Source organism: Acetobacter suratthaniensis (assembly GCF_017377745.1).
In the GTDB taxonomy this organism is placed as follows: Bacteria; Pseudomonadota; Alphaproteobacteria; order Acetobacterales; family Acetobacteraceae; genus Acetobacter; species Acetobacter suratthaniensis.
The window spans coordinates 1-57,671 of the sequence record NZ_JAFVMG010000008.1; the positions used below are offsets into that span (position 1 = coordinate 1).

General features: G+C 57.0%; 49 protein-coding genes and 1 pseudogene (1 of these 50 running past the window's edge). 28 read left to right on the forward strand and 22 right to left on the reverse strand.

Annotated features, from left to right (window positions below; genetic code table 11):
* The coding region (locus J2D75_RS08625) for a DUF4070 domain-containing protein (RefSeq protein WP_207854382.1) at positions 1-320 on the forward strand (320 nt) is incomplete at its 5' end.
* Between the two features lie 137 nt (positions 321-457).
* Here J2D75_RS08625 and J2D75_RS08630 read toward each other — a convergent pair.
* Both J2D75_RS08630 and J2D75_RS08635 read right to left on the reverse strand, forming a co-directional pair.
* Positions 458-1,561 carry a linear amide C-N hydrolase gene (locus J2D75_RS08630; RefSeq protein WP_243428625.1) on the reverse strand — a complete coding sequence of 368 codons (1,104 nt, stop codon included), beginning with the start codon at positions 1,559-1,561 and terminating at the stop codon, positions 458-460.
* A 403-nt stretch (positions 1,562-1,964) separates the two neighbouring features.
* On the reverse strand, positions 1,965-3,479 hold the full coding sequence (locus tag J2D75_RS08635) for an FAD-dependent monooxygenase (protein WP_207854383.1): 1,515 nt from the start codon (positions 3,477-3,479) through the stop codon (positions 1,965-1,967).
* Positions 3,480-3,546: 67 nt separating this feature from the next.
* Between J2D75_RS08635 and J2D75_RS08640 the strand changes: the two genes are divergently transcribed.
* A complete protein-coding gene (locus J2D75_RS08640; RefSeq protein ID WP_265782997.1) occupies positions 3,547-3,999 on the forward strand; it encodes a MarR family winged helix-turn-helix transcriptional regulator in 453 nt (150 codons plus the stop codon).
* A gap of 161 nt (positions 4,000-4,160) precedes the next feature.
* Here J2D75_RS08640 and J2D75_RS08645 read toward each other — a convergent pair.
* A pseudogene (locus J2D75_RS08645) lies at positions 4,161-4,632 on the reverse strand (transposase); the annotation flags it as partial.
* 40 nt (positions 4,633-4,672) lie between these two features.
* On the opposite strand from J2D75_RS08645, the gene J2D75_RS08650 reads away from it, so the two are divergent.
* Genes J2D75_RS08650 through J2D75_RS08665 form a run of 4 tightly spaced genes read left to right on the forward strand, consistent with a single transcriptional unit; the run spans position 4,673 to position 8,934 of the window.
* Positions 4,673-5,161, forward strand: a complete 489-nt coding sequence (locus tag J2D75_RS08650; RefSeq protein WP_243428626.1) for a sulfatase-like hydrolase/transferase — start codon at positions 4,673-4,675, stop codon at positions 5,159-5,161.
* 58 nt (positions 5,162-5,219) lie between these two features.
* Positions 5,220-7,055: a CHASE2 domain-containing protein gene (locus J2D75_RS08655; protein WP_207854386.1), complete on the forward strand. Its 1,836-nt coding sequence runs from the start codon at positions 5,220-5,222 to the stop codon at positions 7,053-7,055.
* A gap of 54 nt (positions 7,056-7,109) precedes the next feature.
* Entirely contained in the window at positions 7,110-7,466 is a 357-nt protein-coding gene (locus J2D75_RS08660) for a hypothetical protein (protein ID WP_207854387.1), read from the forward strand.
* 4 nt (positions 7,467-7,470) lie between these two features.
* On the forward strand, positions 7,471-8,934 hold the full coding sequence (locus tag J2D75_RS08665) for a M48 family metalloprotease (RefSeq protein ID WP_207854388.1): 1,464 nt from the start codon (positions 7,471-7,473) through the stop codon (positions 8,932-8,934).
* A gap of 417 nt (positions 8,935-9,351) precedes the next feature.
* Here the strand turns inward: J2D75_RS08665 and J2D75_RS08670 are convergent, their stop codons facing one another.
* Together J2D75_RS08670 and J2D75_RS08675 are read right to left on the reverse strand one after the other, a co-directional pair.
* Complete coding sequence (locus tag J2D75_RS08670) at positions 9,352-10,119, reverse strand: SDR family NAD(P)-dependent oxidoreductase (protein ID WP_207854389.1); 768 nt, start codon at positions 10,117-10,119, stop codon at positions 9,352-9,354.
* Positions 10,116-11,567 carry an amino acid permease gene (locus J2D75_RS08675; RefSeq protein ID WP_207854390.1) on the reverse strand — a complete coding sequence of 484 codons (1,452 nt, stop codon included), beginning with the start codon at positions 11,565-11,567 and terminating at the stop codon, positions 10,116-10,118. Before J2D75_RS08675 ends, J2D75_RS08670 begins: the two co-directional genes overlap by 4 nt.
* Before the next feature lie 146 nt (positions 11,568-11,713).
* Here J2D75_RS08675 and J2D75_RS14650 point away from each other — a divergent pair, with 146 nt between their 5' ends.
* Entirely contained in the window at positions 11,714-12,526 is an 813-nt protein-coding gene (locus J2D75_RS14650; RefSeq protein ID WP_207854391.1) for a LuxR C-terminal-related transcriptional regulator, read from the forward strand.
* A gap of 18 nt (positions 12,527-12,544) precedes the next feature.
* Here the strand turns inward: J2D75_RS14650 and J2D75_RS08685 are convergent, their stop codons facing one another.
* Both J2D75_RS08685 and hmpA read right to left on the reverse strand, forming a co-directional pair.
* Positions 12,545-12,925, reverse strand: coding sequence for a DUF488 domain-containing protein (locus J2D75_RS08685; protein ID WP_207854392.1), 381 nt, complete (start codon positions 12,923-12,925; stop codon positions 12,545-12,547).
* Between the two features lie 92 nt (positions 12,926-13,017).
* On the reverse strand, positions 13,018-14,229 hold the full coding sequence (gene hmpA, locus J2D75_RS08690; protein WP_207854393.1) for an NO-inducible flavohemoprotein: 1,212 nt from the start codon (positions 14,227-14,229) through the stop codon (positions 13,018-13,020).
* 83 nt (positions 14,230-14,312) lie between these two features.
* On the opposite strand from hmpA, the gene J2D75_RS08695 reads away from it, so the two are divergent.
* The 6 genes from J2D75_RS08695 to J2D75_RS08720 all read left to right on the forward strand — a co-directional run bounded on the left by J2D75_RS08695 (position 14,313) and on the right by J2D75_RS08720 (position 19,258).
* Positions 14,313-14,759, forward strand: a complete 447-nt coding sequence (locus J2D75_RS08695) for an Rrf2 family transcriptional regulator (protein WP_207854394.1) — start codon at positions 14,313-14,315, stop codon at positions 14,757-14,759.
* A gap of 43 nt (positions 14,760-14,802) precedes the next feature.
* Positions 14,803-15,708 carry a LysR family transcriptional regulator gene (locus J2D75_RS08700; RefSeq protein WP_207854395.1) on the forward strand — a complete coding sequence of 302 codons (906 nt, stop codon included), beginning with the start codon at positions 14,803-14,805 and terminating at the stop codon, positions 15,706-15,708.
* Positions 15,709-15,821: 113 nt separating this feature from the next.
* On the forward strand, positions 15,822-17,477 hold the full coding sequence (locus J2D75_RS08705) for an FUSC family protein (protein ID WP_265782995.1): 1,656 nt from the start codon (positions 15,822-15,824) through the stop codon (positions 17,475-17,477).
* A 106-nt stretch (positions 17,478-17,583) separates the two neighbouring features.
* Positions 17,584-18,225, forward strand: coding sequence for a DNA oxidative demethylase AlkB (gene alkB, locus J2D75_RS08710; protein ID WP_207854397.1), 642 nt, complete (start codon positions 17,584-17,586; stop codon positions 18,223-18,225).
* The gene (locus J2D75_RS08715; protein WP_207854398.1) at positions 18,222-18,797 is read left to right on the forward strand and encodes a DNA-3-methyladenine glycosylase I; all 576 of its coding nucleotides are present in this window, start codon (positions 18,222-18,224) and stop codon (positions 18,795-18,797) included. Before alkB ends, J2D75_RS08715 begins: the two co-directional genes overlap by 4 nt.
* Positions 18,794-19,258 (forward strand): hypothetical protein, encoded by a 465-nt coding sequence (locus J2D75_RS08720; RefSeq protein WP_207854399.1) that lies wholly within the window; start codon positions 18,794-18,796, stop codon positions 19,256-19,258. The genes J2D75_RS08715 and J2D75_RS08720 overlap by 4 nt, the downstream gene beginning before the upstream one ends.
* A 6-nt stretch (positions 19,259-19,264) precedes the next feature.
* On the opposite strand, the gene J2D75_RS08725 is transcribed toward J2D75_RS08720, so the two are convergent.
* The gene (locus tag J2D75_RS08725) at positions 19,265-19,756 is read right to left on the reverse strand and encodes a hypothetical protein (protein WP_207854531.1); all 492 of its coding nucleotides are present in this window, start codon (positions 19,754-19,756) and stop codon (positions 19,265-19,267) included.
* 407 nt (positions 19,757-20,163) lie between these two features.
* Between J2D75_RS08725 and J2D75_RS08730 the strand changes: the two genes are divergently transcribed.
* Both J2D75_RS08730 and mobB read left to right on the forward strand, forming a co-directional pair.
* Complete coding sequence (locus J2D75_RS08730; RefSeq protein WP_207854400.1) at positions 20,164-20,709, forward strand: DUF4142 domain-containing protein; 546 nt, start codon at positions 20,164-20,166, stop codon at positions 20,707-20,709.
* Positions 20,710-20,742: 33 nt separating this feature from the next.
* Positions 20,743-21,297, forward strand: coding sequence for a molybdopterin-guanine dinucleotide biosynthesis protein B (mobB, locus tag J2D75_RS08735; RefSeq protein WP_207854401.1), 555 nt, complete (start codon positions 20,743-20,745; stop codon positions 21,295-21,297).
* Here mobB and J2D75_RS08740 read toward each other — a convergent pair.
* The 7 genes from J2D75_RS08740 to J2D75_RS08770 all read right to left on the reverse strand — a co-directional run bounded on the left by J2D75_RS08740 (position 21,278) and on the right by J2D75_RS08770 (position 29,839).
* Positions 21,278-22,513, reverse strand: coding sequence for a molybdopterin molybdotransferase MoeA (locus J2D75_RS08740; protein ID WP_243428628.1), 1,236 nt, complete (start codon positions 22,511-22,513; stop codon positions 21,278-21,280). The genes mobB and J2D75_RS08740 overlap by 20 nt on opposite strands.
* 45 nt (positions 22,514-22,558) lie before the next feature.
* Positions 22,559-23,479, reverse strand: a complete 921-nt coding sequence (gene fdhE / locus J2D75_RS08745) for a formate dehydrogenase accessory protein FdhE (protein WP_207854402.1) — start codon at positions 23,477-23,479, stop codon at positions 22,559-22,561.
* Positions 23,479-24,132, reverse strand: a complete 654-nt coding sequence (locus tag J2D75_RS08750) for a formate dehydrogenase subunit gamma (RefSeq protein WP_207854403.1) — start codon at positions 24,130-24,132, stop codon at positions 23,479-23,481. Before J2D75_RS08750 ends, fdhE begins: the two co-directional genes overlap by 1 nt.
* Positions 24,132-25,073 carry a formate dehydrogenase subunit beta gene (gene fdxH, locus J2D75_RS08755; RefSeq protein WP_207854404.1) on the reverse strand — a complete coding sequence of 314 codons (942 nt, stop codon included), beginning with the start codon at positions 25,071-25,073 and terminating at the stop codon, positions 24,132-24,134. The genes J2D75_RS08750 and fdxH overlap by 1 nt, the downstream gene beginning before the upstream one ends.
* A 13-nt stretch (positions 25,074-25,086) precedes the next feature.
* The gene (fdnG, locus tag J2D75_RS08760) at positions 25,087-28,140 is read right to left on the reverse strand and encodes a formate dehydrogenase-N subunit alpha (protein WP_207854405.1); all 3,054 of its coding nucleotides are present in this window, start codon (positions 28,138-28,140) and stop codon (positions 25,087-25,089) included.
* Positions 28,141-28,353: 213 nt separating this feature from the next.
* The gene (gene fdhD / locus J2D75_RS08765) at positions 28,354-29,205 is read right to left on the reverse strand and encodes a formate dehydrogenase accessory sulfurtransferase FdhD (RefSeq protein ID WP_243428629.1); all 852 of its coding nucleotides are present in this window, start codon (positions 29,203-29,205) and stop codon (positions 28,354-28,356) included.
* Positions 29,198-29,839 carry an NTP transferase domain-containing protein gene (locus J2D75_RS08770; RefSeq protein WP_207854406.1) on the reverse strand — a complete coding sequence of 214 codons (642 nt, stop codon included), beginning with the start codon at positions 29,837-29,839 and terminating at the stop codon, positions 29,198-29,200. The genes fdhD and J2D75_RS08770 overlap by 8 nt, the downstream gene beginning before the upstream one ends.
* 182 nt (positions 29,840-30,021) lie before the next feature.
* On the opposite strand from J2D75_RS08770, the gene J2D75_RS08775 reads away from it, so the two are divergent.
* Genes J2D75_RS08775 through J2D75_RS08785 form a run of 3 tightly spaced genes read left to right on the forward strand, consistent with a single transcriptional unit; the run spans position 30,022 to position 32,642 of the window.
* Positions 30,022-31,089 (forward strand): glutathione S-transferase family protein, encoded by a 1,068-nt coding sequence (locus J2D75_RS08775; RefSeq protein ID WP_243428630.1) that lies wholly within the window; start codon positions 30,022-30,024, stop codon positions 31,087-31,089.
* Positions 31,086-31,715 (forward strand): alpha/beta hydrolase, encoded by a 630-nt coding sequence (locus tag J2D75_RS08780; protein WP_207854407.1) that lies wholly within the window; start codon positions 31,086-31,088, stop codon positions 31,713-31,715. The genes J2D75_RS08775 and J2D75_RS08780 overlap by 4 nt, the downstream gene beginning before the upstream one ends.
* A gap of 9 nt (positions 31,716-31,724) precedes the next feature.
* On the forward strand, positions 31,725-32,642 hold the full coding sequence (locus J2D75_RS08785) for a LysR family transcriptional regulator (protein WP_207854408.1): 918 nt from the start codon (positions 31,725-31,727) through the stop codon (positions 32,640-32,642).
* 19 nt (positions 32,643-32,661) lie between these two features.
* On the opposite strand, the gene J2D75_RS08790 is transcribed toward J2D75_RS08785, so the two are convergent.
* Positions 32,662-32,871, reverse strand: coding sequence for a TOBE domain-containing protein (locus J2D75_RS08790; protein WP_207854409.1), 210 nt, complete (start codon positions 32,869-32,871; stop codon positions 32,662-32,664).
* Between the two features lie 282 nt (positions 32,872-33,153).
* Between J2D75_RS08790 and J2D75_RS08795 the strand changes: the two genes are divergently transcribed.
* Together J2D75_RS08795 and pbpC are read left to right on the forward strand one after the other, a co-directional pair.
* Positions 33,154-38,136, forward strand: a complete 4,983-nt coding sequence (locus J2D75_RS08795; RefSeq protein ID WP_207854410.1) for an alpha-2-macroglobulin family protein — start codon at positions 33,154-33,156, stop codon at positions 38,134-38,136.
* Complete coding sequence (gene pbpC / locus J2D75_RS08800; protein ID WP_207854411.1) at positions 38,133-40,139, forward strand: penicillin-binding protein 1C; 2,007 nt, start codon at positions 38,133-38,135, stop codon at positions 40,137-40,139. The genes J2D75_RS08795 and pbpC overlap by 4 nt, the downstream gene beginning before the upstream one ends.
* A gap of 68 nt (positions 40,140-40,207) precedes the next feature.
* Here the strand turns inward: pbpC and J2D75_RS08805 are convergent, their stop codons facing one another.
* From J2D75_RS08805 to J2D75_RS08815, 3 genes are all read right to left on the reverse strand, one after another.
* Positions 40,208-41,371: a glycerate kinase gene (locus J2D75_RS08805; protein ID WP_207854412.1), complete on the reverse strand. Its 1,164-nt coding sequence runs from the start codon at positions 41,369-41,371 to the stop codon at positions 40,208-40,210.
* A 50-nt stretch (positions 41,372-41,421) separates the two neighbouring features.
* Positions 41,422-42,864, reverse strand: coding sequence for a mannose-1-phosphate guanylyltransferase/mannose-6-phosphate isomerase (locus tag J2D75_RS08810; protein ID WP_207854413.1), 1,443 nt, complete (start codon positions 42,862-42,864; stop codon positions 41,422-41,424).
* Positions 42,865-42,950: 86 nt separating this feature from the next.
* Positions 42,951-43,877, reverse strand: a complete 927-nt coding sequence (locus J2D75_RS08815; protein WP_207854414.1) for a LysR family transcriptional regulator — start codon at positions 43,875-43,877, stop codon at positions 42,951-42,953.
* A 119-nt stretch (positions 43,878-43,996) separates the two neighbouring features.
* On the opposite strand from J2D75_RS08815, the gene J2D75_RS08820 reads away from it, so the two are divergent.
* From J2D75_RS08820 to J2D75_RS08840, 5 genes are all read left to right on the forward strand, one after another.
* Complete coding sequence (locus J2D75_RS08820) at positions 43,997-45,658, forward strand: MFS transporter (protein WP_207854415.1); 1,662 nt, start codon at positions 43,997-43,999, stop codon at positions 45,656-45,658.
* Positions 45,659-45,678: 20 nt separating this feature from the next.
* Positions 45,679-46,755, forward strand: a complete 1,077-nt coding sequence (locus J2D75_RS08825; protein WP_207854416.1) for an HlyD family secretion protein — start codon at positions 45,679-45,681, stop codon at positions 46,753-46,755.
* A complete protein-coding gene (locus J2D75_RS08830; RefSeq protein ID WP_408736753.1) occupies positions 46,742-48,346 on the forward strand; it encodes an efflux transporter outer membrane subunit in 1,605 nt (534 codons plus the stop codon). Before J2D75_RS08825 ends, J2D75_RS08830 begins: the two co-directional genes overlap by 14 nt.
* A 6-nt stretch (positions 48,347-48,352) precedes the next feature.
* Positions 48,353-49,093: a pirin family protein gene (locus J2D75_RS08835; RefSeq protein ID WP_207854417.1), complete on the forward strand. Its 741-nt coding sequence runs from the start codon at positions 48,353-48,355 to the stop codon at positions 49,091-49,093.
* Positions 49,094-49,541: 448 nt separating this feature from the next.
* On the forward strand, positions 49,542-50,771 hold the full coding sequence (locus J2D75_RS08840; RefSeq protein ID WP_207854418.1) for a cation:proton antiporter: 1,230 nt from the start codon (positions 49,542-49,544) through the stop codon (positions 50,769-50,771).
* On the opposite strand, the gene pdxR is transcribed toward J2D75_RS08840, so the two are convergent.
* A complete protein-coding gene (gene pdxR, locus J2D75_RS08845; RefSeq protein ID WP_207854419.1) occupies positions 50,722-52,278 on the reverse strand; it encodes a MocR-like pyridoxine biosynthesis transcription factor PdxR in 1,557 nt (518 codons plus the stop codon). The two genes, J2D75_RS08840 and pdxR, sit on opposite strands and share 50 nt — an antisense overlap.
* A 181-nt stretch (positions 52,279-52,459) precedes the next feature.
* Between pdxR and J2D75_RS08850 the strand changes: the two genes are divergently transcribed.
* From J2D75_RS08850 to J2D75_RS08860, 3 genes are all read left to right on the forward strand, one after another.
* Positions 52,460-53,182: a type 1 glutamine amidotransferase gene (locus J2D75_RS08850; RefSeq protein WP_243428631.1), complete on the forward strand. Its 723-nt coding sequence runs from the start codon at positions 52,460-52,462 to the stop codon at positions 53,180-53,182.
* 10 nt (positions 53,183-53,192) lie between these two features.
* Positions 53,193-53,852 (forward strand): pyridoxamine 5'-phosphate oxidase family protein, encoded by a 660-nt coding sequence (locus J2D75_RS08855; RefSeq protein ID WP_207854421.1) that lies wholly within the window; start codon positions 53,193-53,195, stop codon positions 53,850-53,852.
* A 156-nt stretch (positions 53,853-54,008) separates the two neighbouring features.
* Positions 54,009-55,346, forward strand: coding sequence for an NAD(P)/FAD-dependent oxidoreductase (locus J2D75_RS08860; RefSeq protein WP_243428632.1), 1,338 nt, complete (start codon positions 54,009-54,011; stop codon positions 55,344-55,346).
* A gap of 97 nt (positions 55,347-55,443) precedes the next feature.
* Here the strand turns inward: J2D75_RS08860 and J2D75_RS08865 are convergent, their stop codons facing one another.
* Together J2D75_RS08865 and glnT are read right to left on the reverse strand one after the other, a co-directional pair.
* Positions 55,444-56,796: an ammonium transporter gene (locus J2D75_RS08865; RefSeq protein ID WP_207854422.1), complete on the reverse strand. Its 1,353-nt coding sequence runs from the start codon at positions 56,794-56,796 to the stop codon at positions 55,444-55,446.
* Positions 56,797-57,112: 316 nt separating this feature from the next.
* On the reverse strand, positions 57,113-57,671 hold the 3' portion of the coding sequence (glnT, locus tag J2D75_RS08870; protein WP_207854423.1) for a type III glutamate--ammonia ligase. Its footprint extends 761 nt past the window's final position; the window shows 559 of its 1,320 coding nt (coding positions 762-1,320); its start codon lies off the right edge, out of view — the gene reads right to left on this strand; its stop codon occupies positions 57,113-57,115.

Here is a 57,671-nt window from a genome sequence, read left to right on the forward strand (position 1 = left end):
GCCGAATGCTCAAGCGCCCGCGCGCGCATCGGATGATCAAGGGAGATCTCCGTAGTTTCTTCCGGCTGCTCTTCCGTATCCATCGGGCCGGGCCGGGCTCAGCGGGGCAATTCTGGCGGATGCTGGCAGACTGTGTCCTGCATAATCCAAAAGCATTGCCGTATGTGGTTATGACCAGCGCGCTGTATTTGCACCTCGGTCCTTTTGCTCGGCAGGTTGTTGAAGAAATCGATCGGGAAATCATCAACCTCGATCAAGATCGCTGGGAGAAGCCCCGTCTCCAGCAGAATTCTGCCAAGGAACTACTTCAACCAGTCTGATCGGAAATTTTTGTCAACCAAGTCGATATCTAAACGCAGATGCTGGTTCTGAAGTGACATTAGGAAAAAATTTTCCGATGAGACTTCAGAATAGCGTCAAGATTTCGCGTTTACGATCCGTAAAGCTGATTGGCGGCTCAGTAAGGTGATTCCATCTCCCGATTATTAATTCTTTCAAAGATGGGTTTTGTAGTATTATGGAAATATTGGAGGGAAAATTTCTTATAACTGATATCTTTATACCCTCGGAAAAATATAACTCCATTATTAAGATCTGATAATGCTGTCCAGACAGTATATTCAGTAACGGTTTTTCCTGATTCTTTCTGTGTCTCGCCCCCTAACGTATCGGTGGTAATATTCTTCATACGATCAAAACGATTCATTATGTGTGCAAGAATATTGATCGCATCTCCTGTCGACTGAGCCAGTGGGGCGTAACTGGTGTAGTAAACGCCACGAATAAAGCGTCCGACAGACGTGTCTGACGATGGCAAGTCTGAAGCCGCAATCCCACTATCCGGCTGCACCACTTTTATGCCACCCAGAACAGCTGAAGATCTGTCTTTATTGGTCAATTGCGTGTAATTATTCAAATTCTGGAGGTGCCACTGAAAATCAGGGCCGTTGGTCATGACCTTTGTGGGGTTGTCATAAACATGAAATTTCCCATTAAGTGCTTCTACGACAATACTTCCTCCTTTTTTGTCGTAAAATGCAAAATGGAAGGGTGATTTTACGCCCCCTAATTTGGCCAGGACTGGAGACCAGAAATGCCCTTTATTCACAGCTTCTTTGACATCATCTACCGTTGCAAAACTGGCGAGCGCCCACTCTCCTAGCGATGTAACTGGGATAGAATCATGGTAATCTGATGTTGTGAGCGGAGTGAGTGTAGCTTCAGGCACCATATTAGCGCTGAAAGACAGACCAGCACCGTTCATGCCCTCAAGCATGTTGTGATCGTCTCCATCCTGATAAACTGACGTTGTAATCGCCAAAATAGGATACAGAGCCTGATAATGTGCTCCAGCACCACCGTCAGGTGATTTTTTTTGGAATGCTGTCTCAGCTGGATAGAAGGTCAACCATGACGGCAAGTCTTCTGGGAGCTCCAATGTACGGCCATGGAAAACGTGACCGTTCTTATCTGTGATCGCCAAGCTTGAACACGCCTGTACGATTGAAGGAAAAAGAAAAACAGTAGGAAATACCATATTAAGAAGAGACCTGATTTTCATGATTTTCTTCCTGGAGTTAATTTTAATAATTAAGCAAACAAGATTATTTTCTCTATAGAGAGCTTTTTACACGACAGTAAAAATCATCTCCAACTCAAGATGCGAAACCTCTAGAACAATATATTGTGCATAGAGTTCCCGAAATGGTCGATTTTATGACCTAATTTTTTAAGCGGCCGACCTAAGCTATACTGGCTGGTTATGTGGCCCCCATAGCATCGCGTTTTTTCTCGAGCTTACGATGCCGACTGTTTTCACAACCCTCTACATACAAAAAGGATCAAGCCTTGCACTCCAGGACGGAAATTCTTCGCTCAGTCCATGAAATAAAACAAACGACGCTCTAAATGCCCAAACAGAGCATTGAGATCATGTTAAAGTCGTCATTCCGCTTTCCACCCTATCATGACCCTTCAAACATATCGTCCGGAGGTAACGGCAGCATTTGCGCGAGATATTGCGAAAGCCGCGGTTCAAGCCCATCGGAGGAAAAAATCCCGGCGATGTAACCATCCGGACGCACGAGCACCCACTGACCAGGGTCGATCCCGTACGCCTCGGCGATATGGCCATTATCGTCGATGAGTTCCTGCCCCGCGCCGACAGTGACGATACGGACGCCAGCAATGGCCGGCGGTCGGTCACGCGGCTGGTAGCCCAGCAATATCCAGTCAGACCCTTTAAAAACCGTGAACAGCCGTGTCTGCTGCCCGGCCTGTCCGCGACAGGGCGCATCGGGTGCGCGATCGCCCGCCTGCACTTTTCCGCTCACCGAACCGGTTACGTTCAACGCTGAACTGCGGTAGCCGAGGTCGAGCTGACGCGCCTCGCGATCGCGCCGCATGGTGCCCTGCTTTGCTTCACCGAGCAGTCGCATCGAGAGACGTAGCATGTTCGACGCGATCGGTCGGCGCTCCGCCTCGTAGCTGTCGAGCAGCGCTTCTGGTGCGCCCGCAAGCACGGAGGCCAGCTTCCAGCCGAGATTATAGGCGTCCTGCACGCTGGTATTGAGACCCTGACCACCGGTTGGCGGATGAACATGCGCGGCGTCCCCCGCGATAAAGACCCGCCCAACCCTGTAGCGATCGGCCAAACGGGCACTCATTACATAGGCCGAGGACCAGGACACGGAGCGGACGATAATATCCCTTCTGCCAGTCCGGACCCCAATGAGCGTGGTCAGCCCGGCCGGAGATAAATCGATCTCTCCCTCCATGGCTACGGGAGCCTGAAGCTGGAACAGGTCCGTTCCCGCCAGAGGGCAGATCATCACCTGTGTCTCGGGTGAACCGAGCTGAAAGCGGTGCCAAGCGGACCGATCAAGACCTTCCAGCCGCACATCGGCAACGATCGCACGAACCCCCAGTGCTTCTCCCGGAAAATCGATCGCCAATGCATGACGCACAAAACTGCGGCCACCATCGGTTCCGACAAGGAAGCGGGCACGGATCACTTGCTCGCCAGTCTCCTGTTCCATCCTCGCCGTAACGCCATAGGCGTCCTGTTCAAATCCGGTCAGTCGTGTCCCAAAGTGTGGATGATGGCCAAGCTCAGCAAGCCGCTCCCGCATGACGGCCTCGGTTGCAAACTGCGGCAGCATCAGCGGCGCGGCATAGGGCTCGGCTGCGGTCGGGAAGACTTCCGCCTCTGTCAGAAGCGACACCGTATGGGTACCATCAGGGCGATACTGACACAGTGGTGGATAGGGCCCGCCTGCCGCGGCCATACGATCAACGAAGCCAAGATCCTCAAAAATCTCCATCGTCCGGGGCTGGATGCCCTTGCCACGCGATCCGTTGAACGGCTGCGCGTTCTGCTCGATCAATTGGAACGAAACCCCGCGTCGGGCGAGATCGATGGCAAGTGTCAGGCCTGCGGCCCCCGCACCCGAGATCAGGACGTCTGTATCGAAAGACACTGGCAGCTCCGCGAATCAATGTGTATTATTCACGTATATGAGAGTGACGCCAAAGGCAACGAGAAACGTGAATAATGCACACGATCCTGAAATCCTGCGCGGACTGCATACCGCAATCATTGATCTTGTCGATGAAATCAACCGCCCCCGCCGTGACGATCGCCTGATCGAAGAAGCCGGGATTCCACTGGATCGAGCCCTTTTCCCGCTTCTGGCACGGGTGTGGCGTTACGGCCCTATCGGCGTTGTCGAACTCGCAGACCGGACGGGGCGCGATCATACGACGATCAGCCGACAAATGAGTAAGCTGGAAGACCTGGAGCTTATTGAGCGCAAGCCGTCCATAACGGATAGGCGTGTTCGCGAAGCGACAGTGACTGAAAAGGGACAGGAAATGATCGACCTGCTGAACGCGGCCCGTGAGAGGCTGGCGAACCGCATTCTCGTCGACTGGACCGATGAAGACCTCGATCAGTTGAGAACGCTTTTGCGGCGCTTTGCTGACGATTTGATGCGATGATAAATCCAATGCAAATCTGTCATCAGAACCAAAGTCGTCTGCTTCTCTCGTAAGGCTGTATGTCGTCTTCAATGACGAAACAGACAGGCGATAAACGTTTTCTAAATGGACATCAGACGATCAGAAGGGCTTTTCTGAAAACTATGTGTTAGGATCAGGACTCATAGCCAGAACAAGACGGTTACAGCGAGGCAGATTGCCGAGAAGAAGACGGTCGGGCATCTGTCATAGCGTGTTGCGACCCGTCTCCAGTCTTTGAGCCTGCCGAACATGATTTCGATACGGTTGCGTCTTTTGTATTTCCGTTTGTCGTATTTGACCGGTTTTCCACGAGATTTTCGGCCAGGAATACAGGGTTTGATCCCTTTTTCCTCCAGGGCAGCCGCCCCGGTGTAATCACTGACCTGCCCTGCTGTCATGAAGAAGTCGAGCGGACGTCCGTTCCGGTCGGTGACGGCATGCAGCTTCGTATTCATCCCGCCTTTGGTCCGCCCGATCAGACGGCCTGAGCCCCTTTTTTAACCGCAGGCTTGACGCCGTGCGATGGGCCTTGAGATAGGTCGCATCAATCATGACCGTCTGAGGCTCAGCCTTGCCGGTAGCCAGTCCCTCCATCATGCGGATGAATATCCCCATAGGGTCAGAAACATTCCCGCATATAGCCACCCCAGACATGCCTTATGTGTCGGACAAAACTCTTGCCGGAAAAATCATTTTTTTATGTTCGGAAACACCAGACCCGCTTTTTCTCTACGCCGTAACCATTGAAAATCACGGTCCATGGAAAGAAAAAGGAACACCACTAACATCGTATCTCGATCATCTTAAAAAGAGCGATACAATGATCGGCGATATCATGAAAGCCTTAGCCATTCATGATCGCTCTGCATTATTTGTTTTTTTTGGAGATCATAGGCCCTCTATTCCACCACGACAGAACGCAGCACCCCTTATTTTGCAATTCCATTCTCAAAAGAAAACGCAAACATACAAGAGGCCACAAAAAGCACGATCACACCGGCTCAGTTACACGAACTTATTGAAGGAAAAAATAAACTATATAGAAATAACAAATATAATGTGTAGCTTCAGCGCAACATTCATACAGGCCAATTCATCACCCACCATCCATAAAGGGTATCCTGACTGCTCAAAGCATTGACAAAAAATGAGCAATTCCATAAAAAATTACTATTTATAATACACAGATTGTAAAACACTTGACCGAAAAAACAAAAAAAAATCCCACCAAAGCAGAACTGCAACGGCAGCCCATAAGCTATCCTATTTATTGTCTGCTTATGATTCTGTTCTGGGTTCTGTTCAAACTCTTTGACCCCCTGGCAATGGAAAGCGCTACCAAAGCATCATCTGCCCGCTTTCTCTCAGGTCTTTCAGATGCTTTTTATGGCATGCAGGAAAATCCAGCACGCGATCGCATTGCCGTTGTAGAAATAACCGATACCGATTTAAGTTCTAAATATTTCGATTCAACATGGCCTCTTACCTATGCCCGCCATGCTGAACTGATTGACCGCATGCTGGATGCAAAACCGGCAGCAATCATGATTGATGTTCGGTTTAATGCCGAACGATCAGGTGAAAGCCTTCATGAGGCTTTTGATCCCATCATTGCCAGAGCACGGACAATGGGTATTCCTCTTTTGTTTGCTCGCGGAAAACTCGATCCAGAATACAGTGACCTTCCCGCCCCCTTAACTGACCTGCAAGTTATCAATGGCTGGGATATGCGCACAGGCTTCTACCCGCTTCTGCTCGCTCCACCAGCCCCCCAGACAGAAGAACACTCCACATCGCAGAAAAGCGAAGAAGCTGAGGAAGAAGCACCCAAGACTATACCTGTGGCAGCTTTCGCCATGTACAGAGCACTCTGCGCCAATGGTTGGCAGAAATCATGCCCTGCGGACCTATCAGAGCATACCTTCGGCCAACCACTTGTCGAACGATGGGGACTTCGCGCCCCCCTCAGTCAAACCCTTTATGCGAAAACCGATGGCTGCGCTTTCGATGCTCGTGACAAACCCTTTGCCCGCATATCCGATGCACTCACAATCGCTGCTCGCGCATTATTCGGTTATTTTAGCGAGGATATCCGTCAAAACTGTCAGTATCATCTAACATTACCGGCCCGCTATCTGGATCGTAATCTGGAGCCGAATATCAAAAACATTGAACCTGCCTTAAAAAATCGGGCAGTCTTCTATGGCACACAGATTAATGGTGATCATGATATAGTCGATGTTCCCATGATTGGCGCAGTCCCCGGCGTGCAGGAACATGCCATGGCTCTGGATAATCTTCTGACTTACAATGAGGACTATTTCCGAGAACCTGGTGAATGGTTAAGCTGGAAATTTGTAAAAATTGATTCCGCAGAACTGCTTGAGTTTTTTGTATGGATGCTATTTATCACGTATAGTTACACTAAAATTTCATCCCCCACTCAATACACTCCTCGAAAATGGAAAATTATATTCTCCATAACAGCACTGGTTCTTATGAGCGGCATCGGATGCTTATATGGCATGAATAAATTCCATCAATATGACCTGCTGCTCGCTTTTGGTCTATTTTGTATCATGCTCAACTGGTACGCCTGTTCCCAGAACATGACGGGCCGCATAGCAGAAACCATCAGCGCTTATCCCTTGCTTACAGGTCTTTCCATCATTCTGCTTTCCATAGGATTGCTTGGCGTGGACATAAGCCTGCTTCGTCATAGCACTTACGGCATTGCCCCTCTGTGCATTGCATATGCAGCGCTGGCTATCCTCCTGTGCATTTCCATTGTCTTACTAAAAGTGAGAGAGCATCTTTATTTTGGAAAACTCTTGCTCTGTGTGACGATGGTTGCTGTTATGTTTGTGCTGAACGAAGATTTTCTATTGTGGCCAATGGAAGACTGGGTCGGTTTTGTACTGCTCTGGCTTGCTTTGGACGAAACAAAAGAAAAACCCGGTTTTGTTAGCACGCTACTGGAATACCTGCCGAAAAAACACGTCCTCTCCACCCAGAGCGATATGAAAAAGGAATAACATCACAGACAAACCGCACCCTCGTAACGACATAAACCAAAACAGGATATTAAAATGAAAAAATATTTTATTGCACTGGCACTTTCCATAATGCCATCCATCAGCTCAGCCGCAACGGTTCTGAGCACATTTGACCTGCCCACCATCACAAGCTTTACGGAAAACGGCCAGGCTGGAGAAAAAATTCCTGCCTCAGCCGTGATCGGTAAGGAGGTTATTGGTGTCGTGCCCGGTGCTTACAAACTTCTTAAAATCCAGACAGATCAGGGCGTTATTTTTGTACGCCCGGCCGCAGTCAAGGTCGATGTCCCCCCGAGCAGCCTACCAATGCTCACGTGCAAGCAAGGCGTCGCCCCCGGTATGACCACAAGCCAGATACGCGGCAGCAACGGCCTGACAGATGGGTGCTAACACCATGAAAAATAATATTTTCTCTCGCTTTATGCTCATGGTGTGTGCCGCTACGTTCCTAACGGGTGCCGCCAGCAGCCGCGTAGCACAGGCACATGACAAGTTTATAGACGATGTTTCAATTCCAGCAGAATACCCACCCCTGCCACCTGAAACGCAGTCACTCTCACCATTTAACCTACAGGAAGTGGGCACATTCAGTGACCCTTCAACCGAAGCTTACCTGAGAGATATTGTAGACCGCCTGCTTGCAGGGTGGAAAGGCCCTCGGCCTGAAATCCCCATCCTGCTGGTACCAAGTATGTCTTTCGCGAGTGAAGTATCAGCCGGAGGCGTAATGTTTATCTACGCTGGAACGCTCGATTACATGCGAAAAACACCAGATGTACAAACAGAGGACATGATTGCCTTTATACTGGCACATGAACTCTCTCACATCTTGCTCGGTCACACCCGTAACAGAACCGATGTGCAGAATACAACACAACGAGTCATGGGAGGAGTAGACATCGCGGCTTCCCTTGTCTCCCGTTTCAATATCGGGGGCGGGGGCGATATCGCAAAAACCGTCCTTCTTTCAGATTTCGGCAGTAACCTGATATCGGCTCAGACAGCTTTTCCTGCTTGGTCGCGGAAACAGGAAAAAGCCGCCGACCTCATGGCTGTCGATCTGATGGCACAGGCTGGATATTCTCTTGATGCTGCTCCCAGTATGCTGGGCCTGATTGCTCAGGCTGAAGACCGGGACAATGCAGAAAAAGAAAAGACCCAAAAAGACCTTATTGAAGCTGGACCGGCTCAGTCAGCTAATGGTCAAAAAGGCTTTGGGGTACAAGTCAATGCTGGTTCATGGCTTATGCGGAAATGGGATACATTGGGCGGCTCCCATCCCTCTGCTTCAGCCAGACAGGAACGCGTTGCACAATATATCGCCCACACATATGGCGATACCATGAACCCGGAACACCGCGCGCCTTTTCAAAAATTCATTAATTCCGCACATATGCGTACCATGCTTCAGGATGTTGAGATCCTGAGCGAAATGACCGATCAGATAAAAGCAAACAATTTCAAGGCGGTTCAGTCCGAGCAAAGTCATTTACATGAACCGCTCGCGAACAGTCAGATCTCGCTTTTTTACGGCGCCATAGCGAATAGTGCCCTGCACCATCCCTCCACAGTCGCAACCAATATGATTGAGCGCGCCGCCAGCCGACCGGATGTAACACGACAGATTGCCTGGCTTGAGGCCGCGAGCTTGGAAAATCAGGGAAAAAATGATCAGGCTCTGGCCTATATGGCCAAAATGCAGGATGATTTTCAGGATAACTCATTCTATATTAAGCGTATTAATCTATTACGCAAAATGAACCGCATGAATGACGCCAGCCTGCTTGCCATGGAATGTGTAAGCCATGGCGATACATCCATTCGTGATGCCTGCGTCGCTGCTGGTAAGGGCGAATAAACAACCCGACTATTTTTCCTGTTTTATATGACCCCGTTACACAATTCATTGAGTGAGTGGGTCAGTATTCTGGTGAACGGAGCCTCAAGCGTCTGAAACCAATTAAGGATGGCGCTACGAACATGAACTTCGGTGATCTGACGGTCGGAATCCCGTGCCGTCAGATACTGCCCAGACGCTTGGTACCGTGCATTTCCGTCTCGACGCCACTTCGACGCGGGTATTGCTCCATCATCTCCAGATCGACCGCTGCAAACACTCTAAAATATGCAGAGCTTCATTTCGGGCGATGGCTCCCGGTAAGATGCGGCTGGTTTAGCGTTCTTCCGAGGGAAATGACGGTCTCAACACCGCGTTTCCCCCTATCTATTATGATTGAGGGTCTACCCCCGGTTTTCTATCGAGGGCTTATAAAAATTACCACGCGGTAAAACCATTATCTACAAACAGATGCGTTCCGTTAACAAATCTGGCATCATCACTGGCGAGGAAAAGAACTGCATCGGCTATCTCCGCAGGCGTGGCCGCGCGCCCCTGCCGGGCCGTCAACTCCGCCTCCGAAGCTCCCACGCCATAAGCCTGTAATTCGGCCAGCTCCCTTTGCCCATGAGGGGTATCAATAAAGCCCGGACAAACCGCATTGCACCGGATATTGCGATCACGAAATTCGGTGGCAATCGCGCGGGCAAACATATGACAGGCTCCCTTGGTGGCATTATAGGCCACTTCTGTCGGTGTTGCTGCCACAGCAGAGATGGAAGATGTGCAGACAATCGCTCCGCCACCGCCAGCAATCATATGCGGCAAGACAGCTCGCGTAACCAGAAACATGCTTTTGACGTTGATAGAAAACAGCGCATCCCACTCGTTTTCTTCAATCTCCAGGAAAGGCTTGATCAGTATGGTGCCAGCATGATTGAAAAGAACATCAATTTTACCAAAGGTCTGCATACAGGCACGCACACCTTCGCTCACCTTCTGCGCATCTGAAACATCCACGTTAAAAAATGCACTTTTATGCCCTGCCTGTGCAAGCTGTTGAGCCAGAGCCTCACCCGCCTCAACATTGCGGTCAAAAATGGCAACCTGCGCCCCTTCCTCCGCAAAGCGTGTGACACTGGCCGCCCCAACACCCGTAGCCCCACCTGAGACAAGAACCGTTTTACCTTTGAATTTCTGTGTCATTTCTCAATTCCCTTCTCAATGGTTGCCGGGCGCCGAACCGCCAAAACAACACCAATACAGAACACGCAAAGCAGGACGATGGGAATAAGCATGACCGAAACAAGGTTCTGGTCAACCGAGGCTGGACGCGGCCATACAAGATTGATCAGTGCGCCCACCTCAAAACAGAGTGCTACGACCGTCAACGGCCACCCAAAGCCCCCCAGACGAAACGGCCCGGCTGGAATCCAGCCACCTAAACGGGCCAATGCACCCGCAATCAGCACCATAGTGAAGGTGGTATAAATACCTGCTGTGGCAAAGTTTATAACAGCTTCTGCAATATGGGGGGCAAAACCTCCAACCAGCAGAACAACACAGGGCAGCACGGTAGCAGCCAGCACGGCCGCCATAGGCAGACCCGTGCGGGGGTTGACGCGCGACATGGCTACGGAAAACGGGATAACCCGATCCCGCCCCATGGAAAACAGTAGCCTGCTGGTAGACGCAATAACCGAAATGGTCGCGCTAAAGGCCACCAGCATAAGACAGCCAAGCATAGCCGTTGCCCCTACCGGGCCAATGGCAGCGCGCAAGGCAGCATCGGCCGGGTTGGACACCGCCCCCGAGACGGCCCCAGCCATATCCGGCACAGCCAAAATCATACCAAGGGCGATCAGCAGAGCCGAGCCACCCCCAGCCAGCATGGTTGTGAGCATGGCACGCGGCACCTCGCGCGAGGCGTCATGCACCTCCTCTGCCAGATCTCCGCAGGCTTCATGTCCGAAAAAGATCCAGATCCCCAACAGACTGGCCGCCATCATAGCACCGGTACGATGCCCTGCTCCCGCGCCAAAGCTTTCAAACAACACACTAAAAGGCTGATGGCGTGCAAAGCAGAGCATATAGCCACCGCAGACAACCAACCCCACAAGACCCGCCCACACGCCCAGTTCGGTCATTTTTCCCAGCACTTTTGTACCGATTAGATTGAGCGAAGCCGACAGGACAATAATGCTCAACGCCACACAGGTATCAAATGTATTGGTAGCCTCTATGCCTATCAGCGCGGCCAGATACGGTGCCACACCAGCAGCAAGACCCGCAGCCACACCGACCAGCGCCAGAAAATACATCCATCCTGTCAGAAAGCCCCACCGCTCTCCCACGAGGCGTCTACTCCACTGGTACACGCTGCCTGCAATTGGATATTCGGAAGATATTTCTGCAAAAATCAGGGCATTGATCGTATGGCCAAGAAGAACCAGAGGCATTGTCCAAAAAAACGATGGCCCTGCAGTCGCCAGTGCATAGGAAAACAGGGCATAGAAACCCGCAAGCGGGCTCATATAAGAGTAACCTATTGAGAAATCAGCAAAAAAACCAAGAACTCTATGAAATTGGGGCTTGTAGCCAAACTGCTCAAGGTTTCTGTCATCAGACTGGATGACCCGATCATTGCCTTGCATCTTCACCTCCGTTCCCGGCGGACATTCTCCCTCAACCTTTACGGTTGCTATATCGTAATAATATAATGACCAGAGCAGACGGACCTATATCCCCAAAGGGATAGTGTGCGCACACAAGCCCAAAAGCCGCAGGCAAGGAGGCCAGAGTGGTTGAGCAGATCGATGCCATGGCCGAGGTGGCAACCCTTGCTATCAGGCAAATCAATGACAGCCGAGTTTTTGCTGCAATTGAGTCCGTACTCCGCCGCGTCGCATTTTTCGATATTGCTGCACTGTTTGCCTACCCCCCGGCTGAACGTCCTGAAATCCTGCACGATGGGCTGAAAAACATATCGCTGCCCAATGCCATGGAGGATTATCTGGCAGGTGGCTATCTGTTGGATGCAGTTTATGTCGCGTGCATGCAAGGCCTGACCGATGGGCTTTACCGCCTGTCCACTCTGGCGCCAGATGCTTTTTTTGAAAGCGATTATTTTCTATCGCCCCTTGTACATCCCTGTATTTCTATGGAAAGCGGCAGTCTGGTAGAGGAAATTGCATTTTGCACCCGCGCCCCTGATGGTACGGCGCTGGTTTTTTCTCTCATGCGCTCCACAGGCCGAAAGGTCTTTTCAGAAGAAGATTTTACAGCCCTTGGACTGTTTGCACCGGTTATCAACGCCGCCATGATTCAGCATTGGGTCAACCGGTGCGAAAAAAAATCACACGATACCGTAGAACTAAATACCGAAAATCTGAACAAGTCTTTTCGTGATTTCGAACGCGACAGACTCTCCCCCCGCGAGCAGGACGTAGTCGCGCTGATGCTGCGCGGCCATAGTTCACTCTCGGCCGCAAAAAACCTTGGCATTACGGAAGGAACGGTAAAAATACACCGTAAGAATATTTATGCGAAACTAGGCATATCAAGCCAGAGCATGCTGTTTTCGCACTTTATTGCGTCCATCATAAAAAACTGAAACAACAGACCTTATCTGTCATGCCTGTGCAGGCAGGTGTTTCAAATAATCCATTAAAACCCGTGCGTGATTATGCTCGGTATCATGGGCTGCATAAAGGAGCGTCAGGGTGTTGTTTTTCATGAGCGTAATCATACGCTCCAGCTCCGCATTTGGCTGCGAGAGTTCCTGCTGGTAACGGGCCTGAAACACATCCCAATGCGCGGGATCATGCCCAAACCAGTGCCGAAGCTCTGGGCTAGGGGCTACGTCTTTCAGCCAAAGATCCATTTTGACATCGGACTTGTGCAGCCCTCGCGGCCATAACCTGTCCACAAGAATGCGTATGCCGTCATCAGGTTCCTGTTCCGCATAAACCCGTTTAATTCTGATGTCAGGCACATGGTGGTTTACGGTCATGCAGAGTGTCCTTTTCCTGTCACGCTGGGCTGCAGCCTTACATGCCCCTTTGTGGATTCCATTATGGAAACCACAAAGGGGGGCGCATGGTTTCAGAGCACCAGATCAGGGTTGGAAGCTGAACCGAAAATTTCATACCGAATCTGTGCAGCAGGCAGGCCTGCATCGTGCAGGGTGCCAATCATATCCTGCATGAAGCTTTCCGGCCCACAGATGTAATACGTAGCCGCAGGGTCAGCCACTTCGCGCAGCCACTCTGTGCTGACACGCCCGGCATGCCGGGTTACGCCTGCTCCCACCACCTCATCCAACGCTTTGTCTTTCGCGTAGAAGAAATCAGCCTTCAGGGCGTTATCCGCTGCCAGAGCGGTAATTTCTGGTACAAATGCCGCCAGTTCACGGCTATCCGCACCGTGGACATAGCGTATCGCACGCCCGGCTTTTGCACCACACAACGCGCCCAGCATGGACACGATGGGGGTCAGCCCCACGCCAGCCGTCAGGAACACAACGGGGCTGGACGCCGTTTCATCAAGGAAGAAATCACCCGCCGGATTAGCGGCCAGCAGGGTATCGCCTACGCGAACACTCTCATGCAGCCACGGGGAGACCAGCCCAAGCTCGTGCCGCCGTACGGTAATACGGTAGTGATCCGCACCGGGCGCGGAAGAAATACTGTAGTTGCGGCGCTGTGAACCATGGTCGGGAATATCCAGCTTAAAGCTGAGATACTGCCCTGCCTTGTGCCGGAACAGGCGACCACCATCTGCAGGCACCAGTTCGAAAGAGACAATTTCGGGTGTTTCCTGATGCCGGGCACGCACGGTGAAAGCACGCCAGCCTTTCCAGCCGCCCGGTGCCTGCTCGTGCTCGTCGTAAATCTGTTTTTCGCGCCCGATCAGAACATCGGCCAGGAACCAGTAAGCCTTGCCCCACGCCTCTACGATTTCCGGTGTTGCGGCACTGCCAAGCACATGCCCGATGGCGCCCAGCAGCGCATCCGCCACAAACGGATAGTGTTCGGGCAGAATGTTGAGGCCGACATGTTTTTCGGCAATGCGCTCAACCATGCCCCCCAGCCGCCCGAGGTCATTGATATGCTGGGCATAGGCGAGAACCGCCAGCGCCAGAGCCTTGGGCTGCTCCAGATCGCGCTGATGAGACTGGTTGAACAGATCACGAATTTCAGGGCGTGCGAGAAGGCGCTTGTACATTTCCTCGGTAATGGCCAGACCATGCGCCTTCAGGGCTGGCACGGTGGCAAGGATTATGGAGCGGGTTTTCTCATCAAGCGGTGTGGGCATGGGGTTTGCGTCCTAAAAGGTATACAATACATATACCTTTTAATATCTTGGAAAACCTGTCAAGAGCGTGCATCTTCCGTCTCATGAAATTAACATTGCAGACTGACTATGCCCTGCGCGCCCTGATTTACCTTGGCGTCCGTACCGAAGGGTTGTGCTCGATCCGCCAGATCGCACAGACCTACCGTGTCTCTGAAGGACATATGATCAAGGTCATTCACCGGCTGGGCATGGGCGGATTTATCGAGACAATCCGCGGCCGCAATGGTGGTGTCCGACTTGGCAGGGCGCCTGAAACCATCATGATTGGCGCTGTCGTGCGCTACATGGAAGAAGACCTCTCCCTACTGGCCTGCATGGAGCCGGGAGGAGAAAACAGGCCAGATCTGTGCGCACTCATGCCCGGTTGCCGCCTGCGGGGGGTGCTGTCACAGGCCATGGGAGCTATGCTGGGCGTGCTGGACCAGTACACTCTGGCCGATGTCATCACCCCGCATGAGCGCCAGCGTCTGGCAGAAAAAGCGGAGTGATGCACCCATTGCACCCCCTTGATGCCCCACGCCAGAGGCTGTCATGTTTCTTCGTCAACTGACCTATCTGATCGCGCTGGATCGTTTTCGTCATTTTTCGCGTGCGGCGGATTACTGCGGCGTGTCGCAACCTGCGCTGTCAGCAGCGATTCGGCAGCTTGAGCACGAGCTGGGCGTAACCATTGTCATGCGCAACCGCCGGGTTTTTGGCCTGACGGCAGAAGGTGAGCGGGTACTGGAATGGGCACGCCAGAGTGTTGCCGCACTGGATAACCTGCGGCAGGAAGCCCGCTTCGCGCAGGACGTGGCGGGGGGCAGCCTCTCTATCAGTGTAGTGCCCCCTGCCATACAGCTTGTTCCTCTCCTTATGGAAAACCTGCGTGCGGTGGTACCCGCCTTGCAGGTTTCCCTCACTGTTGGCCCCAATACCCAGATCCTGCGCGATCTTGCTGAACAGCGTACACAGATCGGGCTCGCCTATCTTGACCAGATCCCAGCCGATGGCCCGTTTGAAACCCACTGCCTGTATGCGGAACAGCTTGTCCTGATCGCCTCATCACGTATCCGCCTGCCCGGACGCCGCCGGTGCAACTGGCAGGATGCAGCCCTGCTGCCACTTTGCCTGCTCGAACCCGGCACCCGCAGCCGCCAGATTATTGATGCAGGCTTTCACGCAGCCGGATGCGAACCAACCGTGCTGCTTGAAACCAATGCGCTGGAGCTGCTGCATGCCGAACTTCTGGCCGGGCGTATGGCCAGTATTCTGCCGGTTGCGGCCATACCCGCGCGTGGAGACATCGCAGGCCCCCTGCAAACACGGCGGCTGGAGCCATGCCCCATGTCAAAAGTCGGGCTTGTACGCCTGCGCCAACCTGCCCGCACCGCCCTGATGACACGAAGCTGGGAGATTGCCTGCGGGCTTGTGCTGGATGATGCTCTCTCCCTTTAACGCCACTCCCCTCCTGCCGCTATCGTCATAAGCAATGCTTATGATCAGATGAAAACAAACACTTGGACGAAGAATGCCCTCGCGCCCAATTTGTCGCTTTTTGGAGCGGTACGGTGGCGGAAGGAACAAGGAGCGCAGGGCAGGCAGGTAAGGCCCTGCCCGTATGGGCCGACCGCTGGCGCTGGCTGACCGCTCCGAACATGGCGGATCTGGGCTTTGCCCTGCGCAACACACTGGCAGCACTACTCTCGTTGCTGATTGCCATGTGGATGGAACTGGACAGCCCACAATGGGCCCCCCTTACCGTCTGGGTAGTAGCAACCGCATCGCGCGGGGAATCCCTGTCAAAAGCACGCTGGCGTCTGGCTGGCACAGGGGTAGGCTGCGTTGCGGGAATCGGGCTGATTGCGGCGTTTCCCCAGCAGGAAGGTCTGTTTTTTGTCGGACTGGCCTTATGGATTGGCCTGTGTTGCGGTGGGGCCACTTTTTTTGATGGCTATCGGGGCTATGGGCTGCTGGTGGCCAGTTTTACATCTGCCATTGTTGCCGCAGGTGCCATCGAACAGCCCGATAGCGTTTTTGACATCGCCATCGCACGCGGTACGTACATCGTGCTGGGTATTTTATGTGAGTCGGCTCTGGCCGTGCTGTTTCTGCCCGGTGCGCGGACCGCAGCCCGTATCCGCCTGCCTGCCCGCCTGCGCGCGCTGGTGGACAGGGTGGCCGAAGGTGTCAGCCCCTCTCCGGCTCTCTTTGATGTTGAGGCGGAAAGCCACCTGCTGAGCGATCTGGTTGCCACCAATGCCCGGGTCGAATTCGATGTGCTGGAAATGGGCGGGGGGCAGGGCCATGCTGCTGACCATGCCCGTGCCGCACTGGCCAATATGCTGGCCGCCATAGCCCATGCACGCGGCGGCGCCCCCGATACCACCTGCGCGCGCGATCTGGAGGCGGCCCGCCAGCATATTGGGGCCATCACCGCTCCCCCCCGCAGAGACCGATTCCGTTTCGCCAGTCGTTCGCCCCGCCATGCGGTCGAGGCGTTGCATAACGGTCTTCGGGCCACTTTTGGCATTCTGGCGGCATGGCTGGTCTGGGTTATTACGGCATGGCCCGCCGGGCCAACTTTTGTCTCGTTCGTAGCTCTGGTGTACGGGCTACTGGCCACGCGTGAAGTTCCGGCTCTGGCCTCAGCCGGTTTCTACCACGGCGCGGCACTCTGCGCGGGCATTGCAGGGCTGTGCGTTTTTGTGGTCATTCCCGCTGTCACAGCACCTGAATGTCTGGTGCTGCTGCTGCTCGTACCCATGATCATAGGGGGGCTTGCCGCCCGCTCACCCCGGCTGGTCAATCAGGCCTTTGCCTTCAACATGTTCCTGCCTGTCCTGATCGGCCCTTCCAATACGGGGCGGCTGGACGAGGCCTCCTTTCTCAACACGGCTCTGGCCTTTCTGGCCGCCGTGCTGTTTGTGCGCTTTACCTTTGGCACCATCCTGCCTTTTCGGGCCGACAGCCACCTGCGGCGCACGGCGGCATGGGTGGATCGAGGCCTGCGTGCGGTCGCCCGGACAGGCAGCCGGGTGGGCGAACACCAGTGGCTGATGACCAATGCGGACAGCATGGTGCGCGCCATGCGGACAAGTCAGGGTATTCCGCGTCAGGAAATCCTGACCTATATGGATCAGCACCTGCACGCCATGGTGCAGGGTTTATGGCTGATCGAGCAGCGTGAAACCCATACCCGCCCCCCCACACCCCCGATAGGCTGAACAACGCCGCTCTCTGTATCCCGGCACTGGTATTCTCGCCTATCGGCCCCCACATGTCAGGCAAAGCCAGACTGGCCCCACAGCATGAGACCACCCGTATAACATAATGCTGCCTGATCTTTTTTCCTTCGAACGCCGCCGGGTCGAACTTGGGCCGGGGGCTGCCATCCTTGGCGGCTTTGCATGCGATCAGGCGGAAGCGCTTCTCGAACAGATCGCGTATCTCTCCAGTATTGCTCCCTTTCGCCATATGCAGACACCGGGGGGCAGGCGCATGTCTGTGGCCATGCTCAATGCTGGGCCACTGGGCTGGGTTTCAGACGCCTCAGGCTATCGCTACACAACAACAGACCCCCAGACCGGTCGCACATGGCCTACCATCCCCCCCATATTCATGGAGCTTGCCAGCCGGGCAGCACAGGCTTTGGGCTTCGGCCAGTTTGCGCCTGATGCCTGCCTGATCAACCGCTACGCGCCAGGCACGCGCCTTTCCCTGCATCAGGACAGGGATGAGCAAGATCATCAGGCGCCTATTGTTTCGGTCTCGCTCGGTCTGCCTGCCACTTTTTTATGGGGTGGGCTACAGCGCCAGAACCGCACCACACGCTACCGGCTGGCCCATGGTGATGTGGCTGTCTGGGGTGGGCCATCGCGCCTGATGTTTCATGGTATCAGTGAACTCAAAGACGGCGTACACCCGCTCACAGGAGCCCTGCGCTATAACCTGACATTTCGGAAAGTACGATGAGCGATATTCTGCCGCGCTGCGCCTGGGCACAGAACGATCCCGCCCAGTGGGCTTATCACGACACGGAATGGGGTGTGCCGGTGCGCGACAGCCGGACATTATGGGAGCACCTCATGCTCGATTGTTTTCAGGCCGGTCTTTCATGGCGAACCATCCTGCTCAAGCGCGAAGCATTCCGCCGGGCGTTCGAAGGTTTCGATCCGGCCCGCATAGCCCTTTATGGCGAGAACGACATTGAACGACTGATGGCCGATAACGGCATTGTACGCTCCCGACAGAAAATTACCGCCACCATCCGTAATGCCCGCGCCTATCTGAGCATGCAGGATCATGGCGAAGATTTTTCTGATTTTGTGTGGAGTTTTACAGACAACAAACCTGTTCTGAACCAGAGCGGCACCAGCAGCCCCCGCTCCCCACAGGGCGATGCGCTCTCGCTCGCTCTTAAAAAACGCGGGTTCAGCTTTGTCGGCCCCGTTATCGTTCACGCATGGCTACAGGCCTGCGGGCTGATCAACGATCATGAACCGGGCTGCTTCTGCCATGCAAAAGGGAACACCCCTGCGGCATGAAAAAACCTGCGAAAAAAAGAAGACATTACAGAGCAGAAAAACCGCTTAGAGGCATCGCATACGCCCTGCCCCTGATCGGTATGCTGCTGGCAGGCTGTGCGGATGACCATGGACGCGGCGCCATGCACGAAGCCGTATCAGGCTGTTTTATCGCCCATCCCTTACAGAAAGGCAGCGCTTATGACCGCTTCCGCTGCATTGCCCTTGCCCACCAGCATTACGGCCCCGCGGCCATAGGGGAAAATTACGGTCTGATTGTTCTGGTCGATCAGGCGGCACTCAGCATTGGGCAGGAGATAGATTCCGGCACACTAGATTTACCCGCGGCTGAAACAGCCCTGCACTGGGTTACCATCAAAGCGCAACAAGCCACCGTGCAGCCAGCCTCCATCAGCATGCCCCCGGCGCATCAGGCAATACCATCGGGTGCGTACCCACTCGGAGCAAGCACCAGACGGTAGCAGCCCTTACTGGGTCCGCGGAATAATGGCCGGTTCGGACGAATTTTTGTCCGGGTTAGGCACAACCCCGCCAGACTGGGTCGAATAGGTTGCCGTGGTAGACTGGTTGGGCGTTCTGGGAGAACGGAACGCCGAAACCCCAAGCAGACCAACAGAGGAAGGGTTCATCGTCCCTTCAGGCTGGCGCGCGCACCCTCGGGTAATGATGGAACAGATCCCGTCTGTTCCAATAGTCTCATCATTATTGCCAGCATAATGCACATCCGACACGCGATCATGATCCAGACGGATCACCGCCGTGCAGGATGTACCACCACCACCGCCAAGCTGGGCAATGGTTGTGACAACATCCCCAACCGGAATCAGGGTAGACCCCCCAAAGCTCGGCTGGGGTTGCGTGCCGGTATAGACAAAAATCTGCGTCGTATCGTTAAGCTGTTTGGTGGCGTTCGGTAGCCCCGCGCAGGCCTGAAGATCGTAAGAGGTCATGCCGATCATGGTAATCTGCGCCTTGTGAGCCGCCCGCGAATCAAAATACCCGCATCCACTCAGGCCAAAAAGCGAAAGAGACAGACACAGCGCACTCACACTACGATACTTCATCTACCGGGGGCTCTCCATATTCTAACCTGTTGGCAGGCGCACACGATAACAGACCTGCCCAGTCTACTTAATGCGCCCTTTCTCCCAGATGCAACCCTTGCGCCCCTATGAACAGATACGCCAACCCGCTCACACGCTCCAACAGAGCGAATTGACGCATAAACTTCGGCCTCAGCATTGCCTTCCGCTGCCCGAGCCATCATCATGGCCTCTATCGTCAAGGCCTGCAGGCCGGGGTGGTGCAGCCCATGCCCTGCCTGACAGCGTTAAAGAGTACAGACTTCAGGGAGAAACCGCCGCTCATGTCACCAGCATCGCGCTTCAGGCTGCACGCCCTGCTGCCTTTCATGACATCGCTTCTCGCGCTCAGCGCCTGCACCCATGCACAGCCGCCGGCCCCACCCCTGCCCCCGCTCAAAGCAATGGCCGCAACGCTTACACCAGCTGATATTGCCTTCATTCAGCAGCTCAACACCATGAACATTGTACAGAGCGCGACCGCTGCAAGCGCCAAAACCAATGCGGCCAGGAGTGATCTTGCAACACTGGGTGCGACCATTCTTCAGGATACGGCTGCCCAAAAAACGGCTCTTGCAAAGCTACTTACCACCCATGCCATCACGCTGCCCACCACTGCCCCCAAAGAAGACCAGACCCTTATCAAACGGTTGCAAACCCTGCATGGCGCAGCGTTTGACCGTCAGTATCTGCGCTATCTCTCACGCGAAATCACACGCATGAAAGCTGTGCTTGATGCGGAAATCATCGCATCCTCCAACATGGATCTGGTCAAGCTGGCAAAAGACATCAACACGAAGCTGGCAGCCTATCAGGCACAAATCCAGTAACGTAAACCTGTCCCAAAAGGTCTGCCTGCCATCATGCCAACCGCACGCGCACACACTGTTTTTGGTATAACCGGGCGTAGCGGATCAGGAAAAACGACACTTATTACGAGACTTTTACCTTTTTTCCTAAAACAGGGCATGCGGGTTTCCACCATCAAGCACACGCATCACGGTGTGGATATGGATCAGCCAGGCAAGGATACCTTTCTGCACCGGCAGAATGGAGCGCATGAAGTCATGCTGGCCACCCCGCAACGCTGGGTGCTCCAGCATGAAATGGAATCCCCTCCTTCCCTGCCTACACTTTTACAGGCCATGAACCCTGTGGATTTGATTCTGGTGGAAGGCTTTCATGCAACCGTACCCGCCTGTCTGGAAGTCTGGCGGCCTTCCACACAAAAACCCCCGCTTTTTCCAGATACACCCAGCATCTCGCTGGTGGTGACGGATAGCCCGGAAAAACCATCCCGCTCCGAACACCTGACATTCATTGGACTGGATGACATTGAAAAAATTTCTGCGTTTATAAAAGAAAACGCAACCATTATCCTGCCTGATCAGACGACCGCTACAGCCCCAGACCGCTAAACGCGAGCATACCCACCCGATCTCCCACCTGCACCGCATGCCCGGCATCAACCCGCATAATCCCGCCCGCACGCGTCAGGCATTGAATGTCAGAAGCCCCGACCGAAGGCACAAGGCTGAAACGGGCCTGCTCTCCATCCCACTCAGCAGAAACCGGCAGGAAACACGTGGCATCCGGCAGAGACCTGTAAGCAAACTGGCTGATACCCATGACAGGGATGCTAGCCTGCATGGCTGGGGCACGACCACTCAGGGCCACCAAAAATGGCACAACAAAAAGCTGGGCGCATAAAGCCGCCGCCCCCGGATTACCGGGCAGGCAGAAGACAACTGTCCGGCCCAGCTTCATGACCGTCATGGGCTTACCCGGACGCATGCTCACCCGCCTGAACAGGCAGGTGGCACCCATACGTTGCAAAACAGGCAGGACATGATCTGTCTGGCCGACAGAAATCCCGCCTGTTGTCACCACAACATCCGCCTGTTCCACACAGTGGCGCAAAGCCTGTTCCAGTTCATCCGCACTGTCTGAAGCCGAAGTCTGTCTGGTAATCTGCACCGTGGCACTGCGCAGCATGGCTTCGAGCATATGGGTATTGAGTTCCGTCCGGCCATCTTCCGCCTGACAGGCAAACTCGGCCCCATTGGCCAGCACGCTTACACGCAGCGGGCTGTAAACCTGCACGGCCGTTCTACCCTGATCCAGCAGTAACGGCACATGCCGCCAGTCCAGCACCGTACCGGGTTCAAGCAGGCACTGCCCTGCGGCAAACTCCTCGCCCGCCCAGCGGATATTCATGCCTGTTCTGGCACCCACACCCTCGGCCAGCGCGATATGGTCGCCCACACGCGCAGTCCGTTCGCGCGCCACCACCGCATCCGCCCCTTGGGGAATACGCGCGCCTGTCAGAATCTCGCAGGCCACGCCCGGTGCCAAGGGTTCGGGCCTTGTGCCGGCGGCTACATAACCCTGAACGGGCAAGCCCAACGCTCCGGCCTGCTCCATCTCACCAACACGAAAAGCATACCCGTCCATGGCGGAAATATCGGCATCCGGCCGGGGAGTGCGAGCCTGCACACCTTCCGCCAGCACATGCCCGCAGGCCTGCAGGGGGGCAAGGCTCTCAACCCGCTCAGGCAATAAATCATGGAGTGTGGCCGTCAGGAGCGCCTGTGCGGTATCATACGCAACCATACAGGGTGTATCATCGGGCATACAGGCTCTCGTTTTTTCTATCCGGTTTTCTGTCTGGCACAGCGTTCAGCCGGGAAAGGCAAAAGGGCTGAACCCAAGATGGGTGAACCCTTCCTGCACCACCAGACTATCCAGCAACTGGTAGGCAAGGTTATGCGACACCGCCTCCAGTTCAGGATCGTAATCCAGCCGGAACACCTTGATATAGGTTTTGCACTCACCACAGGCTTCCGCCTGATCGGGAGCTTTCTCAGACAGTGTATAATACTGAAGATCCGCCGAGGAATGACAGTTTACACATACGCCGCGCACCCTGTGCCAACGCGTCTCGCAAAGACTGCACTGCAGATAGCGTAAGCCTTCGCGATCCCCCCCCAGAACCAGACTGGCAACCGGCCGCGCACCGCAGCAGGGACAATGCGTAGCCCGCCCGATACCCGGCATATCCTCATGCTGGCTCATGGCCTGCGCCCAGCAGACAGACAACGCCGCCCACAACAGCACGGACAGACCCGGATCAACCTGATCATACTGCCCACGCAACAGCAGGGCCGCCTGTGCGCTCAGCACCGCAGGCGTCTCCAGACCAGCAAGCAGATCCGCCACAATATCGGGCTGTAAATGCGGTTTCAGGCTTTCCACCAGTTGCGCATAAGCGGACTGCCAGACTGTCAGGCCCAGAAGAGTGTCTTCCAGTTCATCCTGCCTGTAACCGCCCGCAGCCAGTGCGCGGATGCTCGCCCGATCCGCTTCAGCCAGCGGTGACTGTTCCACAAGACCTTTCTGCCCCTCCACCAGATGGGAGAGGAACAGAAAATACTCGCCATTCAGTAAAACCGGGGGTTCCTGATCCTTGTCAGCCAATGCTCGCAGTTTTTCGGCACGGCGGGCGTAAAGGCGCTCAAGCTGAGGAAAAATCAGCGGCTCAATCGTCGCCACACCCGGTGTCCGCTTATCCAGCGGAACGATGTCGGAATCAGGGCGCATCAGGGGTGGTGCTTGATGGATGACGTGTCTTCGGGAGCCACTTCCTCAGCATACCACCGGTCATGGTGCTGGCGCGCCCATGCCCGCGACACGTAACCCGTGATCATGCCTGTAATCGACCCGCGCACCCAAAGCCCCATGTAGATATGCCCCAGAACCAGCAGGATAAGAGCCAGTGCTGCCGCCGAATGCGCCAGAAGAGCAAGCCTGATCACCGGAATGGGAAAATACATGGCAAAATAGGCCCGCCAGATCACCAGCCCCGTCACGAACAATGCGCTGATCAGCGCCATAATGCCCCAGAACAGAATTTTCTGCCCGGCATTGTATTTACCGATCTGGAGTTTCTGCCCATGCCGGTTCAGCAGCACATCCAGCACATGACGGAACCAGATACCATCCGTACGCACAGGCATGTTGTGGTGCACAAAGCGCACGAACATGCACATCAGGAGCGCGAACACCACCACACCCAAAAACGGGTGCAGGATACGCGCAAGCTGCGGCGGGCCAAGCACGCTGCCCAGCCAGTGCAGGCTGGGGAAAAACCACGACAGCCCAGACATGGCGACAAGAAAGAAGCAGCTCACCATTGTCCAGTGCAGCAGACGGTCACCAAACTTGGTGCGCAGCACACGATTGTTCGTATCCATCACGCATCTCCTGCGTTATCGGAAGGCCCGTTCTCGGCCTTTTCCTGCACCGGAGCCTGTTCTGGCTCCTTATGGGGTGTTTCATCCGTCTCGTTCGGGCCAACCCCCATGTAATGGGCAAAAGCCCCGGCAACCGTGGCGACAAAGCCAAGCGCACCCAAGGGTTTGAGCCATTCCTTCCAGCCCCGCACAACAGGGCTGATGGTCGGATCAGCAGGCAGGCGGTGATAAAGCTCGGGCTTGTCTGCATGGGTGAGCACATACATCACATGTGTGCCACCTACGCCCTGTGGGTCGTACAGGCCCGCACCATGGTGGCCACGGCCCTTAAGCTCATCCACACGCTCGGCGGCAAGGTCTTTCATTTCTGCCTTGGAACCGAAAGAAATGGCACCGGTGGGGCAGGTTTTCACACAGGCCGGTTCCTGACCGACCGCCACCCTGTCCGCACAGAGTGTGCATTTATAAGCCCTGTTATCCGTCTTGCTGATACGCGGAATATCAAACGGACACCCGGCCACACAGTATCCACAGCCGATACACTGGTCGGACTGGAAATCGACAATACCATTGGCAAACTGCAAAATGGCACCGGGGCTAGGGCAGGCCTTCAGGCAGCCCGGATCCTCGCAGTGCATGCAGCCTTCCTTACGCAGAAGCCACTCCAGCTTGTCGCTTTCGTCTTCTACCTCGTCAAACCGGATTACTGTCCATGTTTCGGGGGTTAAATCGACCGGATTGTCGTAAATACCCACATTATGCCCGACCTCGTCGCGCAGGTCGTTCCATTCGGAACATGCGACCTGACAGCCCTTGCACCCCGTGCAAAGGGAAACGTCGATCAGCTTGGCCACCTCTGTTTCATGGCTGCGCGCCTGCGGCGGCGGCGTAAACCCGTTGGTGGCGGAGCGTCTGATAATATCCTGTGACTGCATGCCCATTTTTCAGCGCTCCTCAGACTTTCTCGACATTGACAAGGAAAGCCTTGAACTCGGGCGTTAAGGAGTTCACGTCCCCCATCGCCGGTGTGAGCGTATTGGCCAGAAAGCCCTTGCGGGTCGCCCCCATGAAGCCCCAGTGACAGGGGATACCGACCTGATCAAGCTCCTGCCCCAGCACGTTCAGCCTCTTGAGCCGCTTGGTAACCACAGCCTTGGCCTCGATATAGCCGCGCTTGGAAGAAACCCGCACCATATCACCTGCGGCAATACCCAGCTTGCCCGCAAGGCGGTCGCCAATTTCGACAAACTGCTCAGGCTGCATAATGGCGTTCAGGCGTGAATGCTTTGTCCAATGGCGAAAAAGCTCGGTAACGGAATAGGTTGTCGCCACATACGGGAACTGCGCCGGGCCACCCATGCGCGCCACATCATCGGGAAACATGCGCGCAACCGGGTTGTGCCGCACGGTCTTGCCCAGCGCTGCTCCGGCAATGGGGCTTTCCGTCGGCTCGTAATGTTCGGGGAAAGGCCCATCAATCAACCCCTTGCGGGAAAATATCCTTGCCACACCTTCACTTTGCATAATGAAAGGCCCAACACCGCTCCCCGGTGGTGAGGTGGGTGGATAATCCGCCACATCGGCACCCGTCCAGCGCTCTCCGTTCCACTCAATAATCTGGCGGCGCGGATCCCAAGGCTTACCCTGCGGGTCGAGGGAGGCCCGGTTATACAGCAGACGCCGGTTGGCAGGCCATGCCCACGCCCAGCCCGGCGTATTGCCCAGCCCGGTGTCGGTGTTGTCACGCCGGGCCATCTGGTTGCCCGCCTGCGTCCATGAACCTGCAAAAATCCAGCAATAGCTGCTGGTAGTGCCATCATCTTTCAGAACGGAGAAATCAGGCAGGAGGTCGCCTTTGTGCAGGACAACAGCGCCCGAGGCATCGTGAATATCGGCCAGCGCATAACCATTGGCTTCGCGTGCCACTTCCTCAGCCGTTGGTTCTTCAGGGTCGCGGTAGTTCCACTGCATGTTCAGCACAGGCTCGGGGCATGTGCCGCCTTCCTTGGCGTAGAGGGCGCGCAGCTTGGTAAAGATCGTGCCCAGAATACGCCCGTCACCCCACGCATCGCCCGGCGGTTTCGCTCCGGCAAAGTGCCATTGCAGCCACCGCGCCGAGTTGACGATAGAGCCGTTTTCCTCAGCAAAGCAGGTGGACGGCAGACGGAAAACCTCGGTCTGGATTTCCTCGGGCTTTACGTCGTTATACACACCCTCATTCCGCCAGAAATTGGATGTTTCCGTATCAAGCGGGTCGATGGTGATCAGGAACTTGAGCTTCGAGAGCGCTGCGCGCATCTGGTTCTTGTCCGGCATGGCCGCCAGAGGGTTGAAGCCCTGCGCGATATAGCCGTTAACCTTGCCCTGACCCATCAGGTCAAAATAGGCCAGCATGTCGTAACTGCGGTCCCATTTGGGGAGCCAGTCATAACCCCAGTTATTGGCGGGGGTCGCGTGGTCGCCCCACAGGGTTTTCATCAGACTGACAAAAAACTTGGGCGTATTGCGCCAGTAATTGACCTCGCCCTGTTCATCCGCCTTGGGGGTCGTGTCCTGCAGGTAGCCATCCAGTGTCTGCTGGTTGTCCTTGGGCAGGTTCATGTACCCGGGCAGGCGGGTGGAAAGCAGGCCCAGATCGGTATAGCCCTGAATGTTCGAATGTCCCCGCAGGGCGTTCATGCCGCCACCGGGCATGCCGATATTGCCCAGAAGCATCTGTACAATGGCCGCCGTGCGGATGATCTGCGAACCATTGGTATGGTGTGTCCACCCCAGTGCGAACAGAATGGTGGCCGTGCGGTCTGGCGCACTGGTCGCCGCCAGCGTTTCGCACACATGGAGGAAATCCTTCTCCGGTGTGCCGGTAATCTGCGAGACCAGTTCGGGCGTATAACGGCTGGCGTGTTCACGCAGCAGGTTGATGACGCAGCGCGGGTTTTGCAGCGTGGGGTCTTTTTGCGCATAGCCCTGATCATCCCGCGCGTAATCCCACGAGGCCATATCGTAGCTACGCGTTTTCTCGTCGTAACCAGTAAACAGCCCTTCATGAAACTGAAAATCATCGCGCACGATCAGGGCGGCATTGGTGTACGCAGCAACATAGTCGTGCTGGATTTTGTCGTGTGAGAGCAGGTAGTTTACAACACCCAGCAGGAAGGCGGCATCCGACCCGGCCCTGATCGGCGCGTAAAAATCCGCTACCGCAGCGCTGCGGTTAAAGCGCGGGTCCACCACCATGACATGGGCTGCATTGCGAATTTTGGCTTCCATCACCCATTTGAAGCCCACCGGATGCGCTTCCGCCGGGTTACCGCCCATAATCAGAACGACATTGGCATTCTTGATGTCCACCCAGCTATTGGTCATGGCGCCACGGCCAAGGCTTGACCCCAGCGCGGAAACGGTCGGCCCGTGGCACAGGCGCGCCTGACAGTCGAGGGCTACAATGCCCATTGCACGGGCGAACTTGAAATCAAGCAGCCCCGTTTCATTACTGGCAGCGGAAGATGCCAGCATGCCGGTGCTGACCCAGCGATTGACCCGCTCACCCTTTGCGTTGGTCTGGATAAAGTTTTTGTCGCGATCTTCTTTCAAAAGCCGCGCGATACGGTCAGTTGCTTCATCCCAACTGATCTGCTTCCATTCCTGAGTGCCGGGTGCGCGGTAGGAAGGATATTGCAGGCGGCTTTCACTATGGATGAAATCCACCAGCCCTGCGCCCTTGGGGCAGAGGGAGCCACGGCTTACGGGGTGATCCGGGTCACCCTCGATATGGAAAATGGAGGGTTTGGCGTTCTTGGCGCCATCCCCCAGAGAATACATCAGAATACCGCAGCCGACCGAACAATAGGTGCAGTTGTTACGCGTCTCGCGCGCCCGGAGCAGCTTGTATTGCCGTGTTTCCTGCGCTTGCGCGCGCGGCGGGACAAACCCGAGGGCCATCGCACTGGCACCGGCCACGCATGTGCCAGTGTTCACCAAAAACGCTCTGCGCCCAAGGCTCGTCATAAGGAAATGTCCTGTTATTCTGATCGCTGCACTAGATAATATTTCAAACACGGATGGTTTACTATGTCTTTGATCCCAATCAAGACATCGTGTTCAATAATTTCAAATTTTAAAAATGCCGTCATCTTATCTATATATGATGAATTATAGTGATTAACTTGGTACTATTTACCAATTAAGGCTGAATACTGCCATTTTTCAGCATCCAGCCGCCTAACCCTCGCGTCCAACCAGACGCCGGGCACCACAGAACACAAGTTGCCTGTGCGGCCGGGCAATGGCGATCACAGTCTGGTTCATGCGCTCGGCCAGATGCAGGGCGCGACGGGTCGGGGCTGAAACGGCCACCACCCCTTCCATACCTGCCCGCGCGGTCTTAAGCGCCATTTCAAAGGAATATCGGCTTGTCAGCACGCAAAAACCGGCTGAAGACAGACCACCATCACGCAGCCGAGCGCCTATCAGCTTGTCCAGCGCGTTGTGCCGCCCGATATCCTCGCGGATCAGCAGAATCCGCCCCTGTGCATCGGCCCACGCCGCGCCATGCACCATGCGGGTTGCGGCATTCAGCGTCTGGGCGGCTTCAAGCCCGTGCAGGGCATTGCGCACCGCCTCAGCGGCAATCGGGTTATCCCATGAAAATGGCGTGCATCCGGCATCTTCGGGTGTGGGCACGTCATCACTTCCGCACAGGCCGCAACTCGAATGGCCTGTCTGCGCACGCGGCCTGCGCCGGAGCAGCACGGCTAGTTTATCGCCCGTAATGGCAATATGCAGCGCAAGGCCATCGCCTTCCTCTACAACCTCCACCGCACGGATCTGCCGGGCGCTGTCCACAATCTGCTCTGTCAGGCAGTAGCCAAAGGCAAAATCTGCCAGATCAGCCGGTGTCAGCATCATGGTGCCATGCGGAAAAATACCGTTGAAAACCAGCCTGACCGGAACTTCATCAGCAACATTGAGCGGCATGAGCGTATCCGGAGCATCCAGCGCCGTTACCTCCAACGTCTCAAAAAGAGGCCGCACTGGCTGGATCAGCCCTTCCGCACGGGAGCCTTCATCCATAATGGGGGCCACCCTGTCGCTTGTGCATCATCTCCACCACCCTTTCACGCTCTTGCCCGGTATTGACGTTATGCAGCGCTTCGGGGCTACAGGCTGGCACAATCCGCGTGGCCTCTCCTACCAGAACCCGGCGTGGGCTTACCCCTCCGGCGGCAACCTGCTGGCACAGCAGCGCAAGGGCCGCCGGTTCCCATATCGTACACAAGGGCTCGGGCAGGCCATCATACCCACTCCGAAAAGCCACCGCATGATAATGCGGGCCACGCGCAGCAATCAGCGCATCAAGGCTGGCCCCATCCATCAATGGCATATCGCAGGCCAGAACCAGCCATGCGGCCTCAGGGTAAGCCATATGGGCCGCCACAAGGCCCGCCGTTGGCCCGCACTCATCCAGCGTATCCACAATAATAGGGTATTGCCGCCGCAGCGGGTCATCGCACTGTGCCGCCCGTAGCGAAACAAAGCAGGCAGCAACCCGCGCACTCAGCAGGGTAAACGCCCGGACAAGCTGCGGCTGCCCCGCATAAGACAGGGCTGCCTTATCCGCCCCCATACGCTGGCTCAGCCCACCTGTGAGCACAAGCCCGAAAAGCGACGCATTCTGGCCCTGCACTGGTGAGCATCCGGCGTTCATTGAAGACCCCTCGATTTTCTGAAAACCTTTTATCCGACCATAAGGTCGCCTGCATACCCTTTGCGCCACAAGACAGCGCTTCGGGGCGGCTGACGTTCATTCATTCCTGCACGGAAGAAATGCCGTGCCATCCGCCCCGTTACTCCTGACAGCAGGGAGCGCCTACACAGGGCGCATGCACCATGCGCCTGAAACAGTCAGCGGCTCCGCCCGTTTCAGCCGTATTACCCCCAACGCAGGAACGGATTACGCTTATGCTCGTGGATGGAAAATGGGTTGAAAACTGGCAGCCCGTGCAAAACAAGGATGCAAAAGGTGGGTTTGTGCGCCAGACCTCATCCTTCCGAAACTGGGTGACACCGGATGGACGCCCCGGCCCGACCGGTGAGGGCGGGTTTGCCGCAGAAAAAGGCCGCTACCACCTTTATGTCGCGCTGATCTGCCCCTGGGCTTCACGCACGCTGATCGCACGCAGGCTGAAAGGGTTGCAGGACAGTGTTTCGGTCTGTGTTGTGGAACCTTTCCTGAGCGATCAGGGCTGGCGCTTTGGCACCTATCCCGGTGCCGATCAGGACACGCTCAATGGCGCCACATGGGTGCATGAACTCTACACCCGCGCAGACCCGCATTTTACCGGCCGCGCAACCGTGCCGGTGCTCTGGGACAAAACAACACAGACCATCGTCAATAACGAGTCCGCCGATATTGTCCGTATGTTCAACAGCGGTTTTGGCGCTCTGGCCTCGGCCCAATACAACCTTTACCCCGAAGCCCTGCAACCGCAGATAGACGCCCTGAACACCCCCCTTTACCAGCGCCTCAACAACGGTGTGTACCGCGCCGGGTTTGCTACCACACAGGAAGCCTATGACGAGGCCTTTCTTGATGTCTTTGGCATGCTCGATACGCTCGAAGCCCGACTGGCCGAACACGATGGCTGGCTGATAGGTGATACCCTCACGGAAGCAGATATACGGCTGTTCGTGACACTGGTGCGTTTTGATGCAGCCTATCATGGGCTTTTCAAGTGCAACCGCCAGCGCATTACGGATTACCCTGCCCTGAGCCGCCATCTTGAACGCATGCTTGCCGTGCCCGGCGTTGCGGAAACGGTCAACCTTGATCACATCAAAACCGGATATTACTCGATCAAGGCGCTCAACCCCACCACCATCGTCCCGCTTGGGCCTGATCTGGCATGGGCACGCCACCTCAGCCCGGCGGCACGCGGCAAAGGCCTGCCGTCATGAGCCGTAGCCTTGTCATTCTTCTACACGGCGTTGGTAGTCAGGGCGCTGGCTTTGCCCCTGTTATCCGGCAGTGGAGCGCCCAACGGCCCGACCTTGCTTTGGCCGCCCCTGATGCCCCCTTTGCCTTTGACCGCTCGCCCCTAGGGCGACAGTGGTTCAGCATTCAGGGCGTAACAGACGCCAATCGGGCGGAACGGGTTGCTGCGGCGCGCACGGCTTTTGATACGACCCTGCATGCCGCTCTGGACGATGCGGGTCTGTCCGGCCAGCCGGAACGGGTGGTGCTGGTCGGGTTCTCGCAAGGTGCGATCATGGCGCTGGATGCGGTGGTGTCCGGCCGCTGGCCTGTGGCGGGTGTGGTGGCGTTTTCCGGGCGTCTGGCCTCACCGCTCCCCTATACGCCTGCACTCCAGACCCCGGTGCTGCTGGTTCATGGCGATGCAGACCCCGTCATGCCCGTGGCGGAAGCCCCCCGTGCGGCGCAGGCGCTGGAACAGGCCGGGTTGAGCGTAAAAACCCTTATCCTGCCCGGTGTTGGCCATGCGCTGTCTGCCGATGGCGTTGCACAGGCCGCCACCTTCATTCACACTTGTCTGCCGCCGGCAGCAGCGGAGGTTTTACACTAGGGGCCCTATATGGTTGATCGCATCAGTCTGGATCGTCTGTTTGTCTCCGTTCTCGAAACCGGCAGTTTTGTCGCGGCATCCGAGCGTATGGGGGTCAGCAGCGGTCAGGCGTCAAAAATGCTGTCCCGACTTGAAACCGATCTGGGCGTCCAGCTTATCAAACGCACCACCCGCGCCCTTTCTCCAACAGAAATCGGGCAGGTTTATTACGAGCGTATCAAGGTGCTGCTCGAACAGCGTGATGAACTGGACGCCTCGATACGCAACACTAGCGGCGCCCCTTCCGGTCGCCTGCGCATTACCGCCCCCATGTCGTTCGGCTCTGTCCAGCTCATGCCCGCCCTGCTGGATTTTGCCGAACACTACCCCAGCCTGAAATGCGATGTCAGTTTTTCCGATCATCTGGCGGATCTGGTCGAGGATGGTTTTGACCTTGCCGTGCGGATCGGCCAGCTATCCGACAGCAGCCTGATCGCCCGCAGACTCTGCGAAGCCAGAATTGTTATGGTGGCCTCCCCCGCCTACCTTGAAGCACACGGCATGCCAGCAGCGCCTGAAGAGCTGAGCCAGCACGAGTGTATTATCGACACCAATTTCCGTAACCCTCATAGCTGGCCATTCCGCAATCCGGTCTCAGGCCAGTCCGTCACCATTCCGGTAACAGGGCGGATCACCCTTTCCAATGGCGAGGCCTGCCTGATGGCGGCAGAGCGCGGGCTTGGCATAGCCCTGCTGCCCAGCTTCATCGCTGGGCCAAAGCTGCGTGAGGGCAGGCTGGTTCCCCTGCTACGGGATGCCCAACCGCCCCCTCTGGGCATTCATGCCCTCTACCCACCTGCCCGCCACCTTGCGCTCAAAGTGCGGGTCTTGTCAGATTTTCTGGCCGACTATTTCAGGGGGAAACCAGAATGGGATGAAGGCTGGTAAACAGCAATCCGCATAAACCTTACGCAACCCCCACCATCACATCCGATGCCTTGATAACAGCGTAAGCAGGTGCGCCTTCTGTCAGGGCAAGATCGGCTACGGCTTCATTGGTAATGGACGCCATCAGCACAACCCCACCACTGATTTCGATACTGACATGCGAGGTTGTCGCTCCTTTTTCAATTTTAACCACGGTGCCTTTAATCTGATTACGTGCGCTAAGTTTCATGATCGTCTTCCTTAAAAAATACGGCCCAATACTCTGCCTTGTTAAGAACAAGCTTATTGTATCAGGTTATTTCCTGATAAGGCACCATATTGCCACACCCTACGCACAGGGAAACACAATTTTTGGCTACTCGCTACATCTCTAAGGGGTTAATAGAAAAAACAGAAAATCATTCGCCACAAACAATTTGTTTTACCATTTCCACTCGCACCATTACTATCACCGCTTATTTTGACTGTGGCTTTAACCCGCCAACCGGCTACAATGGAAAGCGCGTGCAACATGAAACTACAGCAGACTGCCTTCATCGCTTTGGCAACTGCCTGCCTTGCCACGCCCCTTTGCGCCGCAAAAACACCAGAACCACTTGATAGCCCTAACCAGCCACGCCTGCATTTCCAGCGTCTTACCCTCAACACAGGCGGTGATACGCCAGAAGTCTGCCTGCGCTTCGACCAGCCTCTGGACAGCGCAGCCGCCCCACAATACGCCGATCACCTGACCCTGACCCCTGGCTTCAAACCCGATGTGCGGGTCAATGATACGGATCTATGCCTTGGAGGGCTGGGCTGGAATACCCGCTACAAGATCGCCCTTTCCCCCGGTCTGCACGACAGGGAAGGCGGAAAGCTGGCGGCACCTGTCAACGTGTCCGTTGCCACTGGCGACCGCATGCCGCAGCTGGCACTCAGCGGAAATGGCTATATCCTGCCACGCCTGACCGCCGCAGGGGTTGATGTGCAGAGCGTCAACATGGATCGTGTCCGCATTGTCGTATGGCGTCTGCCCAAGGCTTCCTCTCTACGTATGAGCGGCACCCCCAATTCCGGCCCACAGATTGATCTGTCGGCCACCACCATGTCCCCGTGGGAATTCCTGTCTTTACATAATTCACAGCTTACCCAGGTCTGGGCGGGTGTGCTGGATGTCAAAAACAACCACAACAAAACCGTTACAACGGCTTTCCCTCTCGCGGGGGTCGTGCAGGGCAAGCAGTCCGGCCTGTATCTTGTCACGGCGGAAAACGCTGCCATACCGGCTGAAAAAAGCATTCTGCTCACCACGATCCAGTCCGATACAAACAATAACGAACTCGCGATGCACTGGGTTAATGTGTCCGATATAGGCCTGTCCGCCATTCAGGGACATGACGGGCTGCACATTTTTGCCCGCTCTCTCGCAACGGCAAAGCTCCTATCAGGCCTCAATGTCGCCCTCATCGCCCAGAATGGCGATGAACTGGGCCACCTCACCACCAACACCGACGGGCAGGCCACGTTTGCCCCCGGCCTGTTGCGCGGGCAGCAGGCTCTGGCCCCTGTCTCTGTCATAGCGCAGGGAGCTGAAGGAGACTTTGCGCTGTTACAGGTCAACCAGTCCTGGTTCGATTTTTCCGATCACGGCTCCGCCGGGCATCCCGCCCCCGGCGCACAGCAGGCGGTTCTGGTTACGGATCGTGGCATTTACCGCCCGGGGGAAACCGTAAACATCACAGCCCTGCTGCGTGACCAGAAAGGCAACGCCCTTTCAAATCAACCGCTTGTTCTTGTCCTGAACCGGCCCGATGGGGTCGAGGTCCAGCGCGTCACCCTGCCTGCACACGCCGGGGGAGGCTTTGTCACCACGGCAGCGCTCACCAGCAGCGCACCACATGGCACATGGGGGCTTTCTGCCTATGCAGACCCGACCTCTCCCCCTATCGGCGGGGCTTCGTTCTCGGTTCAGGACTTTGTGCCGCAGACACTGGAAGTCGGCCTGACAAGCGATGCCAAGACATTCCCTGCAACCGGCGCGCTGGATGTCGAACTCAGCGGACGCTATCTATACGGAGCGCCCGCCACCGGACTACACGGCGAAGGATGGGTCAAAATTGTTGCCGACACCACGCCCCTGCCCGGCCTGAACGATTACACATTTGGCCTGTGCACGCAGACACTCGATGACAACAACCAGAAACTAACCGTGCCTGACACCAACGATCAGGGCCATACTACCCTTTCCGTTGCCCCCGACCTTCCCTCCGGGCAGAACCGCCCCCTACGCGCAGTCATAGAAGCCTCGCTTTTTGAGCCGACAGGCCGCGCCGTTAAACAGACCCTCTCTCTCCCACTGGCCCGCACAGGGCCAGTGATCGGTATCAGCACCCACGACAGCGGCTCAAGCGGCGAAACACAGTCTGTTCCTGCGGATATTGTCACCATAGGGCCGGACAACAAGCCGGTGGCCATCAAGGATCTCGCATGGACTATCGTGCGCGAAAACAGCGTTTACGACTGGATTTACAATAACGGGCTGTGGAGTTTTCATGAGCATGTGATTGATGAGCCAGTTCAGCACGGCACCACCAGCACGCAGGCTGATGGCCGCGCAAAACTGTCTTTGTCTCTTACGCCCGCACGGTATCTGCTGGTCGTCACTGATCCGGCGACAGGCATTTCCAGCTCACGGAAATTCTATGTCGGCTGGTGGTCGGCCGACAACAGCCAGACCAATGCCCCCGACCGCCTGACCGTTACGCCCAAAGAGGCCACCATCGCCCCCAACGGCAGCACATCCGTACATATCGAAGCCCCCTTCGCCGGAAAAGCGCAGATTGTCATTGCAACCGATCATATCGAAAGCATTCGTATGCTCGACATCCCTCAAGGGGGCATTGATATTCCTGTACAGGCAGGAGCCGACTGGCCCGGCGGGGCTTATGTGCTGGCAACTCTCTACCGCCCGCTCGATACTCCCGCACGCCCGCATGAACCCATCCGCGCGGTGGGGCTGGCTTATATCGGCACGGACCAGTCCGCACACCGCCTGTCCGTCTCACTCAAGCCGCCGAGTGTTGTGCGCTCACGCACAAAACTGAACATCCCCGTCACCATCACAGGGGGGCATACAGGCCCGATACACCTGACGCTCGCAGCCGTAGACAAAGGTATTATCGGACTAACAAACTGGAAACAGCCCGATATTTTCAACCTCCTTTACGGCCAGCAGGCACTGGCCATTGATGTAACGGACACCTACACACACCTGCTCACCCCCTCCGGCCTTGCTGGTGCCATCCACGAAGGAGGAGATGGCGGCGGCGATGAAGAAAGTGCACTGGCGGTGACATCAACCCGTGTCGTCTCGCTTTTTTCTGGCGAGATCACGCCTGACGCCAGCGGCCATGCGGTCGTGACATTGGATGTGCCGGATTTTGAAGGTGCGCTAGACCTGATGGCCACCGCATGGCGGGATGATGCCGTCGGGAGCGGACATGCAGAAACCATCGTGCGTGATCCTGTTTTTACTGAAATAACGCTCCCACGCTTTCTTGCGCCGGGCGATACTGCAACCAGTCTTGTGTCCTTGGTCAATACAGAGGCCCCCCCCGGACAATACACCGCCAGCATCAAAGCAGATGGCCCTGTCACACTCACTGGTGCACAGGCGTTTAAGGCTGATTTGGCCAAAGGCGCCCGCAGGAGTTTTCCCACGACATTAAGCGCACAGGCACCCGGTATCGCGCATATTACCGCAACCCTGCATGATGGCAGTGGCCATACTCTCCTGACCCGCTCGTGGGATATACAGGTCCGTGCAGGCCATCTGCCCATGACACGCTCATTGATCCGCCAACAGGCACCTGGAGAGTCCTATACACTCCCCCCCAATCTTCTGGCGGATTTCGAACCCGGCGCAACCCTGACCCTCAGCTATACCGGCCTGAATGGGGTGGACACCATAGGGCTTTTGCAATCCTTGCAGGATATTTCATGGGGGTCATCAGAAAGCCTTGCCTCAACAGCACGTGCCCTGCTGTCCTTCAAAGGGCATGAGCATCTGGGGGCAACACTGGTCGAAGGGGGGGCGGATCAGTTTATCCGCAATGCCATAACAACCCTGCTCAACCGGGAGGATGCAGGGGGCCGCATTGGCGACTGGCGCCTGTATGATGGCGATACCCTGCCGTGGACACAGATCTATCTGGTTGATTTTCTCAGCCGCGCCAAAGCCGCAGGCTACGCCGTACCCCAACCTGCTCTCAACCGCGCACTGGACTGGCTCGATACGCAACAGGTGCAGGCCAATATCTCGACGGCTGATACTGATAACGACAACACGATAACCCCCGATACCCGTGCCTATGCGCTTTATGTGCTGGCACGGGCTGGACGCCCTGATGCCCCGGCCCTGCGCGCTCTGTACGACACTATCAACATCTTTGGTGGTCGTGATCAAAAGCGCAGCCTGTTCTGGGGATCAGACGCGGCCAACGCCACAAAAGCGGATGCCCTAGCACTGGGCCACCTGGCAGGCGGGCTGATGCTGACCAACCAGCACACAGCAGGCCATGAGGTGTTTACCCTTGCGCGCGAAGCCCTTGTTCCCCCCAAAATCAAGCAGCCCTACCCGTTTGACCCGGCCTACTGGATTTATGTCCGTGACCTGACAGGGCTGGCGGCAGTCGCAGCCGAAAGCGGCGATACGACACTGGCACAACATCTGGTAGACCGCTTCGCCACACTGGCTCCCAACCCAGCCGACCTGCTTGAGCAAAGCAAGGTCAACCTGCTGGAAACCGCCAGCGCGCTCAATCATGAAAGTGCCGGGCGGGCTATTGCCGTCAATGGTAAGCGCCTACCCGAACCGCTCAACCTGCCTGTGGCCTTCACACCCAGTCCGACCGAACGACACGGATATACCCTGACCAATGCTGGCTCTACCCCACTCTGGCTCTCAATCACGACCAACGGCGCCCCCAAGAACGCTGCAAAACCCGTCTCAAACGGGTTTACGCTGACTGTCTCCACCCTGAACATGGATGGCCAGCCGATTGATCCGAACGACCTGCGCCAGAACGACCGTTTTGTGGTGCTGATCAACGGCACGGTAAAAGACCGCTACCCGCACCAATGTGTCATAACCGACATGCTGCCCGCAGGCTGGGAAATTGAAGGCCCACTCAAAGGGCGTTCTGAAAACAGCGACGATGATGACACCGCGCTGCCCTTCCTTGGATCCACCACACCTGCACGGTCCATTTCTGTTGGAGATGACCGTTTTATCGCCGCCTTCAATATCGACACAAACAACGTGCAGGAAAGCATCGATACGGATGGGCCAAATCCTCATGCCCTACCTGCTGGTGCCTTCCGCTTTGCCTATAGCGTGCGCGCTGTAACCCCCGGCCATTTCCTGCGCCCTGAAACCGTGGTGCAGGACCTCTACCAGCCCACCAAGACCGCCCGTACCGCTGCAGGAACAACAACCATCGCCCCACGATGACCCTTCCTGACAACGCTCCCAAGCGCTCCCCATCATGGGTCCGTCTGACCCTGATGGGGGGGATTGCCTGCCTTCTGGGCTGTATTCTGGCCCTGACACTCGATCGCCTGTTTCCACCGGATCTGCACCGCGCTCATGCACAGGCTCTTGTGCTCTATGATACCACGCACACCCTGTTTGACGGGCGCGTCAGCACGGACGGCAGCTGGCGGCTGGCCACACACCACACGGCGGTGGATGCAGCCTATCTGACCCTGCTGCTCAAAACCGAAGACCGGCGTTTCTGGTGGCATCCGGGAGTGGACCCTTTTTCCATCCTGCGGGCCGCCGGGCAGCTTGCGCTCCGCGGGCATATCGTTTCAGGCGGCTCCACGCTGGCCATGCAGACAGCCCGGCTCCTTACCCCCCACCGCCACACATGGCGCGGCAAAATTCAGGATGCCTTGCGCGCCCTCCAACTGGAGTGGCGTTACGGCCATGCAGGCGTACTCGATCTGTACCTAGGCCTTGCTCCTGAAGGAGGGAGCATAGAAGGCATTACCGCAGGCTCATTATTCTGGTTCGGCCATGAACCCGCCCATCTGAATAGGGCAGAAGCCGCCCTGCTGGTCGCACTACCCAGACGCCCCACCGCCTTGCGGCCAGACCGCCACCCGCAGGCCGCACGACAGGCAACAGCCCTTGTGCTGGCCCGCACGGGAGCCGCCCCCCCTAACACTCTGGCATGGCATATCGGTACCGCGCATCCTCCGCATCAGGCCCCCTCGCTGTTAGCGTATCTGTGGCGCACGGGCGCACGCGGCCCTGTCAGAACCAGCCTTGAACACACGACACAGGAAACCGTGCTGCGTATCCTGCGAACAACCCCACCGCCACGCTCAGGGGGCTGGGCAGCGCTGGTCCTACGCCCCGATAGCAGCGTTGCCGCATGGGTGGGCAATGCGGGCAATACCTGTCCGGGCTGTGCAATGGATATGGTCATGGCGGTCCGCTCACCGGGCTCAACATTAAAACCCTTTATCTACGGATTGGCCTTCCAGCAGGGTGTTCTGGCCCCCGATACGCTCCTGCATGACAGCGCCGCACGGTTTGCAAACTATACCCCCCGCAATTACGACCGCACCTTCCACGGCACCGCCACCGTACGCACAGCGCTCCAGCAGTCTTACAACCTACCCGCCGTGCAAGCGCTCGACCTGATCGGGGCGCGTTACTTTATTGCCACCCTGCATGATAACGGTGTTGACCTGCGCCTACCTAAAGGGGCCACCCCCAGCCTTGCTCTGGCCCTTGGTGGGGCGGGCATACGCATGTTTGATCTGGCACGGCTCTATAACGCGCTAGCACATGATGGCTTCAGCACGCCTCCCACTATTTTATGGCCCGCCCCCAGCAGCCAGCCGTCACGCCTGTTCAGCAGCGCGGTGGCACGGCAGGTTCTTGGCATCCTGCGCGGTACGCCTTTGCCCAATGCCGCACACAGCGATGCTGAACGCTCCATTGCCTTCAAAACCGGCACATCTTACGGGCAGAGAGACGCATGGGCCGCAGGCATACAATCTGGTTGGGTCGTCATTGTCTGGGCGGGCAGGCCAGATGGCGCTTCCAGCCCCGGTATAACCGGACTGCATGTTGCAGCTCCCGTCATGGTACGGATCATGGACACGCTGCCCACCACACCTTCAGGCATCGGTATCCCCCTGCCCGCCCTTGCACCACTGGCTCCTTCTCTTCAGGTTCTGCCCGAACAGCGGGAACCACACGTCATCTCACCACCAAACGGGGCCGTGATTGAAAGCTTTGGGCAGGATGGCACCGTTACTCCCATCGGGCTGGAAGCAGCAGGGGGAACACAGCCCTATCGCTGGATGATCAATAACAAACCGCTGGCAACCCTGCCCGGTCTGGCCCCTTCATGGCAGCCAGACGGGCCGGGTTTTAGCCATATCGCAGTCATTGACGCACAGGGGCATGCAACCTCTGTCACCATACAGGTGCGCTAAACTCAGGACTCATTTTTTAACAGGAAAAATGAAACATGCCGCGGTGTGAATCGCGGACATGTTTTCGATCAGTATACGCGAGCCGTGGAGGCGGAGGCAGATGCCGATAGCGCCAAAAGAGCCGCTATATTGCGAGCTGTGCCACGAATATTAGGCCGCGCCTCAGCCAGTGCTTCTTCCAGCAGACATGGCCGGTTAACAACACTGAACACGGCGCTGATTCCGTGCTCATACACTGCCTCGTACCCGGCACCCAGCGCACCCGCGAGCGCAATAACCGGAACACCATGCTGGCGGGCAAAGCGGGCCACACCCACTGGAGTCTTGCCCCGGACGGTCTGGCTGTCCAGCCGTCCTTCTCCGGTAATGACCAGATCAGCCCCCACCAGTGCTGTATCCAGCGCCAGTGCATCAAGCACGATATCCACTCCGGGGCGGAGCGTTGCTCTTAAAAAGACAGAGGCTCCGGCACCCAGACCACCCGCCGCACCAGCCCCCGGTGCTGTCATGATGCTGACACCGCCATGCGTTTCGAGGGCCTGACCAAACCGAAAGAGCGCTGTATCCAGCAAGGCCACCATATCTGGTGTAGCCCCTTTCTGCGGCCCGAAAACAGCCGAAGCCCCGTGCTCACCAGTGAGGGGGTTATCAACATCGCAGGCAATTTCGAATACGCTCTCGGCCAGCCGGGTATCGAGTGCGCTGGCGTCGATACGAGCCAGAGCCTGCAAAGCAGCCCCGCCGCGCGGTAGTTCCTGCCCGTTTTCATCAAGCAGACGCACACCGAGCGCCTGCGCCATACCGGCCCCGCCATCATTGGTAGCACTGCCGCCCAGACCCAGAATAAAGCGGCGGCACCCACCATCAAGCGCATGTAGAATAAGCTGCCCTAACCCGAAGGTTGTGGCGATACGCGGATCACGCGCCGCACGCGGCACCAGATCCAGCCCGGCAGCAGCAGCCATTTCAATTACAGCAGTGCGGCCATCGCCCAGCACGCCATAACGTGCGCGCACCCTCTCACCCATGGGGCCTGTCACATCATGGTGGAGGAACTGGCCTGCCGTTGCCTGTACCAGTGCATCGACCGTGCCCTCGCCCCCATCGGCCACAGGCAGGCTGATGCACTCAAGAGCAGGAAACACCGCTCTGAAACCGGCCTCGATCTCATCCGCCACGGCAAGGGAGGACAGACTTTCTTTGAAGGAATCACAGACAACAACAATTTTCATGATTCCCTCCGCCTGTAACCCAACACAACAGGCTTACGCTCAAACCGGTTTCAGGCCCGGCTGTAAACATCTTCTATCCGCACAATATCGTCATCCCCCAGATAAGGGCCAGACTGAACCTCGATCAGGGTAAGGGGGATTTTGCCGGGATTTTCCAACCGGTGCACAACACCAAGCGGCAGGTAGATGCTTTCATTCTCACGCAGCATCACCACCTCTTCACCTTTGGTCACCAGCGCTGTACCTGCTACAACAACCCAGTGTTCGGCCCGGTGAAAGTGCTTTTGCAGCGACAGCTTCTGCCCCGGCTGCACCACAATGCGCTTGACCTGAAAGCGCTCGCCCTGAATCAGCCCTTCGTAAAAACCCCATGGCCTATAAATACGATGATGGGCAACGGCCTCCTGCCGCCCTGCCTTGGTAAGGCGCGCGACCATTTTCTTGACATCCTGCGCACGGTCACGGTGCGCAATCATGACTGCATCGCGCGTGGTTACCACGACAAGGTCACTGACCCCGCACACGGTCGTAAGAATACCTTCCGAGCGAACATAGCAATTATTGGTATCGTCCAGAAAAACATCGCCATACACGGCGTTGCCGTCTTCATCCTTGGGGCTGAGTTCCCACAGGGCGTCCCAGCTCCCGATATCCGACCAGCCGAAATCGCCGGGCACGGTGGCGGCCAGCGCCGTACGTTCGGCAATGGCATAGTCCACCGAAATATTGGGGGCGGCACAGAACGAAGCGGGGTCAAGACGCTCGAAATCCAGATCAGCCACCCGCCGGGATACAGCCTGCTGCACGGCATCGAAAACCTGCGGCGCATGAGTGCGGGTTTCTTCCAAAAAGGTACTGGCACGGGCAATGAACATACCCGAATTCCATAAGTAGCGGCTGTCAGTTACGAGTGTTGCCGCCACCTCCGCCGAAGGTTTTTCCACAAACCGCGAAACAGTCCACACCCCCGGCACGTCCGGCAGTTCTGCTCCTTGCTCAATATAGCCATACCCCGTTTCCGCACGGGTGGGCCGCATACCAAAGGTTACCACATACCCTTCGGCAGCAGCCGCCACGGCCTTGTCCAGCGCACGGGCAAGGGCCGGTACATCACCGATCGCAGCATCGGCTGTCATGATCCACAAAATGGCTTCGGGGTCGCGTTCCGCGACCAGAAACGCCGCAGCCGCCACAGCCGGGGCAGAATTGCGCCCCTCCGGCTCCAGTACGATCGTGGCATCAGCCACCCCGACCTCGCGCAGTTGTTCGGCAATAATGAAACGGTGCTCGGCATTGCACACGATCACCGGGGCAGACAGGCCAATACCGCGACTGCGCAGCACGGTGTCCTGCAACAGCGTATGCTCGCCCAGAAGCCGCCAAAACTGTTTAGGGTAGCTCCCCCGTGACAAAGGCCACAGACGGCTTCCCGACCCCCCCGATAGAATAACCGGAACCACCTTGGGATTTGACAGCAATACGGCTTCGTTCACAGCACAGTTTTCCTGTTTTGTTCAGACACTGGCCCGAGCACGCCTGTCTATGCTCCAGCTCCTGTCTGTCTTTGGCATGATCCCCGTCAGGACACCAGTGTCCGATCAGCAAAGACCTGCCGCGTCACCCGAAAGAGGGTCTCGCGCAACCAGCGATGCACCGGGTCGGTATCCCGCCGGGGGTGCCACGCCTGAAACGCCTCAATAAACGGCAGGGGTAGCGGAAACTCGAAAGACGCCAGCCCCAGCGCTTCCATGGAAATATTTTCGAGCACCATCCCCGGTATGGCCAGCACCAGATCGGTCTTGGCCATGGTTTCAATCATGGCATGGTAGTTCGGCACCACCATAGCGATCCGCCGTGTCAGCCCATAGTCGCGCAGGGCCCAGTCGATCGGCCCACGCGCACGCCCCCGCCGCGACACACTGATATACTCGTACCGCACCATGCTTTGCGGAGTAAGCGGTTCATTAAGAATGGGGTGCCCCTCGCGCACCAGACCATACATCCGGTCGCGGAACAGGGTCTGCCGCCGGATTTCAGGTTTGAGCGCATCCGTAGCCCCTATGTACAGATCAATACTGTTATGGCGCAGCGGGTCAGAGGCCGGATCATCTACCTCCGGGGCAAAAATAATATCGCATTGCGGGCAATCCTGCCGCAGAGCGCGCAAAAGCGGCAGACCAATAGCGGCAATAATCAGATCATTGGCGCGGATGGTAAAGGTCGGGGCCATATTGGCCAGATCAGCCAGTGCCTGTGTCTCTATCAGCGCATCAGCCAGCCGTACCACTTCCTGCACGCGGGCAAGAATACCCGTGGCGAAGGAGGAGGCCGTCATCCGGCGGCCGGACTGCACGAGAATAGGGTCGGAAAAAACACGCCGCAGCTTGGCCAGGTGGCGGCTCATTGCTGGTTCGCTCACCTGCATGCGCCGGGCTGCGGCCGACACGCTTTCTTCTTCCACCAGAACGTGCAGATACCGCAGCAGATCGAGGTCGTACTGTCTCATCCTTCCGGTTTTAGACATCATCTGACGCAGAGACCAGATTTAATGGTTCCAGAAAGTGAAATCATCTTCTGCCTGAAATGAGGGTTTTGTCACGCACGCTTTGCTCTGATCATGCCGCCATGACACATCCCGCCCGCACTGAGCAGCCTGCTCCGGTCATTCATGCCGCACCAGCACTGCCGTCCTATATTCCGCCTTTTGGCCTGCGCACCATCATTGGCTGCCTTGGCATGTTGCTGGCGGTGCATGTCGCGGGGTTTAACGAGCATGTGACAGAAATCGGACTGGCCGATATCCGTGGAGCCATGCGTATCGGCCACGATGAAGGCACCTGGCTGATTACGCTGTACGAGGCATTCAACATCGCCGCCATGGCCTTTACGCCTTGGTTTTACATGACCTTTTCAATCTACCGTTTTTCCATTTTCATGACGGCAGTCATGGCGCTGCTGGCCATACCAGCCCCGTTCATGCCCGATGTCACATCGCTCTGTATCCTGCGGGCCATGCAGGGCATGACAGCAGGGTGCCTGCCACCCGTGCTCATGACGGTCATGCTCAAATACCTGCCCCCTGAAATCCGTGTCTTCGGCATCGGCGGTTACGCCATGAGTGCGACCTTCGGCCCCAATCTGGGCCTGCCGCTGGAAGCCTTCTGGTTTGAAAACCTTGGCTGGCACTGGCTTTACTGGGAAATCATCCCCATGGCTGCCCTTGCCATCGGCATGATGGCCTACGGCCTGCCCAAAGACCCTGTGCATCTGGAACGGTTCGAGAAGTTCAACTGGTTCGGACTAATGGTGGGGCTGCCCGCCATCATTTCCCTCGTGACCGTGCTGTATCAGGGCGACAGGCTGGACTGGTTCCGCTCTACGCTCATCACCCATCTGACATTCTGGGGGCTGGCGGCATTCGTGGTGTTTGTAATCAACGAAGCCTTTCACCCCAGCCCGTATTTTCGCATCCAGTACTGGAAGTCGCGCAATATTCAGGCATCGCTGCTTTCGCTCGTAGGCATTCTGGCCATCTGCTCGCTCATGGCCGAAATTCCCGCAACCTATCTTGAGGCCGTACGGGGCTACCGCCCGATCCAGACCGCGCCTGTCTCGCTGGTGGTAGCACTCCCGCAACTTGTCATGCTGCCACTTATCGCCGCCCTGTGTAACAGCGCACGGGTAGACTGCCGCTACGTGCTGGCTGGCGGCATGCTCTGTCTGGCCGGAGCCGCATGGCTTGGCACATGGCTAACACCGGACTGGGTGCGTGATAACTTCTACCCGATCCAGATGCTCCAGATTCTGGGCCAGCCCATGACAGTCATCCCCACACTCATGCTGGCGACACTGGCCATGGGGCCAGCGGATGGCCCCTTTATTTCAGGCATGGTCAACATGCTCAAAGGGCTGGCCAATGCCGTGGCGTTCGCGCTGTTTGCCACCCTGACGCGCCGCCGTGAGCAGTATCACTCCACCATGCTGCTCGGCCACGGCAGCGCCCATGCCACCCCGGCAGATGGTGCCAGCCCCATTGCCGGGCAGCTTGCCACAACCTCGCCCGATACCACGCATGTGGCGCACAACGCGCTACAGGTCTTTCACACCTACGTTCATGAGCAGTCGCTGGTACTGGCTCTGGCCGACATCTACCTGGGGGTGATGGTGGTGTGCCTTGGCTACGCGGGCCTCAACCTCGTGCTGCCAAAACGGGTTTATCCTCCCCGCGCACCCGCACGCCCCACGCCTGCCACCACCCCCATACCCGCTACCAGCCCCGCTCCCTGACTGTTCGGAACACCCCTCGCATGATCTACAGAAAACCCCTCCTTTATGCCGGATGCGCCGCCATGACCCTGTCCTGCCTTGCATGGCTCGGTTCACGGCTGGTGATTGGTGATGGTGTTCACCAATACACCAACGATGCCTATGTAACGGCCGATTTTACTCTCGTAGCCCCTAAAATAGCAGGCCGGATCGACCGGGTGGCAGCGCAGGACAACGAGCGCGTAAAAGCCGGTGAAGAACTGGTACATATAGAAGATGACGACTACCGCGCCGCACTGGATGTTGCGCACGGCACCGTGCTGGCAGCACAAGGGGATGTCTCCAACCTTGAAGCCAGCCTTCGTCGTCAGGATGCGCTGATCGCACAGGCACAGGCTGCCGTGCAGGCGGATGAGGCGGATCTGGTGTTCGCCCGGCAGAACCTCTCCCGTTACCGCACGCTTTCAGCCGGTGGCGCCGGCACCGTGGAACAGAAACAGTCTTCCGAGGCGCGGGAGAAAGAAGCACTGGCCGCCAAGGCGCGTGATACTGCGGCTGTCAGCGCCGCCACCTTGCAGGTAGGTGTCCTGCGTGCGCAGCTTGAACGGGCGCGCGGTGCGCTCCTACGCGCCCGTGGCGATGAAAAACAGGCCGCACTCAACCTTTCCTACTGCACCATTCCCGCCCCGGTAGATGGCGTGGTGGGCGCACGCAGTGCGCGCGTAGGCGCATATGTTCACCCCGGCACGACAGTCATGGCGATTGTGCCCACGCAGGAAGCCTACGTGCTCGGCAATTTTCAGGAAACCCAGCTTACACAGGTGCAGACCGGCCAGAGCGCCACACTCTGGGTTGATACCTTTCCGGGCCACCCGCTCAAGGCGCATGTGGATTCGATCGCTCCGGCCACGGATGTCGCCTTTGCCCCCATCCAGCCTGACAACGCCACCGGCAACTTTACCAAGGTGGTGCAGCGTGTGCCGGTCAAGCTGACATTCGACCCCGGCCAGCCAGACGCGGCGAAAGTACGCGTGGGCATGTCGGTTGAGGTCAAGATCGACACGGCCTCTCACCCGCAAGGCCCCCATGCCGGAGATGTGCGCTATGTCTGGCAGTAAACCCACACAACGCCGGGCCTGCCCGCTACGGCTGCAACGCGCGGTGCTGCCTGTCGTGCTGGCGTTTTCGGCCTGTACCGTAGGCCCGGACTATCACACCCCTGAGGTCAAGGCTCCAGCCACATGGCGGCAGACGCTCCCCCCTGAAAGCAGCCAGATCACAAGCGCCACAACCGATGCACAGTGGTGGACGATTTTCCACGACCCGCTGCTGACCCGGCTGGAAGAAACCGTTGCACGCGAAAATCTGGACTTAAAAGCCGCCTCCATGCGGTTGATGCAGAGCACCGCCGAACGCCGGATCGCCAGTGCGGCGCAAATGCCCCATATCGAGGGCAATGCGTCCTATGCCCGCGAGCGCGCCAGCACCAACGGTATCCTTGGCCTGCTTGGCACGATGGAGCGCCAGCAGGCAGGCCAGATCGCCAGCGGTACGCAGGGTTTCGGCCCCGCGGCCATGCCGGGCAGTGTGGGCAATCCGTCTTTCGACCTGCCGCAATACGGCATGAACGCCTCGTGGGAAGTGGATCTATGGGGGCATGTGCGCCGTCAGGTAGAGGCCGCCACAGCCGCCATGCACGCCACTGAAGACATGCAACGCGATGTGCTGGTATCCCTCATGGCGGAAACCGCGCAGGACTATATTGCCCTGCGTGGCGTGCAGGCGCATAGCGCCATCCTGCGCAGCAATATCGCCGTTGCCCGCCACAGTGTGGAACTGACACGCCTGCGCTTTCAGCAAGGGGCCGCAACCCGGCTTGATGTGGCCGAAGCCACAGGACAGCTCCACAGCTTTGAATCCCGGCTGGCCCCCCTTGAAAGCCAGCAGGTACACCTCCTCAATGCGCTCAGCTTTCTGGTCGCCCGCGAGCCGGGGGCTCTGGATGCGGAACTGGGCAGGCCGCAGGCCATTCCCGTTACCCCACCCGCCGTGCCGGTGGGCCTGCCCTCGCAACTGGCCGAACGCCGCCCGGATATTCGTATGGCGGCTGAACGCCTGCACATGGCCACGGCCAGTATCGGGGTTGCCGTAGCGGATTTTTTTCCACGCATAACCCTTTCGGGCAGTCTGGATATTCAGGCCTTGCAGTTCAGCGGCCTTGGGTCATGGGCATCGCGCCAGTACGGTTTTGGCCCCACCGCCACCCTGCCGATTTTTGAAGGCGGACGGCTGACAGGCCAGCTTCACCTGCGCAAAGCCCAGCAGCAGGAAGCTGCTCTGGCGTTCCAGCGCACAGTGCTCAAGGCATGGCAGGAAGTGGACAACGCCATGGCCGACTTTACCGCCGCCCAGAATGAGCGGGATCACCTGCATGAAGCCGTACAGGAAAACGAAACAGCCGTTAAAACCGCGCAGGCACAATATATTGCCGGGGCGTCGGACTTCCTGAATGTGCTGACCCTGCAAAATGCCCTGCTGTCATCGCAAAATGCGCTGGTGGATGCGACAACCCGCGTTGCCAGTACGCTAACACAGGTCTATCGCGCACTGGGTGGGGGCTGGGAAAACACCCCCCCTCTTGCCAGCACCGCCCGCACACCCTCCACTAACACCACGCCTGTTGGCACACCAACGGCAGGCAGGGGATAAACCGGCATGATTACACTTTTGCAGGCAGCAGAACGTTTGCAGGGCCCAGCCCTCGCCGTGCAGCATTATCCCTTGCCCGGCGAGGCGCCCGCAACCAACGCTCTGGCGACTGTTGCAAGGGTGAACCTGCCTGCTGGCCAGACCTTTACCCAGCCGCCCCCCGTGCTGGACAGGGATATTCTGACATGGATACACCGTGGCGCCGTGCGGGCCTGTGCCGCTCCCTTTCCGCCTGAAGACCTGACAGAAAACTGGCTGCATGCCATTGGCACCGAACCCAACGGCGCATCCCCCACATGGCAGGCCATGTGTGACAGCACCCTGATCCAGTTCCACATCCTGCCCGAAACACAGGAAGCCGCCCCGGAGCAAAGTGTGCGGCCAGCCTTTGCCGCACTGGAAGACGGGGGTTTTCGTATTCTGGCCTCTGGCTTTGCGGAGGATGACCCCGAAGACAACCCCGAAGCCACGCTAACCATAACCGATGGCGCCCCCCTGACCTTACGCAGCAGAAGCCGCCTGCTACACGCCGCCCTGCCTCAGGGGGAGGGCGCAGCCTACCAGACAACGCCCGAACGCGCCCTTTTCCTTCTGGTGGTGGAGGGGCAGGCACGCATTGACGGGACCACGCTCCAGCCACAGGATGCCGCCCTGATAACCGGCGAGGAAAACCTGACGGTGATAGCCAGCACGCAAAGTGTGCTCCTGCTTGTGGATACCCCCCTCACGCCCGAGAGCCTTTTATAAGGCTCCCACCTGAAAACAGCCGACAGAGCAGAGGGCAGAACAGGCCCCTTGCCCCACGACACCTGCGCCCCCCTCCCTGCCTGAGCCTTTGCCCTGTCATGGGTCATGAGCCGCTCCCTCCGGTTTCCTGCGCCACGCGCACCCGGCATGGAAAAAAGGGCAGCCTTGGTCATACCCCCATAAGCAGCCGGTTTCTGACATACTGCCACACCCGCCCACATACCGCAGAAATCGGCTCTTTAACGGGCTTTCCGACCACCGCGATGCAAACAATCACAAGAACGCACCGACACGGACGAAACACGCCTCCACACAGAAAAGTGTGCGGCTGTCCAGCCCTTCCCGGCATGCAGCGTATGAAGATACAACATATTGGCATGCAATTTTTGCATATTTCGTATACACTCCATCTCTCTGAACACAGGACCAGACAGAATAAGGATGCAACATGGCAGAAATAACGGCACTTCTGGCTGATATTGGACTTTTTGTACTACTTCCGTGGATATTCTGGCGGCTCACCCGCAAGGTGCTGCCTATTGTCGTCTTACCGATTCTGTTGGGTATTCTGCTGGCTGCCTGGCATGTACCGGTCAAACAGATCGGCATTCCTTCGGTTTATGGTACCGATATTGGCTGGGTCGCCGTTCTTGTGCTGGCTTTTACTGCCGGGCTGGAAATGTGGCAGCACCCCGGTGATGGCCCATCCGCCCATGCTCTGCCGCAACCGGGCCTGTGGCGGCTGCTGACCGGCGCACTGGTCGCTTTAGGGGGGCCATTTCTGGTTGGCTCCATTCTGGCCTACACATTCTTCCTGCACCTACCGGGCTGGGCCGCACCACAAGCCGCACCGTGGGTTTCGGCTGCGTCAATCGGCTTGTGCATTGCCGTAAGCGCCCTGCCGGTGCTGATCGGTGTGGTACGTGAACTGGACCCGGCACACAAACCTATGGGGCAGCTTGCCCTTAAACTGGCTGTGGTGGACGATGCGGCTCTGTGGATCGGGCTGGCAGCACTCCAGTTTGCCGCACGCGGATCATCCGCCCTGCATGGCTGGACAGAACTGGAATTTCTGGCCATCGGGCTGCTTGTCGCTATGGCGGCGGCAGGCAACTGGGCCTCGCGCCATTTTCTGCACCCACCTACATGGGTTATCTGGGTAACGGTGCCGGTTTATCTCGCGGCTGGTTCATGGGCCAGCATGCAGCTTGGCCTACATGAACTCATCGGCGCCTATTTCGCCGGTGCGCTGATGCCGCCAAGCTGGGTGCGCCGCCTGCCCGTGGAAGAGGTCGGCTCGTTTGCGCTGATCTGGCTTGCCCCGCTGTTTTTCGGCCATTCAGGCATGAAAATTGATGGCGATGCCCTGACATGGCCTTCTGTTCTGGCCTCGCTAGCACTGGTTGCGGTGTCTATCGTTGCCAAGATTGTCGCGGTTTTCCTCTACCCGCCCACTTCGGGGCTTAAACTCCGCCAGACCCTTGGCATAGGCGCACTACTACAATGCAAGGGGCTAATGGAAATCGTAGCCGCCACCATCCTGCACCAAAAAGGCATGCTGTCAGAGTTTGCCTTTGCCGCACTGGTCGTGCTTGCCGTTCTGTCCACCACGCTGACAGGCCCGCTGTTCAGGCTTCTGGCTCCGCCGATCCCGCGCGATCAGCCTGCCCGGCGTTAGCAACACCTGCCTGACCATGTCGGGCATAATCGGCCAACCTGCGTACGGCGGCCGTTATCCGCCGGGGTGGAATGGCCGCAAAGCCGAACAGCACCCCCTGCCGCGCCGGGGGGCCAAGATAGGTATCGGACAGGGGCCGTAGCAGAATACCGCAAGCCCTTGCCCCGGCACAAAAAGCCCGGTCATCCTGCCCATCCCGCAAGGTGCCGATCAGGTGCACACCGGCGTCAGATGGCTCCATATGCAGGATGTCGCCCATATGCCGGTTCACGGCCTCCACCAGCACGGTCTGACGTTCCCGGTATATCCGGCGCATGCGGCGGATATGGGCAGCAAACTGGCCTGAACGCATAAAGGACAGGAGTGTCACCTGCTCAAGCAATGGCGGGTGTCGATCAATCACACTTTTTGCGCTGGCAAAAGCCGCTCCATAAGCGGGTGGCGGCACAAGCACACCCAGCCGGAACGTTGGCAGAAGGGATTTGCTGAACGTCCCCAGATAGAAAACCCGCCCTGCCCGGTCCATGCTTTGCAGCGCAGGCAACGTGGCCCCTGCGTAGCGGAACTCACTGTCGTAATCATCCTCCACCACCAAAGCGCCGCAGGATTGGGCAAACGCCAGCAGTTCAACCCGGCGCGCCATGCTCATCGTCACTCCCAGAGGATACTGATGGGACGGCGTGACAAAAATCAGCCGGGGCGCTGGCTCTCTCCGCCGCCCTTCCTCCACACACAGGCCTTCGGCATCTACTGGCACCGGCACCAACCGCGCACCTGCGGCAATAAATGCACTACGGGTGCCCCCATAACCGGGCTCCTCTATCCAGACAGCCTCTCCGGGGTCCAGCAATACGCGAGCCAGCAGATCAAGCGATTGCTGCGAACCCGAAGTCATGATCACATCCCGACCTGCGGCCCGCAGGAACCGGGTTGCACGCAGGTTCTGGGCTATGGCCTCACGCAATGGCTCGTGGCCTGCTGCCGGGGCATAACCCAGCATATCCGGCTGTACCTGCCGCCAGCTACGCGCCATCAGCCTGATCCAGCTATCAAGAGGAAAAACATCAAAAGCAGGGACATCCGCCACAAAAGGTACCGGACGCGCACTCCCTCCCTCAAGCCCCATAGCGGCGAGCTGCCGCCCCCGCGCCGACAGAATGGGGCCGCCCCCCTCCCCCTTATCAGGCACCCAGTCAGGCTGAGCCGACAGCGATGGCAACACTGCCTCTTCAGGCAGGATGGACGCCACATAAACACCAGCCCCGCCGCGCGCATGGGCATAGCCTTCATCCGCCAGACGGGTATAAGCCGCCACCACCGTATTGCGTGACAACCCCAGTTCCGCCGCCAGAACCCGGCTGGCAGGCAGGCGCGTACCGGCCTCCACCCGCCCTGTCAGAATGGCTTCGCGCAGTTGCGCGTAGAGCGTGACATAAACCGGTTGCCCCCTGTCAGGCTCCAGACGAAAACTCAGCAACGAACCGGATGCGGCATATTGACGGGGCACGGCTTTTACATACGCCTCCTGTTCAGCAAAACACTATCGTGGAACAGGCCGCCACCGGTGACAAGCAACGAAAGAACCAGTGACCAATTGGCTCCTTCCATACGCGGGAATTGGCCCTAGCCCCACCGTCCTCCAGCATGCCATCCTGTCATGATTACCTATGTTTTATGCCGAGGTTTTCATGCAGATTCTTGTCTTCCAGCATCTTGATGTCGAACACCCCGGCGTTTTCCGCGATTTCTGGAAAAAAGCCGGACACGATGTCCATACCGTTCACTTCAACCGTGATGACATCATCCCCCCCTTGGAAGATTTTGATCTTCTGGTCGTACTTGGCGGGCCGATGGATGTCTGGGAAACTGAACAAAACCCTTGGCTGGTTCGAGAAATGTCAGCAATCTACCATTGGGTTCGTAATCTGGAAAAACCTTATTTTGGCATCTGTCTGGGCCACCAGCTTCTCGCACAGGCACTGGGTGGTCATGTCGGTCTGATGAAAAAGCCTGAAGTCGGGCTTGCCACTATCCATGTTACGACAGAAGGGCAGCAGGACCCTCTCTTTGCCAACGCACCTCATGAAATGGAAATTTTCCAATGGCACGGTGCCGAAGTACAAACCCTGCCTGAAGGGGCTGTGGTGCTGGCCGCCAATGCCGCCTGCCCCGTACAGGCCATGCGTGTCGGCCCCCACGCATGGGGACTGCAGTACCATGTAGAGATGACAGACACCACCGTAGCGGAATGGAGCGCCATTCCGGAATACAAGGCCAGTATGGAAAAAGCTCTGGGTGCAGAACGCGCCGCCACCCTTGAAACCACGCTGGCCCCCCTTCTGCCCGGTTTCAACGCCATGGCGCATGCTCTGAACGAAAACCTGTTCACCTGCATGACCCCGCATTCCTGAAAGACAGACCATGACCGGACAACCAGCCCTTCCACCCCCGAGTGCTCGCACCCGTGTGCGGCGTTTTCACCAGATTGCGTCTTATGACCCGCAAAGCGTCCACGCCATACTGGATGCCATGCCACTCTGCCATGTCGGATACATCCATAACGGCACGCCGATTGTCACCCCCACACTACAATGGCGCGATGGCGATCGTATTTTCTGGCATGCATCATCCGCCAGCCGCATGATCGACAGCGTTCTGGAACAGGATGTGTGTGTCACGGTTTCTTTATACGATGGTCTGGTCATGGCGCGCTCGGCTTTCAGCTACAATATCAATCACCGCTCCGTCATGATTTTCGGCCGCCCCGAAAAACTGTCAGACACCGAAAAAGCCGAACAACTGCGCAACATGGTCAACAAAACCATTCCCGGCCAATGGGACAGGCTGCGCCCAGTCACCCCACAGGAACTCAAGGCCACAACCGTTCTGGGGATGTCCATTACCGAGGCCTCAGCCAAAATACGCACAGGCCCACCGCAGGATGATGAGGCCGACAGCACTTTTCCCGTATGGGCAGGGGTGATCCCCGTACGCATGCAGGTTCTGCCACCTGAGCCTGATCCGCATAACCTGCCCGGCCTTGAACCTCCTGCCGAAATCGCCTCCTTTCATATCGGCTGATCATCCTCCTGAACCGGATCGGACAGAACGCGCCATGTAAGAAAAACATGGAGCTATGTGAGAAAAAATACTGAAATTCCTTCTGTTTTTTCGCACACTGTCCACCCATTCCGAATCCATCAAGGAAACCGGCTTATCCCGGTTCAGGAGACCTACTTGTCCACCCCTCTTTCTGCCATCAGCCTGTCCGATCTGGCGCAGGGGCGCACCATGCCCTTCGTACACAAACCTTACTGGTGGGAAGCCATACCCACCGCCGCACCGGAGAGCGCGGTTTCAGGCTTTGCGGATGTTGCTGTCGTTGGCTCTGGTTTTACCGGCCTTTCTGCTGCCCTTACTCTGGCGCGCGCGGGGCGGTCTGTCACCATTCTGGAAGCTGGCACTGCCGGATATGGCGCATCTACCCGCAATGGCGGGCAGGTTGGCTCAGGCAACCAGAAATTTCGTGTCAAAACCCTCATCGACATGATGGGTGTCAAGAAAGCACAGGCCCTTCTGATGGAAGGCGTTTCCATGCTTGACCATATGGAAACCCTGATCTCAGATGAAAAAATTGCCTGTTTTTTCAAACGTTGTGGTCGTTTTCGTGGCGCAGTCCGACCTGAACATTATGATGCCATGGCGCAGGATATGCAGGATCTTGAGCGCTACGCAGGCGTGCGCTCCTTTATGGTGCCAAAAGCCGAACAGCATAAAGAAATTGCAACAGATTTCTTCCACGGCGGCTCAATCCTGCCACAGGATGCCAGCCTGCACCCCGGCCTTTACCATACCGGACTGCTCGACAGGGCGCAGGAAGCCGGGGCACGCCTTGTGTGTCAGGCTCCTGTTCTCGCCGTACAGCGCGAAACCGATGGTTTTACACTCAGCACACCACGCGGCAGCATGAAAGCGCGTCAGGTTATTATTGCAACCAATGGGTATCGCCAGTCTTTCAGCCGTTTTTGTCGCAAACGGATCGTACCTGTTACCTCAGCCCTGATCGCAACCGCCCCCATGCCGGTTGACCGCCTACAGGCCCTTATGCCGGGTGGACGCATGTACGGAAACTCTGCCCGTGTTTTCTCATATTTCCGAGCGGCACCGGATGAACCGCGCCTGATCTGGGGTGGACGCGTCGGGCGTGGAACCCCAGAAACCAGCGCAAGAGCCTATGCCCACCTTGCCCGCGACCTGCTCAAGGTTTTCCCACAGGCAGGTGATCTGTCCCTTTCCCACGCATGGTCAGGTCAGATCGGTTACACATTTGACGAATTTCCCCATCTTGGTCTGGCACCCGATGGTCTGCATTACGCCATGGGATATTGCGGAACGGGTGTTTCACGCTCCACCTGGTTTGGCCGCAAGATTGCCCTACAAGTCATGGGTAAGCGCGAAGGTTTTTCAGAATTTACCGGGCTACGCTTTCCTTCGCATCCATTCCAGAAATTTGCACCGTCTGCTGTGCCATTTTTCGAACAATGGTACCGCCTGCGCGATACGCTCAATCTCTAAATCCAGAAAAATGGAGGGCACCCCCTCCACCCCGCAAGAGAAAACCCCCGCCGGACAAACCAGCGGGGGTTTTTTACAGAGCCATGCAGGAAAATCCTTAGTGGTAAACGGCTTCTTCATCCCCGGTCATGGTGCTGAGGCGATAAGCCGTTTCACCATGGCAGGCCAGATCAAGGCCGGATTCTTCAACCTCATCACTCACACGCAGACCACCCGTCAGAGCAGCGGCTTTCATGGCGATAAAGGTGGCCACAACAGAAACCAGAATGCTGAAACCCATGATAAAGACCTGCACACCCATCTGGGAGAGCATATCGCGTCCTTCGCTATAACCCACCCCACCAAGGAAGGGTGCGGCGAAGACGGTTGTCAGCAATCCACCTACAATCGCGCCGATACCGTGAATGCCGAAAACGTCAAAGGCATCGTCGTAACCAAAGATGTTCTTCAGGTTATCAACAGCCCAGATACAGGCAGCACTTGTCAGGACACCCACCGCAATGGACCCCGCCGGGCTGACAAAACCGCACGCTGGCGTAATGCCGACCAGACCGGCAATAGCCCCGGAAATAATGCCAAAGGTGCTGGGGCGTTTACGATGCACCCATTCCATGATCATCCAGCCCAGCGCGCCACCAACGCCACCCAGCATAGTGTTGACAACCAGTTCAATGGCATGTCCGCTTACCGCGTAATCACACCCACCACAGAAGGCCAGCCAGCCCACGAACAGCATGCAGCCACCCGTATAGGTCATGGTCATGTCATGCGGCGCCATGACAACAGTGCCAAGGCCACGGCGTTTACCAATCATGATCGAGGCGACAAGCGCTGCAACACCGGCATTCATATGCACAACGTTACCACCAGCGAAGTCCTGCGCACCCCAGTCAGCAACCCAACCGCCGCCCCAGGCCATATGCGCCATGGGCACATAGTCGATCAGGAACCACACGCCCAGAAAAACCAGCACTGCGGCAAAGCGCATACGCTCGGCGAAGGAGCCGATTATGATAGGCGGAGTAATGGCTGCAAACAGCGCCATGAAGAAATAATAGAGATATTCAGGCAGAACGCCGACATTGTTATCCGGCGTGACACCGCGCAGGAAAATCTTGTCCAGTCCGCCAATAACCGACTGGAACGGCCCCTCGCTGAAGGTGAGGGTATAACCCACGGCTGTCCACAGGAAAATAATCAGACAGGCACCGGCAAAAACCTGTGTCAGAATAGACAGAACATTTTTGCTGCGTGACATACCGCCATAAAACAGGGCGAGACCCGGCAACATCATGAGCATAACAAACAGCGCGCAGGTTGCGACATACGCCGTGTCTGGCAGGCCATAAGCGGGTTTTGCCGCTGCATCTTCGGCCATGGCCGATATGGGTGCCGCCAGCGAAGCCAGCGTCACGGCCGTTGGTAGTAGCTTTTTACACAATCTTAACATACAGATCCCCCCCTTTATTGGTCTCATTCAGTTGTCAGATGTACGCGACTACCAAATCCGGTGGATAACAGGCCTACACGCCCCGGAATGAAAAAATCTTTCCATAACGCGGCGTGTTTTCAAGGAAACTGTTACCGGACCGGTCTCTTGCTCCTTTTCCTGATATCCTATCGGCCCACATGCCAGGACAGGAACATTTTTTTATTTTAGTTTCGTAACATTATACGGCGACGAACTCTCTTTCCAGAGTTATTTTCACTCATAGGTGAACTAAACCTTATGATAGGTATAAATTCACCTTATTATGGAAAAAACCTTAACAATCCATAGTCATCTGCCGTTCCCATTCAGACAGATTACCGCAATGTGCGTTCCAGTCAGCGGTTTTGATCTTGAGATAGGGGTCTACAAAACCATCGCCCATCATGCCACGCAGCACGGTTGATTCGTCCAGAGCGCGCAGGGCATCCAGCAGGTTCAGCGGCAGACGCATGGCGTTCTTTACCTTGTAGCCTTCAAGATACATGTTGATATCCAGCGGCTCCCCCGGATCACGCCCCTGCTCCATCCCGTCCAGACCTGCGGCCAGAAGAGCTGCCTGCAACAGGTAGGGATTGGCCGCGCCATCGGGCAGGCGCATTTCAAACCGGCCACCGCCCGGCACGCGAATCATATGGGTGCGGTTATCCCCCGCATAAGTCACGGTATTGGGCGACCATGTAGCGCCCGAAACCGTGCGCGGCGCGTTAATGCGCTTGTAGGAGTTAACCGTGGGGTTGAGAATGGCGCACAGCGCCTTGGCGTTATGGATCAACCCGCCAACAAAGTTATATCCTTTGGCAGACAGTTCCATTTTATCCGCAGGATCGTGGCAG

What these genes read in the sequence shown, in the direction of transcription:
- J2D75_RS08630 (WP_243428625.1), bottom strand. Translation starts at nt 1,561, where the DNA reads ATGAAAATCAGGTCTCTTCTTAATATGGTATTTCCTACTGTTTTTCTT.
- J2D75_RS08650 (WP_243428626.1), top strand. Translation starts at nt 4,673, where the DNA reads ATGCCTTATGTGTCGGACAAAACTCTTGCCGGAAAAATCATTTTTTTA.
- J2D75_RS08660 (WP_207854387.1), top strand. Translation starts at nt 7,110, where the DNA reads ATGAAAAAATATTTTATTGCACTGGCACTTTCCATAATGCCATCCATC.
- J2D75_RS08665 (WP_207854388.1), top strand. Translation starts at nt 7,471, where the DNA reads ATGAAAAATAATATTTTCTCTCGCTTTATGCTCATGGTGTGTGCCGCT.
- J2D75_RS08670 (WP_207854389.1), bottom strand. Translation starts at nt 10,119, where the DNA reads ATGACACAGAAATTCAAAGGTAAAACGGTTCTTGTCTCAGGTGGGGCT.
- J2D75_RS08675 (WP_207854390.1), bottom strand. Translation starts at nt 11,567, where the DNA reads ATGCAAGGCAATGATCGGGTCATCCAGTCTGATGACAGAAACCTTGAG.
- J2D75_RS08685 (WP_207854392.1), bottom strand. Translation starts at nt 12,925, where the DNA reads ATGACCGTAAACCACCATGTGCCTGACATCAGAATTAAACGGGTTTAT.
- hmpA (WP_207854393.1), bottom strand. Translation starts at nt 14,229, where the DNA reads ATGCCCACACCGCTTGATGAGAAAACCCGCTCCATAATCCTTGCCACC.
- J2D75_RS08695 (WP_207854394.1), top strand. Translation starts at nt 14,313, where the DNA reads ATGAAATTAACATTGCAGACTGACTATGCCCTGCGCGCCCTGATTTAC.
- J2D75_RS08700 (WP_207854395.1), top strand. Translation starts at nt 14,803, where the DNA reads ATGTTTCTTCGTCAACTGACCTATCTGATCGCGCTGGATCGTTTTCGT.
- alkB (WP_207854397.1), top strand. Translation starts at nt 17,584, where the DNA reads ATGCTGCCTGATCTTTTTTCCTTCGAACGCCGCCGGGTCGAACTTGGG.
- J2D75_RS08715 (WP_207854398.1), top strand. Translation starts at nt 18,222, where the DNA reads ATGAGCGATATTCTGCCGCGCTGCGCCTGGGCACAGAACGATCCCGCC.
- J2D75_RS08720 (WP_207854399.1), top strand. Translation starts at nt 18,794, where the DNA reads ATGAAAAAACCTGCGAAAAAAAGAAGACATTACAGAGCAGAAAAACCG.
- J2D75_RS08725 (WP_207854531.1), bottom strand. Translation starts at nt 19,756, where the DNA reads ATGATCGGCATGACCTCTTACGATCTTCAGGCCTGCGCGGGGCTACCG.
- J2D75_RS08730 (WP_207854400.1), top strand. Translation starts at nt 20,164, where the DNA reads ATGTCACCAGCATCGCGCTTCAGGCTGCACGCCCTGCTGCCTTTCATG.
- mobB (WP_207854401.1), top strand. Translation starts at nt 20,743, where the DNA reads ATGCCAACCGCACGCGCACACACTGTTTTTGGTATAACCGGGCGTAGC.
- J2D75_RS08740 (WP_243428628.1), bottom strand. Translation starts at nt 22,513, where the DNA reads ATGCCCGATGATACACCCTGTATGGTTGCGTATGATACCGCACAGGCG.
- fdhE (WP_207854402.1), bottom strand. Translation starts at nt 23,479, where the DNA reads ATGCGCCCTGATTCCGACATCGTTCCGCTGGATAAGCGGACACCGGGT.
- J2D75_RS08750 (WP_207854403.1), bottom strand. Translation starts at nt 24,132, where the DNA reads ATGGATACGAACAATCGTGTGCTGCGCACCAAGTTTGGTGACCGTCTG.
- fdxH (WP_207854404.1), bottom strand. Translation starts at nt 25,073, where the DNA reads ATGGGCATGCAGTCACAGGATATTATCAGACGCTCCGCCACCAACGGG.
- fdnG (WP_207854405.1), bottom strand. Translation starts at nt 28,140, where the DNA reads ATGACGAGCCTTGGGCGCAGAGCGTTTTTGGTGAACACTGGCACATGC.
- fdhD (WP_243428629.1), bottom strand. Translation starts at nt 29,205, where the DNA reads ATGGATGAAGGCTCCCGTGCGGAAGGGCTGATCCAGCCAGTGCGGCCT.
- J2D75_RS08770 (WP_207854406.1), bottom strand. Translation starts at nt 29,839, where the DNA reads ATGAACGCCGGATGCTCACCAGTGCAGGGCCAGAATGCGTCGCTTTTC.
- J2D75_RS08775 (WP_243428630.1), top strand. Translation starts at nt 30,022, where the DNA reads ATGCGCCTGAAACAGTCAGCGGCTCCGCCCGTTTCAGCCGTATTACCC.
- J2D75_RS08780 (WP_207854407.1), top strand. Translation starts at nt 31,086, where the DNA reads ATGAGCCGTAGCCTTGTCATTCTTCTACACGGCGTTGGTAGTCAGGGC.
- J2D75_RS08785 (WP_207854408.1), top strand. Translation starts at nt 31,725, where the DNA reads ATGGTTGATCGCATCAGTCTGGATCGTCTGTTTGTCTCCGTTCTCGAA.
- J2D75_RS08790 (WP_207854409.1), bottom strand. Translation starts at nt 32,871, where the DNA reads ATGAAACTTAGCGCACGTAATCAGATTAAAGGCACCGTGGTTAAAATT.
- J2D75_RS08795 (WP_207854410.1), top strand. Translation starts at nt 33,154, where the DNA reads ATGAAACTACAGCAGACTGCCTTCATCGCTTTGGCAACTGCCTGCCTT.
- pbpC (WP_207854411.1), top strand. Translation starts at nt 38,133, where the DNA reads ATGACCCTTCCTGACAACGCTCCCAAGCGCTCCCCATCATGGGTCCGT.
- J2D75_RS08805 (WP_207854412.1), bottom strand. Translation starts at nt 41,371, where the DNA reads ATGAAAATTGTTGTTGTCTGTGATTCCTTCAAAGAAAGTCTGTCCTCC.
- J2D75_RS08815 (WP_207854414.1), bottom strand. Translation starts at nt 43,877, where the DNA reads ATGAGACAGTACGACCTCGATCTGCTGCGGTATCTGCACGTTCTGGTG.
- J2D75_RS08820 (WP_207854415.1), top strand. Translation starts at nt 43,997, where the DNA reads ATGACACATCCCGCCCGCACTGAGCAGCCTGCTCCGGTCATTCATGCC.
- J2D75_RS08825 (WP_207854416.1), top strand. Translation starts at nt 45,679, where the DNA reads ATGATCTACAGAAAACCCCTCCTTTATGCCGGATGCGCCGCCATGACC.
- J2D75_RS08830 (WP_408736753.1), top strand. Translation starts at nt 46,742, where the DNA reads ATGTCTGGCAGTAAACCCACACAACGCCGGGCCTGCCCGCTACGGCTG.
- J2D75_RS08835 (WP_207854417.1), top strand. Translation starts at nt 48,353, where the DNA reads ATGATTACACTTTTGCAGGCAGCAGAACGTTTGCAGGGCCCAGCCCTC.
- J2D75_RS08840 (WP_207854418.1), top strand. Translation starts at nt 49,542, where the DNA reads ATGGCAGAAATAACGGCACTTCTGGCTGATATTGGACTTTTTGTACTA.
- J2D75_RS08850 (WP_243428631.1), top strand. Translation starts at nt 52,460, where the DNA reads ATGCAGATTCTTGTCTTCCAGCATCTTGATGTCGAACACCCCGGCGTT.
- J2D75_RS08855 (WP_207854421.1), top strand. Translation starts at nt 53,193, where the DNA reads ATGACCGGACAACCAGCCCTTCCACCCCCGAGTGCTCGCACCCGTGTG.
- J2D75_RS08865 (WP_207854422.1), bottom strand. Translation starts at nt 56,796, where the DNA reads ATGTTAAGATTGTGTAAAAAGCTACTACCAACGGCCGTGACGCTGGCT.